The following is a 56,320-nucleotide window of genomic DNA, read 5'->3' on the forward strand; positions in this document are numbered from 1 at the left end:
GGTTGGTTCTGTCGCAAGAACAATCGTCCCAAGTCAGAGGGCATCTGTGTGTCTAGGACACGGTCACACCATCAAGATTTTCGGTGGATCCAGGTCCAACGTCAGGAAGGGCCCCTTCATGACACCGAACGTCATGAAGGGGCCCTTCCTGGCGTTGAACGAGAGGATCGGTCCCTTGATCTTGGGGGGGCTAGAGGCCGGTGATGGCCTGGATGCCGAGGCTGCTGGCGGCGACGGCGATCCAGAGCAGGCCGCCGAGCAGCAGGGGGCGGGCGCCGGCCTTGCGCATGTCGGCGAACCGCAGGGACAGGCCGATGCCGGCGAGGGCGGTGGTGATCAGGAACGTGCCCAGGGCAGACAGGGCCGGGTGCCAGCTGTCGGGGATGAGGCCGGCGGTGTCGGTGGCCGCCGCGACGACGAAGCCGATCAGGAACAGCGGCACGATGCGGTGCCACGGCAGGTGCACCTCGCCGTGGCCGTTGGCGCTGTCGCGGCGGGCCTTGAGCAACGCCAGGGCGATCACGATGGGGATGATCATCAGGCTGCGGGTCAGCTTCACGACGATGGCGTACGGGCCGGCGTCGGCGCCGTAGGAGTAGGCGGCCGCGACCACGGAGGAGGTGTCGTTGACGGCGGTGCCGGCCCACAGCCCGAAGGCGTGCGGGCTCAGGCCGAGCAGGTGGCCCAGCGGCGGGAAGAGCAGCACGGCGGCGATGTTGAAGGTGAAGATCGTGCCGATGGCGTAGGCGACCTCGGTGTCCTTGGGCTTGATCACGGCCGTGGTGGCGGCGATCGCCGACGCGCCGCAGATGCCGGTGCCCACGCCGATCAGGGTCCTGGTGTCCGAGCCGATCTTCAGCCACCGGCCCAGCAGCCACGCGCCGCCCAGGGCCACCGCCAGCGTGCCGAGCATGACCGGCAGCGAGGACACGCCGACGTGCACCACTTGTTGCAGGGACAGGCCGGTGCCCAGCACCACGATCGACAGCTGGAGCACGCCCTTCGAGGCCAGGGTGTAGCCCGGCGTGAGGGTGGCCGACCGCAGCGGCTTGATCACCGTGGCCGCGAGCACGCCCAGCACGATCGCGAACACCGGGCCGCCGATCACCGGGGCCAGCAGGCCAAGGCCCGTCGCCGCCGCCGCGACCGCCACCGTGATCGCCAGCCCCGGCAGCCGGGTCGTCAGCGAGGTCTGCGGTGCCGCGGGCAGCGTGCGGGCCATGGGTCGCCTCCTAATGTCCGTACATTTAAGCTACGATATGTACGGACATTGCACAACCGGTAGCGTTCTCCTCGTGGCGGGGCGCACATTGGACCGATCCGGGTCGACGCCGCTGTGGCAGCAGCTCCAGCGCTCACTGCTCGACCGGCTCTCCACCGGCGAGTTCTCCGAGCAGTTCCCGGGCGAGCTGGCCCTGGTCGAGGAGTACGACGTCAGCCGCTCCACCGTGCGGCAGGCGCTGCGCCAGCTCCGGGCCGACGGCGTGATCGTCGCCGAGCGCGGCCGCCAGCCCCGGGTCGCCCCCGTGCCCGAGATCCATCAGCCCGTCGGAGCCCTCTACAGCCTCTTTGCCTCCGTCGAGGCCGCCGGCCTGTCCCAGGACTCCGTCGTCCGCGCCCTCGACGTCCGGGCCGACGCCCTCGTCGCCGAACGTCTCGGGCTGGAGGGCTCGACGCCGCTGGTCTACCTCGAACGCCTCCGCCTGGCCGGCGACGACCCCCTCGCCATCGACCGAGTCTGGCTGCCCGCATCCATCGCCACTCCCCTGCTCGACGCCGACTTCCGCCACACCAGCCTCTATGGCGAGCTCGCCACCCGCACCGGCATCCGCCTCGATGCCGGACACGAGGACGTGCACGCCGTTGTGCCTTCCCCCGCCGAGTCCGCCCAGCTCCGCTGCCCCGCCGGCACCGCCCTGTTCGCCATCAACCGCCTCGGTCTCTCCCAGGGCCGCCCGGTCGAATGGCGGCAGACCCTGGTCCGCGGCGACCGCTTCGCCCTCACCGCCGAGTTCACCGCTCAGTTCGGATACCGCTTCACCCAGCCGCAAACTGGGTGATCATTGGCCACGTGATCGAGTACCCGGGATTCGGCGTGGTGCTGCGGCGGCTCATGGAACACCGCGGCTTGAGCGAGCCGGCCGGCGTAACGGCCGAGGAGTTACGTGAGGTCCTGGACGGCGCGACGCCGAGCCGGCCGCTGATCGAGGCGCTGGCGGCGGCGTTCGACCTGCGCGTGCCGGACATGCTGGTACTGGCCCAACTGCCGGTGCCGGAGGAGTTGACACCGCTGGATCCGAACGCCGGTGGCGGTGTGCGAGACACGTTGTATCGCCTGGCGAAGGCACGGCCGAGACAGGTGCGCAGAGTGATTCGGCTGGTGAGGTCGCTGCCGCAACAACCCCGCACCGAGCCGACACCGCCGCGGCACCCCTACGAACAGTATGAACCGAGCATCGGCGCGGTGCTGGTCCTCATGCTCGAGAACCGCAACCTCAGGACCCTCCATGCGGCGATGGCTCTCGCCATGACAACACCCCTGTACCTCTCCGCGGCCACGTACCCCAGCCTGGGCAGGGGGCAGGCCCAGCCGAGGCCCGAATGGGTCAGGGACATCGCGATCCTGCTCGGCATCCCGCCCGGCGACCTGGCCGCGATCGCGGGCATGGCCCAGCCGCCGGAGGACCGCTGGCGGCACCCGGCCGCGGCCGAGATCGCCGAACTGGTGTGGGAGATGCGCCGGCTGACCGCGGACCAGGCCGCCATGATCGCCACCAAGCTCCGTTACCGCAGCTTGCGGGCGGCCTGCTGGGCGTTGCTGCGCTCCCGGCGGGCCTGAGCGTCGGGCGTCATCGGACGGCCGAGAGGAGGGCGTGGGCGGTGTGGGAGGTGGGGCGGGCGACGAGGTCGGAAGGGGTGCCGGAGAACAGGATTCGGCCGCCGGCGGTGCCGCCTTCTGGGCCGAGGTCGATAATCCAGTCGGCCCGGGCGATGACCTCCAGGCTGTGCTCGATGACGATGACGGTGGCGCCGCGGGAGTCGACGAGGTGGTCGAGGACGCCGATGAGGCGGTCCACATCGGACATGTGCAGGCCGGTGGTGGGTTCGTCGAACACGTAGACGGCGCCGCAGCGGTGCAGGTGGGAGGCGAGCTTGATGCGCTGGCACTCGCCGCCGGACAGGCTGGGCAGGGGCTGCCCGATGCGGAGGTAGTCCAGCCCGACGTCGATCAGTCCACTGAGGACGGCAGCGACGGGCCGGTTGCCCTGGAAGAACTCGGCGGCCTGGGCGACGGTCATGTCGAGCACGTCGCCGATCGACGAGCCGTTCAACCGGTAGCCGAGGACCTCGGGGGAATAGCGCCGGCCCTCGCAGGCCCCGCAGACGGAGGCGATGCCTTCCAGGAAGGCGAGATCGGTGACGGTCACGCCGGCGCCTTCGCATTCGGGGCAGGCGCCGGCGGAGTTGGCGCTGAACAGGCCGGGGCTGACGCCGTTGGCCTTGGCGAAGGCCTTGCGGATGTGGTCGAGCACGCCGGTGTAGGTGGCGATGCTGGACCGGCGGTTGGCGGTGGGGGCGGACTGGTCGACAACGACGGCGTCGGGGTAGCGAGAGCAGAAAGCGCCGTATATCAACGAAGACTTGCCGGAGCCGGCGACGCCGGTGACGGCGGTCAGCACGCCGGTGGGGATCTCGACACTGACGTCGCGAAGGTTGTGCAGCCAGACGTGTTCCAGCGGGAGCCACCCGCTGGGCCATCGCACCTGCGGCTTGAGTTCGGGCCGGGCCTTCAGGCAGCGGCCGGTCACGGTGCCGGAATCGGCCAGCGCGGCAACGGCTCCGGCGAACACGACCTGGCCGCCGGCCCGGCCGGCCCCGGGGCCGATGTCGACGACGTGGTCGGCGGCGGCGATGACGTCCCGGTCGTGCTCCACCACCAGGACGGTGTTCCCCTTGTCCCGCAAGGAGGTCAGCAGCCGGGTCAGCCGGCCGACGTCCCGGGCGTGCAGGCCGATGCTGGGCTCGTCGAACACGTACAGCAGATCCGACAGGGTGCTGGCCAGCTGGCGGACGATCTTGACGCGCTGGGACTCCCCGCCGGACAGGGTGTCCGTGGCGCGGTCGAGGGACAGGTAGCCGAGCCCGATCTCCACGAGGTGCCCGATCCGCTGCCGGAGGCTGGCCAGCACGGGCGCGACGGCCGGCAAGTCCAAGCCCGCCAGCCACGACAGCAGGTCTCCAGACTCCCAAGAGGACAGTTCGGCGATGGTGCGGCCGTCGATGCGACACCCCAGGGCGGCCGCCGACAGGCGGGTGCCGGCGCAGTCGGGGCAGGGTCGGGAGGTGGTGAACCGGGCGACCGTCTGCCGGGTGCGCTCGCTGGTCTCGGCGCTGTCCTTGCGCAGGTGCAGCCGCCGGAACTTCACCACCGCGCCCTCGTAGGTGGCGTTGATCTTCTGTCCGAGGTTGGCCACCTCGACGGAGCCGCCATCGCCGTACAACAGGTCCTGCCGCTCGGCCTCGGTGAACAAGGCGATCGGCTTGTCCACGTCGAAGCGGTTGGCGAAGATCTGCCAGTGCCAGTTGCCGACCTTGAAGGTGGGAGGGACCAGGGCGCCTTCGGCCAGTGACAGCCTCGGATCGAGGAAGGCCGCGAGGTCGACGTCGGTGGCCACGCCCAGCCCCTCGCAGCCAGGGCACATGCCGGCCGGCATGTTGAACGAGAACGAGTCCGCCGTCCCGACATATGGTTGGCCGGCGCGAGAGAACAGCAGTCGCAGCAGTGGCGCGATGTCGGTGATGGTGCCGACGGTCGAACGCGACCCGCCGCCGAGCCGCCGCTGGTCGACCATCACCACGGCCGGCAGGTGCTCGATCAGGTCGACGTCCGGCCGGGACCGGTGCGGCAGGAAGTTCCGCACGAACGCCGGCAGGGTCTCGTGGAACTGCCGCTGGCCCTCGGCCGCCACGGTGTCGAACACCAGCGACGACTTGCCCGAGCCGGACACGCCGGTCACCACGGTGATCACCCGCTTGGGCAGGTCGATGTCGATGCCGGTGAGATTGTGCTCGCGGGCGCCCAGCACCCTGACAAAATCCATGGCCTCAAGCGTATCGTTGAACCTCCTTGTTGAGACTTTGCCGACAACCCTGGAGAGACGTGCGCAAAACCCTCAACCGGCCCGTCGACCTGGCCCGGCTCGTCGGCGTCTCCGCGCAGCAGATCCGCAACTACCTGGACGCCGGCGTGCTGCCGCCGGCCGCTCGGTCCGAGACCGGCTACCGCCGGCTCGACGACCGGCACCGCCGGGCGCTGCTGGCCTACCGGGCGCTGGCCGACGGGCACGGTTGGGTCGCCGCCGGGGACATCATGCGCGCCGTCCACGCCGGCGACCGACCGGGCGCGCTGGCCATGATCGACGCCGAGCACGCCGAGCTGCACCGCCGGCGGGAGGCCCTCAAGCTGACCGCCGAGGCGCTGGAGACGGTGGTGGACACCGAGCCGCCGGCCCGCGCTGGCCTGCACATCGGCGAGCTGGCCGCGCACCTCGGCGTCCGCACGTCCACGCTGCGAGTCTGGGAGGACGCCGAACTCCTTGCGCCGCAACGGGATCCGGCCACCGGCTACCGTACGTACGGGCCGAAGGAGATCCGCGACGCCCGGATCATCCTGATGCTGCGCCAGGGCATGCACCGCCTCCCGCAGATCCGGCCGATCCTGGACGACCTGCGCCGCACCGGCAGCCGGGACGCGCTGCGGGCCTCGATCGCCCAGCGGCACGCGGAGATCGGCCGCCGGGCCGAGCAGATGCTGGCCGCCGCGGCCCTGCTGCACGCCTACCTGGCCGAGGAATTGCCGGTCGAACCGGCCGCCGCGCCCTGACGTCGCTGGCAGGGCCCCACGGCGCCGGGTGATGACGCCCGACGGCGTGCCGGGCCGGCTGGTCACCGATCACGCGGAAGCCAAGGCGCTGCGGGACGATCGCCGGCTGCCGGTAATTGCCTCGACACGTGCGGTGTGATGCCGGCAGGCTCATGGCTGTGTCTTCCGCTGCCGTGCACGTCGAGGTCCCACAAGTGGAAAGGCTCGTCGCCGCGCAGTTCCCGGAGTGGGGCGGGCTGCCGGTGACGCCGGTGCCGTCCTCCGGCGTCGACAACATCACCTTCCGGCTCGGCGCGGACAAGCTCATCCGGATGCCGCGGTTCGCCCGCTGGATCGGCCAGGTCACGCGGGAACAGCGGTGGCTGCCGGTGCTGGCGCCGCATCTGCCGTTGGCCGTGCCGGCTCCGCTGGGCAAGGGGCGGCCCGGCGAGGGCTATCCGTTCCCGTGGTCGGTGTACGACTGGATCGAGGGGTCGAACGCCGTCCTGTCCGCGCTCGACGACCCCGCCAAGGCCGCCGTCGACCTCGCCGACTTTCTGTTGGCACTGCGGGACATCGACCCGTCCGACGGGCCGCCGCCCGAGTGGAGCAACGGTTTCCGCGGCGTCGGGCTGCACGACCACCGTGACTCGCCGGTCGTGGACTCCTACCTCCGGGGCCGGATCTCGGTGCTGGACGGGTTTTTCGACCTCGACTCCGTGCTCGCCGTGTGGCAGGCCGGGCTTGACGCCTCCGCCTGGGACGGGCCGCCGGTCTGGGTCCACGGCGATCCCGCCCCCGCCAACCTGCTCGCCCGCGACGGCCGCCTCACCGCCGTCATCGACTTCGGCACCCTCGCCGTCGGCGATCCCGCCGTCGATCTCATTGCCGCGTGGGGCTTCCTGCCCGCGGGCGTGCGCGACGAGTTCCGCAAGCTCCTCGCCGTCGACGACGCCACCTGGGCCCGCGGCCGGGTCTGGGGCCTGACCTCCATCCTGCCGGCCAAGGCCGACCTCGCCGACCCCGTCCGAGCTTCCCTTGTCCACCAGGCTTTGACGGAGATCGTGGCGGACCTTCAGCGCTGAGCGCGTTCAAGCCACGTGGGTGACGGCGTCGCTGGAAGCGGTCCGGGCCACCCGGTAGCCGTCCATCGGCAGCGCCGGGCGGGCGTGGTGGGTCAGCACGAACACGTCGCCGTCGAAATCCCCGAACGGGGCGTCCAGGCGCTGATTCACACCGTCGGCGGAAACGGTGAGATTGTGCACGCGAAGCCCGGCCGGGGCGTGCACTTTACTGAGGGCATGGGACCGTTGGACGGAATTGTCGTTGCCGATTTCTCCCGGGTGCTGGCCGGGCCGTACGGCACGATGCTGCTGGCCGATCTGGGCGCGGACGTGATCAAGGTGGAGAGCCCGCACGGCGACGACACCCGGCAGTGGCTGCCGCCGACCGACGGGAACGGGGTCGGCACCTATTACCTCTCGGTCAACCGGAACAAGCGGTCGATCGCGCTGGACCTGGCCGATGCCGAGGACAACGCGGTCGCCCGGCGGCTGGCCGGCCGCGCCGACGTGCTGGTGCACAACCTGCGCCCGGGCGGCATGGCCCGGTTCGGCCTCGGCTACGACGACGTGGCGGCGGTGAATCCGGCGGTCGTCTACTGCTCGATCAGCGGCTTCGGCCCCGAGGCGACGCTGCCCGGCTACGACCTGCTGGTGCAGGGAGTGTCCGGCCTGATGAGCCTCACCGGAGCGCCCGACGGGCCGCCGTACCGGGCCGGCGTGGCCGTGATCGACGTGATGACCGGCCTGCACGCGGCGACCGGCATCCTGGCCGCCCTGCACCACCGGGACGTCACGGGGCAGGGCCAGCACATCGAGACCAACCTGCTGTCGGCGGCGCTGTCCTCGCTGGTCAACCAGACCTCGGCCTACGTGGCCGGCGGCGTGGCGCCCCACCGGATGGGCAACGAGCATCTCAGCCTCTACCCGTACGAGCCGATGGCCACCGGCGACGGCGAGCTGATCATCGCTGTGGGCAACGACCGCCAGTTCCGCCGGCTGGCCGCCGCTGTCGGCGCGCCCGAACTGGCCGACGATCACCGCTTCGCGACCATGGCCGTGCGCAACGCCAACCGCGAGGCGCTGCGGCCGCTGCTGCTGGCCCGGCTGGCCGCGAAGTCGGCGCAGGAGTGGTTCCGCATCCTCACCGACGCCGACATCCCGTGTGGTCCGATCAACGACGTCGCCCAGGGCGTCGAGCTGGCCACCGAGCTGGGGCTGGCCCCGGTGGTCGACGCCGGCGGCGTGCCGACGGTCCGCAACCCGCTCACGTTCTCGGCCACCCCGCCCCGCTACGACCTCGCGCCGCCGGCCCTGGACCAGCACGGCCCCGAGATCAGGGCGTGGCTTCGGGAGGGCTGACCGCCTTCTTGCCGGTGGTCCCCGAGCGGCCTACGGTTGACGCCGCCGGTTGAGAGCACAGCCCGCGCGGTTCGCTACGGGCGAGTGAGGGAGTCCCGGCCATGTCGATCAGCGTGGAACGCATCGGTTCGGTCGCCGTCGTGCACGTGACGGGCGAGGTGGACATGGCGCAGGAGAGTCGGCTCCGGGCGGTGGTGACGGAGGCGGTGGCGGCGCAGCCGGCGGGGTTGGTGCTGGACCTGAGCGATGTGACCTTCTTCGCCTCGGCCGGCCTGCACGTGCTGGTCGACCTCCAGCACGACGCGACCGTGCGCGGGCTGCACCTGCTGGTGGTGGCCGACCAGCGGGCGGTGCTGCGGCCGTTGCAGATCACCGGGGTCGATCAGTTGGTCACGGTGGTGGCTTCAGTGGATCAAGCCCTGACTCACAGCTGACGTGGTTACAGTGGCGGAGTGCCCTTCATGCGACGCCGCCGGCGTTACGACGACGGATACCATGAGCCGCGCCGGTACCGGGGCGGCGGCGGATCCTCCTGCTGGCGGGACGCCTGCCTGATCGAGAGTGGTTGCTGCATAGCGGAAAGCTGTGACGGCAACTGCCTGATCCTGGGCCTGCTGACTATTCCTCATCTTCTGGTCGCCGCCGGCTCGGCGCTGCCGCGCACCCGAAAGCCATCAGAAGTGATGATCGCGGCAATTCGGGTGTATCAGCGGGAGATCAGCGCCAACCGGCCGGCGGTGTGCCGGTTCGAACCGAGCTGCTCGGAGTACGCGGCGCAGGCCATTCGCCGGCACGGGGCCTTGCGCGGAACCCGGTTGATGATCGGCCGGCTGCTGCGCTGCCGTCCGGGCGGCCGGCGCGGCGCGGACCCTGTGCCGAGCTAGCTCACTCCTCGACGGCGCCGCCCACCCGGCGCAGGTGCTCGCGGAAGGTGAGCGCCGGGTCCGCCGCGCGCCGGGCCAGGAAGTCGGCGAAGCCGAGCTGGTCACGCAGGGTCTGGCCCTCGCGCACCAGGTCGGCCTGGCGGCGTTCCTTGTCCCGGATGCCTTCGGCCAGCGCGAGCACGTCCTCGACGTGGGCCATCGGCACGAAGATCACGCCGTCGTCGTCGGCGAACACGGCGTCGGAAGAGTCGACGACCCACTCCCCCACCCGCGCCGAGGTCAGCGCCTCGGCCGCGCGCTCCTCGGGCTGGAGCGGGCCGGTCGGCAGCGCGCCGAGGCTGTAGACCGGCAGGCCGATCGCCCGCACGTCGTCGGTGTCGCGGTGCAGGCCCCAGATCACCACGCCGGCCAGCCCGGCGGTCTGCGCCTCCTGCACGATCAGGTCGCCGACACAGGCGTGATCGCGCCGCGCGCCGTTGTCCACCACCAGCACGTCGCCGGCGGCCGCGCCCTCGATCGCCTCCAGGAAGATGTCGACGCTGCCGGCGTGCCGGGCCGGCAGCACCCGCCCGGCGGTCTTGTCGCCGGCCACCACCGGGTGAACTCCCTGGCACCGCACCGGAAGCTGGGCCCGCACGCAGGCGTCGGCGATGTGCGCGGTGGTCAGCGTCTCGAACCGCTGGCGAAGAAGATCCATGGGACGACCCTAAAACAGGGCGGCATGCCGGCGGAGTGCCGGCATGCCGCCCTTTCGTGCGTTACCTGGTGACGATGCGCGCGCCCGGGAAGATCAGGTCCGGGTCGGTGAGCGCGGCCGGGTTCAGCTCGACCAGACGCTGCCAGCCGCCGGCCACGCCGAGCTGGTCGGCGATGCCGCTGAGGGTGTCGCCGGGCTGGATCGTGTAGTCGCCGGCCGGGTTGTCGGTCGAGGCCGGCGCCTCGGCCGTGGGCCGCGGCGGGGTCAGACGCGGGGCGGCCGGCGCGCTGCGGGCCGGGGCGGAATGGCCGCCTCCACCGAACATGCAGTTCGGCCACGCGCCGGTTCCCCGTGAGCGCACCACGTTCTCGGCGACCCGGATCTGCTCCTCGCGGCTGGCCTGCGCCGGCGAGCCGGAGCCGCCGTTGGCGGCCCAGGTGCCGGGCGAGAACTGGAGGCCGCCGTAGTAGCCGTTGCCGGTGTTGGCCGACCAGCGGCCGCCGCTCTCGCAGGCGGCCACCTTGTCCCAGTTGACGCCGGAATCCGCCTGCGCGAATCCGGCCATGGGGCCGACCGACAAAACCAGCGCCGCGATTCCGGCTGCGGAACCCACGACGACCCGCCGATTCACTCGACGATGCGACATCGTTGCCTCTCCCACCGCGCCTGGCGCACGCGCCCTCCGTCCGACGGTTCCCTTCACGCGACAACGTGACCCGATCCGGTTTCCGGACGGAGCTGGGCGCTCGCCGGATCGGCACCGCTGGGCCCGTTTCCGGACCCGGCGCCAACGTAAGCAGGTGAAATCGACGTGAGCAAGGATATCGACCGGACATCGTGTCGCGATCAAAACGTGATCCGGCAGGTCGACATTCACTTGATCTTCGGAATTGGACCGCACGAATCACCCGAAACGGTGGCGTCGCCGTTTCCGGGCGTGACCTGTCCCACATCCGTAAGGATTCGACACAACCGAACCGCCCCCGGCAGGCGTAGAAAGGTGACGTGGCGCGGACGCGGTGGCGGTGGGCGGTGGTGGCCGTGGTGGCGGCGGCGCTGGTCGCCGCGCCGCTGGTGCTGGCCGCCTTGCCGGCGTCCGCGCGTCTGGACGCCGGTGTGCTACGCACCCGGGTGCTGGCCTCGGCGAACCTCCCTTACCAGGGTTACGCCGAGAGCACCGGTTCACTTGGCCTGCCCGACCTGCCGAACCTGTCCGAGGTGACGTCGCTGCTCGGCGGCGTGACCCGGCTGCGGTCCTGGTACGTGGACCCGCAGCACTGGCGGGTGGACGAGATCTCCGGCGTCGGCGAGCGCGACACCTACACCGTGCCGGGCAGCCAGTACGTCTGGGACAACGGGCAGAACCAGTACACCGAGGTCGTCGGCGACCAGCCGATCCGGCTGCCGCGCGGCGGCGACCTGCTGCCGCCCGACCTGGCCCGCCGGGTGCTGGCCGGCGAGGGGAAAGTGGCCGCACTGCCGGCACAACGCGTCGCCGGCATCGACGCCGCCGGGCTGCGGGTGACGCCGTCCGACCCACAGACGGCCATCGGCCACGTCGACATCTGGGCCGATCCCGGCACCGGCCTGCCGCTGCGGGTCGAGGTGACGGCCAAGGGCCAGGCCGCGCCGTTCGTGGTGACGGCCTTCCAGTCGGTGAGCACGCGGCGTCCCGACGACGACGTGATCACGCCGAAACCCTCGCCGGACAGCGGTTTCACCGCCACCGATGCCCCCGACGTGGCCGGCGCGTTGGGCGAGTTCCCGCTGCCGGACACGCTGGCCGGCCGCCAACTCCAGGCCGACCGCGCCGGCGGCGGCCGGGGGCTCGGCTTCTACGGCACGGGCCTGGCCGCGTTTGTCGTCGTTCCGTTGCCGCGCAACGTGTCCGACGGAGTGGTCAACGCCATCGGCAAGGTCGGCGGCAAAACCGTGACACTGCCGGCCGGCCAGGGCACACTGCTCACCATCGCCCCGCTTTCCGTGCTGGTGGAACGGTCCAACCGGCGCTCCTTCCTGGTCGCCGGCGTCGTCGACCCCGCGCTGCTGACCCAGGCCGCCGCCGAGCTGTCCACCCTGCCGAGGAGGCGCCCATGATCGTCACTCACGGGCTGACCAAACGCTACGGCTCGGTGCTCGCCGTGGACGCCGTGAACCTGAACGTGCGGCCCGGCGACCGCTACGGCTTCCTGGGGCCCAACGGTTCCGGCAAGACGACCTTGGTGCGCATGCTGTTGGGCCTGGTCTACGCCACCAGCGGCAGCATCGAGGTGCTCGACCGCCCGATGCCCCGCAGCGGCGGCGACGTGCTGCCGCAGATCGGCGCCATGGTCGAGGGTCCGGCGGCCTATCCGCACCTTTCCGGGCGCAGGAACCTGTCCCTGCTCGACGCCGGCGGCCCCGGCGGCAGCCGGCGCACCCGGCGCGATCGGATCGAGGAAGCCCTGTCCCAGGTCGGGCTTTCCGGCATCGACCGCCGTCCGGTGAAGGCGTATTCGCTGGGCATGCGGCAGCGGCTGGGGCTGGCCGCCGCCCTGCTGCGCAAACCCCGGCTGCTCATTCTGGACGAGCCCACCAACGGCCTGGATCCCAAGGGAATCCGCGAGATCCGGGACCTGCTGATCGCCCTCAACCAGGCCGGCACCACCGTCTTCCTGTCCAGTCACCTGCTGTCCGAGGTCGAGCAGCTGTGCACCCGGGTCGGCATCGTCGACCGCGGACGCCTTGTCCTGGAAGAGGAACTGGACACGGTGCGCGGCGCCACCGGCCTCATCGAGCTGCGCAGCCCCGACGCCGCCGACGTGGCCTCGCTGCTCAACGGTCAACTCGTCACCCGGGAGGGCGAGAACCTGCTGATACGCCACGAGGATCCCGCCGCCCTCAACGCCATGCTGGTCGCCGCCGGCCTGCGGGTCGCGGCGATCACCGAGCAACGCAGGACCTTGGAACAGGTGGTCCTGGAGGTGACCGGGGCCGGCTCGGACCGGGTGGACGCGTCATGATCACCGTCGAACTGCGCAAACTCGTGCTGCGGCCCCGGATCTGGGTCAACATCCTGCTGCTGTGCGCGCTGCCGATCATCGTCGGCGTGTTCCTCAAGACGGCCGACTTCGCGCCCCCGCCGGGCCAGGGCGGGGCGTTCCTGTCGGCCGTGCGGGGCAACGGGTTGCTCTTCCCGGCCGCGGCGCTGGCCTTGGTGCTGCCCATTTTCCTGCCGCTGTCGGTGGCGGTGGTGGCCGGCGACTCGATCGCCGGCGAGGCGGTCGGCGGCACGCTGCGCTACCTGCTGATCCGGCCGGTCGGGCGGACCCGGCTGCTCACGGCCAAGATCATCGCGTTGGTGGCCTTCGTGCTGCTGGCCATCGCCTGCGTGGTCGTGTCCTCGCTGGTCGTGGGCGTGATCCTGTTCGGCGCCGGCACGAGCGCCGCCGGCGGGGCGGCCGCGGGCGCGGCCACCTCGCTGTCGGGCATCTCCCTCACGCACACGCAGCTCACCGTGCGGCTGCTGTACTCCATCGGCTACATCGTCGTGGCCATGATCGGCTTCGGCGCGATCGGCCTTTTCCTGTCCACGCTGACCAGTTCGTCCCTGGGCGCGGCGCTGGGCGCGCTGTCGATCCTGATCACCAGCGCCGTGCTCCAGACCCTGGACGCGGCCGCCGCGGTCCGGCCCTACCTGCCCACCGACTACTGGCTGTCGTGGGTGGACTTCTTCCGCGACCCCATCTTCTGGGACTCCATCGACAAGGGCCTGCTGTTACAGGCCGGCTACGTCGCGGTCTTCTTCGGCGCGGCCTGGGCCAACCTCGCCACCAAGGACATCACCTCGTGATCAGCCGAGGTCGCGCACGAAGACGTTGCCGCTGATCGCGTTGTCCGGCAGGCCGGTGGGCACCCAGTTGTGCGCGTACGAGACGAACGCGATGTGCCGGCCGTCGGCGGAGATCGACGGCGTCACCGAACTGCGGTCGCCCTGGGTTCCGTCGGTGGCCACGCTGATCAGGCTCGTGGTCGCGGTGTCGCGGTCCCAGCGGAACACGTCCCACGCGTAGTTGACGTCGCCGGGCACCAGATCGTCCCCGCCGGTCTCGTACGCGACGTAGCGGCCGTCCGGGGTGATCGACGGCAGGATGTCCGGGGTGGTGCCGCCGGGCCGCTGCTGGCCGTTCGGGCCGACGCTGATCCGCGTGACCGTGTTCCGCGTGCGGTCGAACAGGAACATGTCGCTGCTGTTGTTGGTGTCGCCCGGCACCAGGTTCGACGCGTACGAGGTGTACGCGAAGTAGCGGCCGTCGGCCGAGATCGCCACGTACCGGCTGGGGCGGTTGCCTTCCGTGCCATCGGGATTGAGGCTGACCCGGTCGGTGCGCCCGGACAGCCGGTCGTGCACGAACACGTCGGTGGCCCGGTTGGTGTCCGGGAACAGGGCGATGTTCGAGGCGTCCGACTCGAACGCGACGTACTCACCGTCGGCCGAGATCGACGGCCGCTGGCTGATTCCGTTGCCCTGGAAGCGGTTCGAGTCGATGCTGACCCGGATGGTGTAGCCGCTGGCCCGTTCGGTCTCGAACACGTCGTGCACGCCGTTGGTGTCGTCGCTGACGATGTTGCTCGCGTACGAGTCGAACGCGATGTAGTCGCCGTCGGCCGAGATCACCGGGTGGAAGCTCTGGCTGTTGGCCTGCTCGCCGGTCCAGCCACCCGTCCAGCCCCGGCTGACCAGGCTCGTCGCGCCGGTCACCAGGTCGTGCAGGAACACGTCCTGCGCCCGGTTGGTGTCGCTCGCGATCAGATTCGTGGCGTCGGACAGGAAAACCACGTAGCGGCCGTCGGCCGAGATCGACGGGGCCCAGCTCCGGTCGTTGGCCTGCGCGCCGGTCGAGTCGACGCTGACCCGGGTGGTGACGCCGGTCTGCCGGTCCCGCACGAACACGTCGGTGGCCCGGTTGGTGTCGCCGGCCACGATGTTCGGGGCGCCGGAGGCGAAGGCCACGTAGCGGCCGTCGGGGGTGATCGCCGGCAGGGAGCTGCCGCCGGCCGCGGTGCCGTCAGTGGCCACGCTCAGCAGCGTCGTCGTGGCCGGCGCGGGGTCCGCCTGCGCGAGGCCGGCCGGGGCCAGTGCCAGCACGGCCAGCACGGTCAGGGTGCGTCGCATCAGCCGGCCAACTCTCGGACGTAGACGTTGGAGCTCAGCCCGAACTCGGACACGCCGGGCACGAAGTTCTTGGCCGTCGAGGCGAAGGCGAGATGCCGGCCGTCGGCCGAGAAGGCCGGTTCGAACGAGCCGTAGTCGCCCAAGGCGCCGTCGGTGGCGACGCTGGCCCAGGACGTGGTGGCGGTGGCCCGGTCCCAGAGGTAGACGTCCCCCGCGTAGTTGTGGTCGCCCGGCACCAGTTCGTCCATGGCGGATTCGTAGGCCACGAAACGGCCGTCGGTCGAGATCGCCGGGAAGATGTTGGTGGTGGTGCCGTGTCGCAGCTGCTGGCCGGCCGGGTCGAGGTCGATCCGGGTGGTGGTCGAGGTTTCCCGGTCGTACAGGAAGATGTCGTTCTCGTCGTTGGTGTCGCCCGGCACGAGGGTCGAGGCGTACGAGATGTAGACGACCCAGCGGCCGTCGCCGGAGATCCGGGCGAACCGGCTGACGCTGTCGCCCTGGGCCCCGCCGGCCCCGATGCTGACCCGTTCGGTGCGCGAGTCCAGGCGGTCGTGCACGAAGACGTCGCCGTAGTGGTTGGTGTCGCCGAGAACGAGGTTGCTGGCCTCGGAGGCGAACGAGACGTAGCGGCCGTCGGCCGAGATGGACGGCTGCCAGCTCAACCCGTTGGACTCCAGGCCGTTCGCGTCGACGCTGACCCGCGAGAGGGTGTTCCACTGGCGGCTGTACTCGAAGATGTCGGACTGGCCGTTGTCGTCGTGGGCGATCAGGTTGCTCGCGTCCGACTCGAAGGCGACGAACAGCCCGTCGGTCGAGATCACCGGACGGTAGCTGCCGGAGTTGGCCTGGTCGCCGACCGAGCCCACGCTGATCTTGCTGGTCGTGCCGGTCTGGGTGTCGTGCAGGAAGACGTCCGACCGCCGGTTGGTGTCGCCCGGCACCAGGTTCGAGGCGTACGAGCTGAACACCACGTAGCGGCCGTCACCGGAGATCGAGGGGGCCTGGCTCACGTTGTCGGCCTGCGCGCCGGTCGAGGAGACGCTGACCCGGGTGGTGACGCCGGTCTGCCGATCCCGCACGAACACGTCGGTGGCCCGGTTGGTGTCACCGGGGACGAGGCCGGGCGAGTCGGAGGTGAAGGCCACGAACCGGCCGTCGGCCGAGATCGACGGCTCGCCGCTGCTGCCGTGGCTCGGCGTCACACCGTCGGGTTCGAAGCTGACCAGCGTCGTGGTGCCCGGCGTGCTGTCAGCGTACGCGACGGCCGGCGGCGTCAGCGCGACCAGCGCCAACACCGTGATGATGCGTCTCATTGCTGTCCTTCTGCTCGATTTGCCGCAGCTTGTCGGGATCGGTGGCGGCCGAGCATCGGGACATTCCCTATGAAACACCCTCCCTAGGACATTCGGACGGCGCGGTGAGCGTCGCCTGGCCCAGCCCGGCCAGGACCAGGGCGATCACCCGGGCGTCGGTCGGCAGCTGCTCGTGGGCCACCCGCACGCCGGGGCAGAGCTGTTGCAGGGACACGTTGATCGCGCCGGTCAGGCGGGCCGTGTCGGGCGGGGTGACGGTCTGGTCGTCCTCGGTCCAGATCGACATCCACGGCAGCCCGGCCGCGCCGCCGATGGGCGCGAGCACGGGGCTGCCCGGGGCCAGCTGCTGGCAGGCCGTCGGACAGGCGCCGGGGGCCAGCGCGTTGCCGGCGGCCGCCAGCTGCGTGCCGTGCAGCGGGGAGCCGAGGGTGATCACCCGGCGGGCCCGCTTCGCCCCGTTGTCGTCGGCGATCCAGAGCTTGGTCACCACGCCGCCGGCCGAGTAGCCGACGATGTCGACCGACGGGCTGCCGGCGGCGATCGCGTCGTCGACCGCCTTGTCCAGCACCGAAACCTGTTGCAGCAGGTCACCCGTGCCGTCTCCGGGCAGCGTCAGGATCTGCGCCTGCCGTCCGTCGGCGCGGATCCGGTCGGCCAGGGGTTGCAGCGAGTTCCGGTCGCCGCCGAAGCCCGGCACCAGGATCACCGTGCCCGGCTTGTCGGTGCGGATCGCCGTCACCGGGCCCGGCATCAGCGCGGCCACGATGACCACCACCAGCGCCGCCACCGCCGCCGCGATCAGGGCGAACAGCAACCGTCGCCGGGGACTCAGGGCTCGCCAGTGCACACTTCATCATCCGGTCAGCGCAGAAGGTCCAGCAACTGGGTCGTAGCTATCGTTCATGGGGCGAGGATGCGGGGCCGACCGGCGGACGTTGTCGCTGTTTTCGCAAAGGAGTGGCCTGTGGTCGAGATCGGGGACGTCGAGGCGGCGGCCGAGCGGATCGCCGGGCACGTGCTGCGCACGCCGACCCTGCCCAGCCCCGGGCTGTCCGCGCTGCTCGGCGTGCCGGTGACGGCCAAGCTGGAGCTGCTCCAGCTCGGCGGGTCGTTCAAGGCCCGCGGGGCGGCGGCGAAGCTGCTCACGCTCACCGAGGCCGAGCGCGCCGCCGGTGTCGTCGCGGTCAGCGGCGGCAACCACGCCATCGGGGTGGCGCTGATGGCCGAGGCGCTCAACGTGCGCGCGACCGTGGTCATGCCCAAGACCGCCCCCGCCCGCTCGGTCGAGGCCACCCGCGCCTTCGGGGCCGACGTGCGGCTCACCGACGACGTCACCGCCGCCTTCGTGCTGACCGAGGAGCTCCAGCAGAGTGGCCTGACCCTCGTGCACCCCTTCGCCGATCCCGTGGTCTTGGCCGGTCAGGGCACCGTCGGTCTGGAGTTGAGCGACGACGCCGACAAGCTGACCGATGTCCTCGTGAGCATCGGCGGCGGCGCCCTGATCTCCGGCGTCGCCGTCGCCCTGACCGCCCGTCGGCCCGGAATTCGCGTCTGGGGCGTGGAAACCGAGGGCGCCCGAACCATGTCCGACGCCCTGGCCGCCGGCCGCCCCGTGCCGACCAAGCTGTCGTCCTTCGTGTCGACGCTCTGCGCCCCGGCCACCTCGCCGCTGGCCTACGACCATGTGTCCACATTGGTCACCGATGTGCTGACCGTGTCGGATTCCCAGGCTGTGCAAGGAACCTTGGAGCTGGCCGAGCACGCCAAGGTCTGGGCCGAGCCCGCCGCCGGCTGCCTCATGCCCGCCGCCCGCCTCGTGCTGGACAAGGTCGGCCCCGACGCCCGACTCGGCCTCGTCCTGTGCGGCGGCAACGCCGCCTTCTCCGACATCGTGCGATGGTCCGCGTGACCACCACCCGTGACGGCTGCCCCGTCGAGCTCTACGCCCTACTTCCCGCCGCCGGCGAGCCCGAGATCATCCACCGGGCCCTCCCGCCCGGCGCGACCGTAGTGGATCTCGGCGCCGGCGCCGGCCGCATCGCGCAACCCCTTGCCGCGCTGGGACATCCCGTCACCGGCGTCGACAACTCCCCCGAGATGCTGGCCCACCTCCGGGATGTCGAGCCCGTCCTCTCCGACATCGAGTCCCTACGCCTGGACCGCCGCTTCGACGCCGCCCTACTGGCCAGCAACCTCATCAACACCCCGGATCCCTCGCTGCGACAAGCCTTTCTGGCCACCGCCGCCCACCATTGCGATCTCGTCGTCGTGCAGTGGACCCCACCCGCCTGGTTCGACTCCCTCGACACCGCCCCACGCCGGCTGGGATCCGTCACCATCAGCGTCCGCGACATCGTCCGCACCGGCGACCTCGTCTCCGCCACCGCCCACTACGACACCCCCGACCACCACTGGGAGCACCCCTACACCGCCCTCCGGCTGTCCACTTCGGACGTCGAGGCCGAGCTGGCCGCCGCCGGGCTTCGGTTGGACCGGTGGCTGACCGAGGATCAGAGCTGGTTCGTCGCCATGGCCCCGAACCAGCGGTCGAGCGCGGCGGTCAGGCCCTCGGCGTCGGGGTCGTCGGATGCCCAGGCCACGTAGTTGTCGGGCCTGATCAGGAGGGCGGCCGGCAGGCCTTCGAGCGGCTCGGCGGTGATCACGTCCACCGGGCCCTGGAAGCGGTCCAAAGTGCCGGTGAAGTCGAGCAGCAGGGGGCGAGCCGTGCGCGCCAGTTCGGCCAGGCGGACCGGGCCGTCGGGGGTCACCAGGTCCATGGGCGGGGCGAAGCGGCCGACCAGCGGGTGGGCGTCGGCGATGCCCATGTCGTAGCGAATGTCCGAGCCAGCAAGCAATTCCGCCACCCGGCGCACCGTGGACGCGTCGGCCAGCATCTCGCCGAACAGGGTGCGCAGGGCGGTGACGTCGCTGCCGGGCGCGAGCAGGGCGGCGGTCGCCGACGCGTAGACGACCAGGCGTTCGGCGGCGATGCGGCGTTCGCGGTCGTAGGTGTCGAGCAGGCCGTCGGGGGCGGTTGCCTCGATGGCGGCGGCCAGCTTCCAGGCGAGGTTGGCGGCGTCCTGCATGCCGAGGTTGAGGCCGCCGCCACCGGCCGAGTAGATGTGCGCGGCGTCGCCCAGCAGGAACACCCGACCGTCCCGGAACCGCTCGGCGATCCGGGTGTTGCCCTTGGTCAGGCGGTTGAGCAGATGCGGCCCGTCGCCGGTCGGCTCGCCGAGCGGCAGGTCCACCCCGAGCACCCGGCGCACGCTGGCCCGCATCTCGTCCATGGTCAGGGGTTCGTCGGCCTCCGGCTGGTCCCACTCGGTGGTGGCGATCGTCGGCGGATGATCCGGCAGCGGCGCGTAGGAGAAGCCGCCCTGCTCGGTGCGAATCCCGATGAACGGCAACGCGATGCCGTGCCCGGGGACCTTCAGTCCTAGCGTCACCGGGTCGATCCAGTCCGCCGGCACGATCGCGTGCGCCATGCGCAGCGTCGTCCGATCGTAGGTGACGCCCGGGAAGTCGATCCCGCACAGCTTGCGCACCGCGCTGCGGGCCCCGTCCGCGCCGACGAGATACTTGGCACGCAACGAATAGCGCCCCTCCGGGCCATCGACCCGCACCGTCACGCCATCGCCATCCTGTTCCAGGCCAACGAGTTCGTGCCCGGTCCGGATCTCCACGCCCAGCGCCAACGCCCGCTCGGTCAGGACGGCGACGATCTTCCGCTGGGGCACCGGCAGCACGTGCAGCGGGCTCCGGTCCAGCAGACCCAGGTTCAAATACATGCCGGCGTAAGGAAAGTAGCCGCTGTTCGGCTGCGGCGGGCCGGGCCGTCCGGCCAGCGCCTCGTACAGGCCGCGGTGGTCGACCAGCCGCACCACCTCGCCGACCAGGCCGTTGGCCTTGGGCTCACGGCTCGGCTCCGCCAGCCGCTCCAACACCACCGGCCGCTGCCCCGCCAACGCCAGTTCGCAGGCCAGCATCAGTCCGTTCGGGCCGCCGCCCGCGATGATCACGTTCATGACTCCCCCTCCGGCACGGGCAGTCCCCGGCCGATTTCCGTAAAAGCTCGTTCCAGCACCTCGATCACCGACCCCGTCGGGTCGTTGACCATCCAGTGCCGCATCGCCGTGGCGATCGCCGCCGCCGACACCGACGCCGCCAGCCGCGGAAACAGATCCCGCTCCACGTCCAGCCCCAGCCGCTCCGCGATCGCCGCCGCCAGCTCCTCCTTGGCGATGTCGTCGGCCCGCAGCAACTCGGCGTGCAGTGACGGATGCGCCAGCACCAACTTCACCCGTGCCATATAGGCCTCGTCACGGGGCGACGCCCCGCCGCCCACGCCGCTGCTGGCCGACTCCGACTCGCGGCCCGGCCCAGCCGCCTCGGACCCACCAGCGCGCAGGCTCTTGCTCGCCGCCGCGAACACCGACGGCCACAGCGGCTCACTCGCCGGCTGGGCCCGCAGTTCGTCGGCCACGACCAGCGCCCGTTCGAGGTGGCTGGCGGCGACCGCCTCCGCCTTGCTGGCGAAGTAGTTGCGGAAGGTCCGCTCGGACACGTTCGCCGCCGCCGCGATGTCCTCGACCGACACCTGCTCCCAGCCGCGCTCGATCACCAGGCGGATCGTCGCCTGGCTCAACGCCAGCCGGGTCTCCCGCTTCTTCCGCTCCCGCAACCCCGTCACGCCGGCCACAGTACCCACAATCTTGCCAATCCAGCAACTTTTCTCTCATGGCACACTTTCCGCCACGGCAATATTCTCGAAAGCAAACGCCACATGTGGACCACATTCGACTCCCTTCGCCACATGTGGCGAAAAAGGAGGGGGCGGTGCGCGGCGGATGGGCGGCGGGGAGAGGTGGCGGGCGGGGGGTGAGCGTGCGAAGAGTGGGCGAGGTCGAGGTCAGGGGCGGGCGGCGCGGGTCTTGGTGCGGCCGGCGCTGACCACCGCCCCGGCGGTGCGGTCGAGGCGGAGGAAGAGCAGGGCCCCGACCAGGGCGATGGCGGCGCCGACGAGGAAGCCGAGGCGGAAGTCGAGGACGGTGGGAGGGCCACCGCCGGCGGCGACATTGACCACGGTGGCGGCGACGGCGACGCCCATGCCGGTGGAGAGCTGGGTGATGGTGGCGTTGAGGGTGCTGGCGGCGCTCATGCTCGCGGCCGGGACGTCGGCGAAGGCGAGGGTGTTGACGCCGGTGAACTCCAGGGAGCGGAACGCGCCGCCGAGGAAGCAGACGACCGAGATCAGCCAGTACGGCGTCGAGGGCCCGAACAGGGCGCACGCGGCCAGGGACAGGGCGACCAGGACGCCGTTGCCGACGAGCACCGGGCGGAAGCCGAACCGCCGCACGGTCGGGGTGGTGATCGTCTTCATCACGAGGTTGCCGGCGAAGACGGTCAGCACCAACAAGCCGGAGGTCACGGCGCTGAGCCCGAAGCCGACCTGGAACAGCAGCGGCAGCAGGAACGGCACCATGTTGATCGCCAGCCGGAGCAGGGAGCCCTCGGCCGAGGTCGCGGCGTAGGTGCGGATTCGCAGCGGCGAGAGGTCCAGCAAAGGCGTGGCGTGACGGAGGGCGTGGCGGACGGCCACCGCGCCGACGGCCAGGCCGATGACCAGCAGCACGGTCGGGAGCAGCCAGTTGGCCCCGCTGCCGGCCTGGTCGAGGCCGTACACCAGACAAGCGATGGACACGGCGCTCAGCGCGAAGCCGAGCCCGTCGAACGGTCGCCGCTGCCGCTGCGAGGCCGGCACCACCAGCAGCGCCGCGACCAGGGCGATCAGGCCCAGTGGCACGTTGATCAGGAAGATCCAGCGCCACGAGGCGTAGGTGGTGATCACGCCGCCGATCGGCGGGCCCAGCACCGGGGCGATCAGGCCGGGCCACGTGATGATGGCGGTGGCCGCCATCAAGTCCGCCTTCGCGGCGCCGCGCAGCACCACGGTCCGCCCCACCGGCACCATCATCGCCCCGCCGACGCCCTGCACGACCCGGGCCAGCACGAACTGCCACAGCGTCTGGGAGGCCGCGCACAGCACCGAGGCCAGCGTGAACAGCACGATCGCCACGCAGAACACCGGCCGCGCGCCGAACCGGTCGGACAGCCAGCCGCTCAGCGGGATCATCACCGCGACCGTCAGCAGGTACGCCGTGACGCCCAGGCCGGCGTCGACCGCCCCGACGTGGAACGAGCTCGCGATGCCGGGCAGGGCCGTGCTGATCACGGTGCCGTCCAGCAGCTCCATGAAGAACGAACCCGCGACGATGACCGCGACCAGTCGACTGCTCACAACCAGCAACCTAGGTAAACCTCAGGCTGCCTGTCATGCGGTATCTGGTCACACGGCGGTCGGCAGCCCGCCGATCCGCAGCAGCGCGTGCGGGTGGACGCCCTTGCCGAGCTGGCGGGCCAGCCCCTCGCGCACCTCGTCCAGCTTGATCAGCCGGGTCACCGGCCGGACCGCCAGCCCGAACGCCGACGCGGCCAGCCGGGCGTTCTGGATCGCCGCCCCGGCCAGCACGTGATCACGTGGGGAGTCGCCGCTGGTGGTGACGACCAGCACCGGGTCGGCCACCAGCCGGGCGGCGATCGAGCACACCGCGTCCGCGTACGGCTCGGCCGACATCGTGGCCAGCGGCCCCAGCTGGGCCGCCACCTGCGCCACCGGCGTGGTCTGCTGCGGCTCCAGCCACGGGGCCAGCTCGTCGGCGCACCAGCGGTCGCCGTCCATGCGTCTGCCGGCGTGCAGCACCAGGCGCGCGGTCTCCATGGCCGCGGCCCGATCGCTGAGCAGCCGCAGCTCGGTGCCGGGGCACCAGTTGGACGCGACCAGCTTGGCCACCGCCGCCGAGTCCGGCACCCACTCGGCCGGCTCGGCCCAGTACGGCGGCATCCGCTCGATCTGGCGGTGCAGCAGCGTCTCCCGGTCGGTGGCCGGGGCCGGGGACACCGCTTTCACGGTGGCCACCAGGTCCGGGGCGGTGCCGTCGCCGGCCAGCTCGATGGTCGAGCGCCAGCCCAGCACCCGCATGGCCAGGAACAGGTTGGCCAGGGCCGTGCCGCAGTACAGCAGCCGGTTCACGCCCGCGCGCTCGTAGCGCGTGCCCGGGCCCAACTCGAACAGGGAGGCGGCCCGCTCGCCCAGCTGAAGCACGTACGGCCGCTCGGGGTGCAGCACCGGGGCGTGCCGAATGGCGTTGAGCAGCGTGGTCGCCTCGAACTTGGTCCACTGGTCACCGGAATTGCGCCGGGTCAGCACCACGGTCCCTCCGAACGTCGCCGGTCTGGCTGAGATCACTCCCGAACGTGAAGACGCCTCCAGGCCACATGTTGTTCACTTCTTTCGACAGGACCTTCGACACTGCCACGGTTCGCGGGCCTCTGACTAGAGTTGGGTGTGCCCACCCGAGTGTTTCTGGTCGACGACCACGAGATCGTCCGGCGCGGCATCGCCGACCTGCTCGACGACGAGCCCGACCTGCTGGTCTGCGGCGAGGCCGCCTCCGCCGCCGAGGCGCTGGCCCGGATCCCCGCGACCCGGCCGGACGTGGCGGTGCTGGACGTGCGCCTGCCCGACGGCAACGGGGTCGAGCTGTGCCGTGAGCTGCGGGCCCGGACGCCCGAACTGCACTGCCTGATGCTCACCTCGTTCTCCGACGACGAGGCCCTGCTCGACGCGATCATGGCCGGCGCCGCCGGCTTCGTGCTCAAGCAGGTCCTCGGCCACGACCTGCTGGCCGCCATCCGCACTGTAGCGGGTGGTCAGTCCCTATTGGACGGTCGCACCACCGCCGCCCTCATGAACCGCCTGCGCCGCCAGCGCGACGACGCCGACCCGCTGCGCGAACTGTCCGATCAGGAGCGCACCGTGCTGGAGCTCATCGGCGACGGCCTGACCAACCGCCAGATCGCCGAACGCATGTTCCTGGCCGAGAAGACCGTGAAGAACTACGTCTCGCACCTGCTGGCCAAGCTCGGCATGCAGCGCCGCACCCAGGTCGCCGTGTTGGCGACGGAACTCCGCAGCCGCGACCGCAACTGAGCAGCCCCCGATTCAAGCCTACGCGGCGAACCTGGCAACGGCGGCCGAGTGCTGGTCACCGGGGACTGCCAGGTTGATCTGGTTGGATTGATTCGGGGGCTGCTCATGACGACACGCGCCAGACTCCCGGGCCGCTAGGGCAGGGGCACGCGCCAGGTCAGGAGGGTGCCGCCGGATTCCCTTGCCGTCACGTCAAGGGTGCCGCGGCAGGCGCGGGCCCGCTCCGCCAGGTTGGCCAGGCCGCTGCGGCGCACGTCGGAGGGGATGCCGACGCCGTCGTCGCCGACGCGGATGACGAGGTCCTCGCCGGCGTCGACGGCGAGGGTGAGTTCGGTGGCGCCGGCGTGGCGGAGGGCGTTGCTCAGCGCTTCCCGGACCACGGCGTCGGCGTGTTCGGCGACGGACGGCGGCACGAGGGTGTCGACGGCGCCGGAGATCCGCACCGACGGGGTGGGGGTGGCGTCGGCGGTGAGCTCGGCGACGGTGTCCAACAGCCTGCGGCGCAAGCCTTCCATGCCGTTCCCGCCGGAGGTGTGCAGGTCGAAGATGGACGTGCGGATCTCCCGCACGGTCTCGTCGAGCTGCTCGACGGCCTTCTGGATCCGGGCCCGCACATCGGGATCGGCGGCGCGGCGCAGGGTGCCCTGAAGGCCGAGGCCGGTGGCGAAAAGCCGTTGGATGACATGGTCGTGCAGGTCCCGGGCGATCCGGTCACGGTCGGCGAGCACGGCCAGAAGCCACTGGGTGCGCTGCTTCTCGGCGAACTCGATGGCCACGGCGGCCTGGTCGGCGAACGAGCTGAGCAGCGGCACCTCGGAGGGCTCCAGGGCCCGGGATCCCTTGTTGCGCACGGCGATCAGCACGCCGGTGGCCCCGCCGGCCGACCGCAGGGCGACGGCGACGGCCGGCCCGAAGCCGACGGCGTCGGGGCCGAACTCGCCGCCGAGTTCCTCGGCCAGGGCGGGAATCAGCCGCGGCACGCCGTCACGGGTGATCGCGGCCAGCGCGGAATCCCCGTCGGCCAGCTGCCGGCCGACCAGCGAGGGCCCGCCGGGCCCGGCGTAGGAGTGCACGCGCAGCACGTCGTCTTCCTCGTCCACCAACAGGATCAGCGCGTGGTCGGCGACCGCGAGGTCCCGCACCCGGTTGGCCACCATCTGCAACGCGTCGGTGGCGGTGCAGCCGGCCAGCAGCTCGGCCCGGACCTCCGATGACGCCTCCAGCCACCGCTGCCGCCGCCGGCTCTGCTCGAACAGCCGCGCGTTCTCCACGGCCACCCCGGCCGCCGTCGCGAGCGCTTCCACCACAGCCACGTCTTCCTCGGTGAACCCGCCGGAATCCCGCTTCTCGGTCAGGTACAGGTTGCCGAACACCTCGTCCCGCACCCGCACCGGCACGCCGAGGAACGTTCGCATCGGCGGATGGTGCGGCGGCAGCCCGGTCGACGCCGGGTGCGCGGCCAGATCGTCCAGCCGCAGCGGCTTGGGGTCGTGGATCAACACGCCCAGCAGCCCGTGACCCGTCGGCAGCGCGCCGATGCGCCGCCGGGTGTGCTCGTCGAAGCCCACCTCGACCAGCTCGGCCAGCTCACGATCGGGGCCGAGCACCCCCAACGCGCCGTACTGGCAGTCCACCAGATCCACGGCGGCCCGCACTATCCGGCGCAGCGTCGATTCCAGCTCGATGCCCGCCGACACCGACAGCACAGCGTCCAGCAACCCCTGCAACCGCTCCGAACGCGCAGACCCAGGTCTCCGCTCCCGCACAACCTCACTCCAGCTCCGCCCCGCGACCCCATGATGATCCAGATCCGACGCCGTCCGCGTCACCGCCGAACGGGCGTGGGCCGATCACCCTGTCGGCGGGGGCAGCCGGCGTCCGGTGAGCATCTCCAGTCCGACCGCCACGAACCGGTCGTGCTCGCCAACACCCCACCGTCTCAGCCCACTCGCCGCAGCGCGTTCGTCCGGACGCACCGTTCGGGTGCGTCCGATGCCCAGCACGCTCCAGCCGCCCGACGGCCCCATCTCGTCGGCCTCGAACGCGACCACCGCGGCCCTGGTCGCCGCGGCCAGCCGGCCGGCGCCGGACACCCGCAGCAGCACGGTCCGCCCCAGCAGCAGGAAGTACACCGGCAGCACCGACGGCAGGGCCCGGTCGCTGACCGCGATCCGGCCCAGCGGCACGGACGCCAGCAGCCGCAGGCACTCCGCGTCGTCCAACACGGCGAGCCCGGTCGAGTCGGTCCCCGTGGCAGACTGATCGAGACTCATGGGCCCATGGTCGACCGGAATCGGCCGCGGCGACAGCGACAAGAGGCCCATTCGGCCGGGACCTTCGACCCTGGGATGATCGGCTAATGGGACACGCACTGGTGTTGGGCGGCGGCGGACTGGCCGGCATCGCCTGGGAGATCGGACTGCTGGCCGGGCTGGAGGAGGCCGGTGTCGTCCTGCGGGACGCGGACCTGGTCGTCGGCACCTCGGCCGGCTCGGCGGTGGCCGCGCAGCTGGCCGGCGGGCTGCCGTTGGCGGAACTGCTGGCCCGCCAGGTGGATCCGGCCAAGCAGACGCCGGAGATCGCGGCCGACATCGACATGGAGAAGGTCGGCGAGCTGTTCGGCCTGGGGCAGGCGCCGACCGACCGGGCGGCGCTGCGGCGCCAGATCGGCCGGGTCGCGCTGCTGGCCGAGACGGTGGACGAGGCCAAGCGGCGCGCGGTGATCGAGGCCCGGGTGCCGGTCGACGCGTGGCCGTCGCAGCAGCGGCTGCTCATCGTCGCCGTGGACGCGAACACCGGCGAGGAACGGGTTTTCGACCGCGACAGCGGGGTGTCCCTGGTGGATGCGGTGGCGGCCAGCTGCGCGGTGCCGGCGGTGTGGCCCCCGGTCACCATCGGCGACACCCGCTACGTCGACGGCGGCGTGCGCAGCCCCGAGAACGCCGACCTGGCCGCCGGGCACGAGGTCGTGCTGGTGTTGCAGGCGATGGCGATGGAGGGCGTCGACGACCTCGCCGAGCAGGTGGAATCGTTGCGGTCACAGGGATCCACCGTGCTGGTGGTCGAGCCGGACGAGTCGGTGCTGGCGGCCATGGGCGCCAACCCGCTGGATCCGTCCGTCCGCACGCCCACCGCGACCGCCGCCCAGCGGCAGGGCCGGGCGCTGGCCGCGGAGATCGCCGCCTTCTGGCGCTGATCAACGGCCCCGTTCGGCGGACAGCCGAACCGCGGTGGCCGCTGTCACACTTGTCGTTCCGCGGCTTTCAGGAGGACCCGCCATGCTCGGTCTCCGTGCCCTCGCGCGCCTGTTCCGCCGGCGACCGGCTCGCCCGGTGATCCCCAACCAGCGGCTGGCCGAGGTGATCCCGCTGGCGCTGGCCGAGAAGGCCATGGCCGACGGGACCCCCACCCCGGACCAGGAGCTGATGCTGATGGCGGCGGGCAGCCCCGCCCATCTGGCCCGCCGCCACCCCAGCCTCGTCCGTCCACAGTGGAAGGCACGGTAGTCGACCCGCCGACGCAGGAGAGCGCGCGGCATCGGCTACCCGGGGGCCGAGCCGCGACGCCGAAGGCGGCACGAACTCAGCCGATCCGCTGCCGGACCAGGTCCGACTCCTTGAGCGGGTCCACGATGTCCAGGCCGCCGGGCGTGTTCGGGTTGGGGCGCAGCACGAAGGACTGCCGGCTGGACGGGTAGTTCGAGGACGAGAACAGCAGCGGCGCGGTCAGGCCGCCGGTGTCCACACCGGTCAGCTCGTGGAACGCCTTCTGCACCCCGGCCCGGGTCAGGTCGCCCTCGGCGCAGGCGCGCTTGAGGATCGCGCCGTAGCCGATGCCGACGACGTAGCCGTAGTCCACCGCCATCGACGGCTTTCCGTTGGGGTACTTGGCCTTGTACGCGACGGCCAGGTCCTCGGCGGCCGGCAGCTTGGCCCCGAACGGGGCGACCGAGGAGGACACCAGGACCAGCGCCTGGACGGCGGGACCGGCCGGGCTGGACAGCACCGACGGGTCGAAGCCGGGGTTGGACACCAGGAACGGCACGTTCAGCCCGGCCGCGGCGGCGGTGCCGACGGCCATCGCCGTCTGCTGCGGATAGGTGCTGATGGCCACGGCCTTGGCCCCGGCCGCCTTCAGCTGCCCGATCTCGGCGGTGAAGTCGGCCTTGTTGCCCGGCACCTCGATGGCCTTGAGCGTCAGCCCCAGCTTGTCGGCCACGAACTGGCTGCCCTTGAGGGCGTCGCCGCCGTACTCGGGGTCGTTGAGGTAGATGTGCCCGATGGTGTCGCCCTGGCGCAGCTTGCCCTGCTGCACCAGGTAGTCGAGGCTGTTGATCACGTCCAGGTCGTAGGTGGCCCCGACCACGACCATGTACGGGTTGCCCAGCAGGTCGCTGGACCAGGAGGTGGGCGCGGCCATCACCTGCTGCTGGAGCATGTCCGGGGTGATCCGGCTGGTGATCTCGCTGCCCACCACCTGGAGCAGGCCCAGCACGCTGGGCTCCATCTTGAAGTACAGCTGGGTGGCCTTGTTGGAGTCGAAGCCGGTGTCCTGCACGTCCAGCTCGATCCGCCGGCCGCAGATGCCGCCCTCGGCGTTCAGCTTGTCCACATACAGCTGGTTGCCCTGCACCACCGCCTCGCCCAGCGGGCCGAAGGGCCCCGACAGATCGCTGAGCACGCCCAGCCGGATCGTCTTGTCGGTGACGCCGATGCCGGTCTTCACGGCGGGAGCGGGCGTTCCGCAGGCGGCCACCACTGCCAGTGCGAGCAGTGACGCGATCGCTACGGAACGTGGCCCCAGGAAACGAGGTCTGTGGGGGAACACGGTACGAAGGTAGCTTGCGGACCGGCCGAGTCACGTTTGAGTACACCGGTTACCGGTGGTATTACTCCACTCGGCCGATCAAGCACCTCGGGTTCGGCTCAGCTGGCCCACTCCAACAGCGGCCGGCTGTGCTCCGGATTGCGCAGTTGCGCCAACGCGCCCTTCTCCAGCTGCCGGACCCGCTCGCGGGTCAGCCCGACCCGCTCGGCGACTTCCTGCAACGTGCGCGGGTTGCCGCCGTCCAGCCCGAACCGCAGGCTGACGATCAGCGCCTCACGCTGCGGCAACGTGTTCACCACCGCGCGCACCTGCTCGTTCATCGCCTCGCGCTCCAGCACCTCGCTGGCCCGCACCGACTCGGTGTCCTCGATGAGGTCCGAGATGCTGGTCTCGCCGTCCTCACCGACCGTGGCGTCCAGGCTGGTCGCCTCGCGGCTGGCGCGGCGCAGCTCGTCCACCCGCGCCACCGGCAGGCCCACCTCGTCGGCGATCTCCTGCGGCGAGGGCTCCCGGCCCAGCTTCAGGTTCAGCTGACGGTCCGCCTTGGCGATCTTGTTCACCTGCTCGACCACGTGGACGGGCAGCCGAATCACCCGCGAGGTCTCGGCGACCCCGCGCTCGATGGCCTGCCTGATCCACCACATCGCATAGGTGGAGAACTTGAAGCCCTTGGCGTAGTCGAACTTCTCGACCGCGCGGATCAGCCCCAGGTTGCCCTCCTGGATGACGTCCAGGAACGGCAGCCCGCGGTGGCTGTACTTGCGGGCGGTGGAGACCACCAGCCGCAGGTTGGCCCGAATCATGTGGTCCCGCGCCAGCTCGCCGTCCCTGGCCACCATGGCCAGGTCCGCACGGGTCCGTCCCCCCAGCTCGCCGGTCCGGAGCAGTTCGGCGGCGTACACGCCGGCCTCGATCCGCCGGGCCAGCGTCACCTCTTCCGGCGCCGTCAGCAGCGGGGTGGTCCCGATGTCGGCGAGGTAGTGGCGCACCAGGTCCTGGTCGCCGTCGGTCGCGGCCCGCTGCCGGGGCGTCCTGACCTCCGCCACGATGACCTCCTCACGTCAACGTCGGCCCGAGCGCGCAGGGCGGTTGCTCTGCTACGTTCGGAAGAGCGGATCCCGGGAGCCGGTCGGCCCCTCTCGGTGTGTCCGCAGTTCGTCCAACGCGAGAACGGGACGGTTAATTCCACGCAGCGTGACGCCGGTAGCCGACGTCGCCTACGTCACACCGCGTTCGACCGTCAGTTCCGGCTCTGCCGAACCCGCAGCAGCAGCTCGTCGACGCTGATCCCGTTGCTCACGGTGTCCGCACGGTGACGGCCCTCCGGCTCCGGCCGCACGACGCGGTCTGTTTGCGGCTCGGCCCATCCCGTGAAGTCGCTGTCCACGCTCATCTCAGGTTCCTTTCCCCGACCTCTGCCCCTTCTCTTACCCCCTCGACACGGATTTCACTCCAGAAATAAGGGTTCATGTATTTCTGATCACGTCTCGGGTGTCGAAACGGGAAACGAGGCGGGGCTGGGCGCACCTTCGGGCGCGCCGTTCCGGGCCGGCACGGGGGACACTGGTCCCGGAACGGCGTTCGGGTCGGCGGGGCGCCTGCGGGCGGCATTCGGGACTGCCGCCATCCGCGGATGTGAGGGGTCATCGACGCGGTCATCGCGGCTCGCTCGCCGCCGACCACTTCTCACAACGCGGGACGGCCCTGTTCTGTTCCCTCGACCTCGGTGTCGATCCGGGGCATCACCGGCAGGTTCTCCGGGCTGCCGGCCTGCTCGGGAATGAACAACGTCGGGGTGCCCGAAGGGGCGACCCCGCGACCTAACTCCGCGAGCCGGGCCCGCAGCAACGCCAACACGGGCTCGCGTTGCGCGTGCACGCATTCGTAACCCAACAACTGGTGCAGTTCGTGGGCGGTCAGGCTCAGGATTGCCTGGGCCAGCTCACCGAACGTGAGCCGGGTGTAGTCGCGGAGCGGAAGAGCCGCCGAGCTGTCGGGCATTGTGGGCACCTCCCCTGCCTCACTGGGCCGGTACCAGCAAGAATGCACCATGGCGATGCCCGAACGCGCGCCCGTTTAATCCCGGTTCACCCAGAACCACACGCTCGGCCTAGCGAAACCGGTGGTAATCACCCGAATGCCCTGCGTGGTCGCGGTACCGGACGCGCACGCAGAGTAGCCGTGGCAGGCTGGGGCGATGACGGTGACTGGTTGGGTCGCGCAACGGTTGCTGAAGCTGCCGCCGGCGACGGTGCGCAAGGTGATGGTCGAGCGGGACCTGCCGGTCCCCGCCGACGACGGTGTGACGCTGCTCGCGGACCACTGGGGGCCGGTCGGCGGCGGCACCGTGCCCACGGTCCTCGTGCGGTCTCCGTACGGCCGCCGTGGACCGCTGGGCTGGATGATGGGGCGGCTGCTGGCCGAGCGGGGCTTCCACGTGGTGATCGTCAGCTCCCGGGGCACCTTCGGCTCCGGCGGCGGCGAGTTCCGGGCCATGCGCCAGGAGCGGGCCGACGGGCACGCCGCGCTGCGCTGGCTGGCCGAGCGGCCGTGGTTCGACGGCTCCGTCGTGCTGGCCGGGGCCAGCTACCTCGGCTACACCCAGTGGGTCGTCGCCGCCGACGCTCCCGTGCCGGTCAAGGCCATGATCCCGCACGTCACCTCGTCCCGGCTGGCGTTGGCCTTCCTGCGGCCCGGCCGGATCGAGCTGGAGACCCTGCTGAGCTGGTCGGCCATGACCGCCACCCAGGAGCGGCGGTTCGCCCTCCTGCGGCGCTTGTTCGGCGGCGCCAAGCGGGTCGAGGCCGCCATGCGCACCCTGCCGCTGGTGGACGGCGACAAGGCCGCCCTGGGCCGGGAGTGGCCGTTCTACCAGGAATGCCTGCACCACGACCAGGACGACCCGTACTGGAAGGACGAGGACTTCAGCGCCTCGGTCGCCGACGTGAAGGTGCCGGTCAGCTCCATCGCCGGCTGGTACGACATCTTCCTGGCCGACCAGCTCCGCGACTACCAGGCCCTCGTCGCCGCCGGCCGGCCGCCGCGGCTGACCATCGGACCCTGGTACCACTCGCATCCCCAGGGCCTGGCCGCCTCGCTGTGGGAGACCGTGCGCTGGGCCGGTCCGCTCGCCCGGGGATCGAAGCCCGCCTACCGGGCCCCGGTGCGGCTGTTCGTGATGGGCGTCAAGCAGTGGCGGGAGTTCGACCAGTGGCCGCCCGCCGGGTACACGCCGCAGCGCTGGCACCTGTTGTCCGGCAACGCCCTCGGGCCCACCCCCGGCGGCTTCGACGTGCCCACCACCTTCACCTACGACCCGTCCGACCCCACCCCCTCGGTCGGCGGCGCGAAGCTGGAGGCCCGTGGCGCCGGGCCGGTCGACAACCGCCGGCTGGAGGCCCGCTCCGACGTCCTGACCTTCACCTCGCCCGTGCTGGAGGCCGACCTGGAGGTCATCGGCGAGGTCAGCGCCGAGGTGTGGCTGCGGGCCGACCGTCCCGCCTGCGACCTGTTCGTGCGCCTGTGCGACGTCGACCAGCGGGGCCGCTCCATCAACATCTGCGACGACCTGGTCAAGGTGCGGCCCGCCGGCATCACCAAGGTCACCGTCGACCTCTCCCCCACCGCCCACGTCTTCCGCCGCGGCCACCGCCTGCGCGTCCAGGTCTCCGCCGGCGCCTTCCCCCGCTTCGCCCGCAACCTCGGCGGCGACGACCCCGTGCCCACCGCCTCGATCCCGCACCGGACCACCGTCGAGATCTTCCACGACGCCGCCCACCCCTCAGCGATCCTCCTGCCCACCAAGTGATTCCTCCCCCGCGAAGGGACCGATCCTCACGTTGAACGTCAGGAAGGGCCCCTTCATGACGTTCGGTGTCATGAAGGGGCCCTTCCTGACGATGAACGAGAGGAAAGCTCCCTTCGCGCCCGGATTCCGGGGATTGTCAGGGTCGCGGAGCAGCATCGAGGCATGATCCGAGGAAACTGGGCAACCCGCGCCGACCACCTGCTGCGGGCGAGCCACGACGAAGTGATCAAGGTTTCGGAGCTGTGCAGGCTCGGTGTGCCCGAAGGCACGTCGTATCGCCGATGTCAGCCGGGCGGCCCATGGCGCTGGCTGCTACCCGGCATCGTGATGCTGTCCAACGGACGTCCCACGATGAGCCAGCGGGTTGCCGCGGCGCTGTTGCACGGCGGCCCACAGGCGATGGTGACCGGTACCGAGGCCGCTCGCCGGCACGGCCTGCGGCAGGTGCCCGACGGCGATGCGGTTCATCTGCTCCTGCCACACCAGAGCCGCGTGCGCAGTGCCGGGTTCGTGCACGTAGAACGAACGATCCACCTTCCGGTGAAGGTACTGCGTGAGGGCATACCACTCGCGCCGGTCGACCGAGCAGTCCTCGACGCCGTACGACGCTGGCGGGTCGCCGACCCGGTTCGCGCGTTGCTCACGGAGGCTGTCCAGCGTGGCCGATGCAGTCCGTCGGACCTGCTCGCCGAGCTGGACTCAGGCAGTCAACGCGGTACGGCGCTTCCGCGGCGAGTGCTGATGGAAGTCTGCGACGGCGCGAGGTCTGTGGCCGAGGCACACGCTCTGCGTCTGTGGCGCCGAGCGAAGCTGCCGAAGGCTACGTGGAATCACCCGGTGCACGGACCTGACGGCCGGTTCATCGCGGTCCCGGACGCCTGGTGCGACGACGTGGCGCTCGCCTGGGAGATCGACTCGTTCGAGTGGCACTCCGATGCCAAGGGCTACGCCCGAACCGTCGCGCGCAACACCCGATACGCCGGCGCTGGCATCGTGGTCGTCCAGACCCTGCCGTCCCGACTGCGCGACGATCCCGTTGGTGTGGTTTCGGACCTCAGAACCGCCTACGAAGCGGCGAAGGCAAGGCCAAGGCCGGCCGTCTCACTCGCTGACCCGCACGAGCCGGCATCGCCCGAAGCGCCCCGTCCCCACTAACCACCCACCGCCCTACTTGTGTCATGAAGGGCCCCATACTGACGTTGAACGTCAGTATGGGGCCCTTCATGACACAAAAATCAGGTGTGGCGGCGTTGGCCCGGCTCCTGGGTGGGTGGGGTCTGGTTCTTGGTGGGGAGGACGGGCTTGGGGAGGGTGGCGACCTCGTACTGGGCCAGGGTCAGGGGGCCGTGGGTGTCGGGCAGCACGGGCGGCGAGGCGGGCTTGTCGCCGAAGCGGAACGCCGACACCAGGTCGCCGAAGGTCTTGCGGCGCCAGGCGGAGATGTTGGGCTCCGGCACGCCGGTCAGCCGCTCCAGGAAGCGCAGGACCGAGGTGTGGTCGAAGGTCTCGCTGCTGACCCAGCCGCCCTGGGTCCACGGCGAGACGATGGTGGTGGGCACCCGGAAGCCGCCGCCGATGGGCAGGCCGCCGACGAACTCGTCGGGGGTGCCGGCAGCGGGCACGGGCGGGGGCACGTGGTCGAAGAGGCCGTCGTTCTCGTCGTAGGTGAGGATGAACGCGGTCTTGCGCCACACCTCGTGGTTGGCGGCGATGGCGTCGATCTTGGACGCGACGAAGGCGGCCCCGGCGGCGGGCAGGTAGTCGGGGTGCTCGGACTCCTTGGACGTGGGGATGATCCACGACACGGTGGGCAGCTGGTCGTTGATGGCGTCGTACTCGAACCTGCCGGCCGGGTACTTGACCATTCCGTTCTGCCACAAGGGGGAGTCAACACCGGCGGTCTGGTACTGCTTGAAGAACTCCAGGGCGTTGCAGCCGTAGTTGTCGGTCTGCTGGTAGACCCGCCAGCTGACGCCGGCCTCGGTCAGCCGCTCGGGATAGGTCTTCCACGTGTAGTTGACGCCGCTGTTGTCCAAGGCGGGCCCGCCGCCGAGGCCGTTGGGGTCGTTGGTGCCGGTCATCAGGTAGAACCGGTTGGGGTGGGTGGGCCCCATGATCGAGCAGAAGTAGCTGTCGCAGATGGTGAAGGCCTCGGCCAGCGCGAACTGGAAGGGGATGTCGGCGCGGGTGTAGTAGCCCATCACGTACGGCCCGTTGGCCCCGTCGGCCTTGCGGTGCGCGGGCAGCCAGTTGTCCATCTTGCCGCCGTTCCAGGCGTCGTGCTGGACGCTCCAGGCGTGGCTGGTGGACGGGATGGCCTGCGCGCTGCTCTTGCGCGTGTCGAGGTGGAAGGGCAGCAGGTAGCCGTCGGGGTTGACGCTGTCGGGCTGGTAGAAGACGGAGCGCCCGTTCGGTAACCGCAGCGCGTGCGGGTCGTTGAAGCCGCGCACCCCGGACATGGTGCCGAAGTAGTGGTCGAAGGAACGGTTCTCCTGCATCAGGATCACCACGTGCTCGATGTCCCGCAGCGAGCCGCGACGGTTCTCGGGCTCGGCCGCCATGGCCTTGAGCAGGTTGGGCGGCAGAATGGTGGACGTGAGCGCGGCGCCTGCGGCCGTGCCCAGCAAACGACGACGAGTCAGTTCAGCCACTCATGGCACGCTACCCGCGAGGGTGGCAAACTCCGGCCGAACTCTTCTTGCACGGCAAGGAAACGAGCGGTCAGCGGGAGTAGTTCACAGTGACGCCGACGAGATTGGCGTCGCGCAGGTTCGCCGAGGTCATCCGCGCGTCCACCACGTGAGCGTAGCTGAGGTTGGCCTGGCTGAGATCGGCGCCGGTGAGGTCGGCGCCGTCGAGCACCGACCAGCTGAGGTTGGCGCCGTTCAGATCGGCGCCGGACAGGTTGGCGTAGACCAAGCTGATGTTGGCGATCTCGGCGTATCTCAGGCACGTCCCGCGCAGGTCGACGACCGTGCCGAGGTCGTTGGCCGGGGTGCGCAGCCGCAGCGCGGAGAGTGCGGCCTGCACGTCGACGGCGACCTGCTGGTCGGGGCAGTGGCCGGAGCCGGCGGTCGATCGGATGAACGACGCGAGCTCGGTGGTCACGGCCGGCTGGTCGCCGGGCGAGTCCGCAGCGATCCGCTGCAAGGCCTGCGCGCCCTGGATCCGCTGGTCGATGTCCGAGGACCGCAATTCGCCCAGGGCGGCGGAAAACCGGCCCTGGATGGCCGTGTGGTCGACGCGGTCCCAGTACGAGGCGACGAGGATCCCGGCGGCCAGCACGCCGCTCACCGCGACGACTGCGGGCCAGCGGAATGTCCTCACGACGCCAGCTGCCCGCGTTCCAGTCGGCGCTGCCGGGCCAGCTCGGGGTCGAGCACGGGCACGGCGGCCAGCAGCGACTTGGTGTACGGGTGCGTGGGATTGTCGTACAGCGAGTCGGTCTCGCCGAGCTCCACCACGGCCCCCTTGCTCATCACGGCGACCCGGTCGCTGACCTGCCGCACCACGGCCAGGTCGTGGGCGACGAAGATCAGCGTGAGGTCGAACTCGGTCCGCAGCGAGGCTAGCAGCTTGATGATCTGGGCCTGTGTCGACACGTCGAGCGCGGACACCGGCTCGTCGCACACCAGCAGCTTGGGGCGCAGCCCGATGGCCCGGGCGATGCCGATGCGCTGCCGCTGCCCGCCGGAGAACTCGTGCGGGTAGCGGTCGATCCGGTCCGGGTCGAGGCCGACCAGCTCCAGCAGCTCGCGGACACGGGCTCTCGACGCGTCCTCGCCCTGCACGCGCAGCGGGTCGGCGATGCTGTCGCCGATGGTGCGCCGCGGGTTCAGCGAGGACACCGGGTCCTGGAACACCATCTGGAGCTCGCGCCGGACCGACGCCAACTCCTTGTCCGAGGCGATGTCGCGGCCGTCGAACAGGATCTGCCCGGACGTGGGCCGCAGCAGGCGGACGATCATCCGGGCCAGCGTCGTCTTGCCGCTGCCGCTCTCCCCCACGATCCCCAGCGCCTCGCCGCGCAGCACGTCCAGGGTGACGCCGTCGACGGCGTTCACCTTGCCGCGGTTGAGGAACGAGCCGACGCTGAACACCTGGTGCACGTCCTTGACCCGCACCAACGGTTCCCCGCCGAGGACCTTCGACTCCCGCGGCTGCTCCAGCCGCGGAATGGAGGCCACCAGTTCTCGCGTGTACGTGGCCGAGGGCTCGCCCAGCACCGATCCCGCCGGTCCGTGCTCCACGGCTTTCCCGTTCTGCATAACGAGAACGTCGTCGACGTTGCCGGCGGCGACCGCGAGGTCGTGGGTGACCAGGATGAGTGCCATCCCGGTCTCCTCGCGCAGATCGTGGATCAGGTCCAGGATCTGCGCCTGCACGGTCACATCCAGCGCGGTGGTCGGCTCGTCGGCCACCAGCACCTCGGGCGAGAGCGCCAGGGCCATGGCGATCAGGGCCCGCTGCCGCATGCCGCCGGAGAACTCGTGCGGATACGCGTTCACGCGCCGGGCGGCGTCGGGAATGCCGACCCGCTTGAGCACCTCGACCGCCCGGGTCCGGGCCGCGCGGCGGTCAACCTTGTTGTGCGCGCGGTACACCTCGACGATCTGGTCGCCGATGCTGAAGAACGGGTCCAAAGCGGACAGTGGGTCCTGGAACACCATGGCGATGCGGTCGCCGCGCAGCCGCCGCACCTGTTCGTCCGACGCCGCAAGCACATCCGTGCCCAGGACCTCGACCGCGCCGGTCACGGTCGCGTTGCCGCCGCGGTGCAGACCCAGCAGGGACAAGGCGGTCGCGCTCTTGCCGGAGCCCGACTCGCCGACGATGCCGAGCGCCCGGCCGGCCGCCAGCTCGAAGGACAGGCCGTCGACGGCGCGCACCGTGTCGCCCTCGGTGCGGAAGTCGATGACCAGATCCCGCACGGACACAACGGATTGACTCACGACACGCTCACCCTCTTGTCGACCGCCGCGTAGAGCAGGTCGGCGATCGTGTTGCACACCACGATGACAAAGCCGATGAGCAGCACCAGCCCGACCACCACCGGCAGGTCGATGTTGCGCACCGCCTGCACGGTGAGCTGGCCGATGCCGGGCAGGCCGAACACCGACTCGGTGAGCACCGACGAGGTGAGGATGCCGGCGACGTCCAGCGCCGCCAACGTGATCAGCGGGCTGAGGGCGCCGCGCAGCGCGTGCCGGCCGATCACCTGCCGCTCCGGCAGGCCATAGGCCCGGGCGGTGCGGATGTGGTCCTCGGCCAGGGTCTCCAGCATGCCGGCCCGCGACATCCGGACGTAGACCGGCATGGTGGTCAGGGCCAGCACGATCCACGGCAGGATCAGGTTCTGGGCCCACAGCAACGGATCCTGGTCCAGCGGCACCCAGGTCGGGAACGGGATCCACTGGAGGTAGACGCAGAAGACCATCAGCGCCAGCAGACCGGTGATGAAGATCGGCACCGCCAGGCCGCCGAGCACCAGCGCGTTCACCGTGTGGTCGACCCACCGGCCCCGGCGCAGCGCCGACAGCACGCCGATGCCGATGCCGAGGGTCAGCCACAGCGCTGCCGCGCCGACCACCAGCGAGCCGGAGACCGGCAGCCGGTCCAGGATCATCTGGAGCACCGGTTCGGTGTACTGGAAGGAATAGCCCAGGCACGGCGCCGCACAGTGCACAGTGGACGGTCCCATGCTGATGTCGCGTCCGGCGAACAACCCGACCAGGAAGTTCCAGTACTGCAGGTACAGCGGCTGGTCGAGGCCGAGGCCGTGCGAGATCACCGCCAGCCGGTCCGGCGTGCAGGCCTTGATGCCGCACACCAGCTGGGCCGGATTGGCCGGCATCAGGTAGAACAGCACGTACACCACCGCCGACATGATCAGCAGCACCGCCGCCGCGCCGCCGACGCGACGCACCGCGTAGCCGAGCACCTCAGCCCGCCTTCCTGGTCAGCCGGGTGGTGCGCGGGTCGAGCGCCACCCGGACCCCCTCACCCATCAACGTGAACGACAGCACGGTGAGGAACACCATGAACGCGGGGATCAGCACGTACATCACGTCGCTGCGGAACCACGTGGTCGCGGTGGACAACATCTGGCCCCACGACGAGGTCGGCGGCCGCACGCCGACGCCGAGAAAGGACAGCGCCGCCTCGGTGATCACGTTGGTCGGCAGCAACAGCGCCGCGTACGTGATCACCGGCGCGGCCAGGCCGGGCAGGATCTCCCGCCGGGCCACCCGGAACCCGCCGGCCCCGGACAACCGGGCCGCCGCGACGAAGTCCCTGGTGCGCAAGGACAAGGTCTGGGCCCTGCTGATGCGGGCGGTGCCGCCCCAGCCCAGCACACCGATCACCAGGGCCAGCAGCAGCGGCCGCGGGAAGCTGTCCGGCACGATCGTCAGCAGCGCCAACGAGAAGATGATGACCGGGAACGCGATGGCGATGTCGGCCAGCCGGGTCAGCACGGTGTCCAGCAGCTTGCCGCCCAGCCCGGCGGCCAGACCCACCACCACGCCGAGGAAAACCTGCACCACGGTCGCGGACACGGCCACCAGCAGGGAGATCTGCGCGCCCTGGGCGACCCGGGCGAACAGGTCGCGGCCGGTCTGCGGCTCCACGCCCAGCCAGTGCTGGCCGCTGATGCCGCCCAGCGGCCCGAGCGGCACTCCGCCCCGGGCCGAGTCGACCAGGTCGTTGTGGAAGGTGGAGATGTCCTGGCCCTCCAGCGCGGTCAGCACCGGGGCCAGGATCGCCAGCAGCACCAACAGGCCCGCCACGACCGCGCCGAACACGGCGGCGCGGTCGGTGCGGAACCGGTCGAGAAAAACCCGGAAACCCGGTCTGGCCTCGGTCACTTCACGGACACCTGGGACAGGTCGTAGACGCCGGTCCAGTCGCTGACGAAGGCGTTGCGCACGTTCTTGCCGTACAGCCGAAGCTGGGTGGTGTGGAACAGCGGCACCACCGGCGCCTGCTTCATGATCTGCGCGTCCAGCTGGCCCCACTGCTGGGCGGCCTGGTCGGGGTCGGTGATCTTGTTGATCTCGTCGATCTTGGCGTTGACGGCCTTGTCGTCGAAGTGCGCGGTGTTGAAGTTGCCGCCGCCGGCCAGGTACTGCCGGCCGTCGAAGATCGGCACCAGGAACGGCCCGCCGGACGGCCAGTCCGCGCCCCAGGCCTCGACCGCCACCTGCGGCTGGGTCGCCGGGTTGTTCACGGTCGTCCCGTAGCTGTCGTGGTCGATGCTCTGGAGCTTGACCGTGATGCCGGCCTTCTGCAACGCGTCCTGCACCGCGGTCGCGACCTTGGGGCCGTCCTGCTCGCTGTCGTCGGAGCGGTGGGCCAGCGTGACGGTCAGGCCGTTGGGGAAGCCGGCCTCGGCCAGCAGCTGCTTGGCCTTGGCCGGGTCGCCGTTGGCGCCAGCCGGGAAGTAGTCGAAGGCCTGGTAGCCCATGGTCTTGTTGTTGGGCAGGAAGGTCGTGGCCGGGTAGGCCAGCGAGCTGCCGCCGGCCGCGTTCACCGCCGACGTGCGGTCCACGGCGTAGCTGAACGCCTCACGGACCTTGATGTTGTCGAACGGGGCCTTGGTGTTGTCGAAGGCCAGGTAGAACGTGTACGGGAAGCCGCCCTTGGACACCCGCTTGGCCAGCTCCGGGTTGCTGTCGAGCTGGGCCAGCTCCGACGGGCCGAGGTCGGTGTCGGTGGTGACCGCGTTGGCGTCGTTGCCGGTGCCGGTGGAGATCCGCTGGTTGATCACGGCCGGGTCCAGGCCGTAGGTCGCCTCGATGCGGTCCGGGCAGGCCAGCCGGTTCGGGTCCACCGCCCGCGACCACTCGGTGTTGCGGACCAGGGCCATGCTCTTGCCCTTGTCGTACGTCTCGATCTTGTACGGGCCGCTGGAGATCGGGTGCTTCTCGTAGTCGGCCCCGGTGTCCTTGGCCTTGGGCACCGGCGCGAACTGCGTGGCCGTTGCCAGGTAAGGGAAATCGCCGTGCGGCGAGTTGAGGTGGAAGACGATGGTCTTCGCGTCCGGCGTCTCGATCGCCGCGATCCCGTTGGGGTCCTTGTAGGGGCCCTGGTAGTTCTGCGCACCGACCAGCCAGTCGTGCAGGTAGGGCGCGCCGCCGGGCAGTTCCGCGGCGAAGCCGCGCTCGATGCCGTACTTGACGTCGGCCGAGGTGATCGGCGTGCCGTCCTCGAACGTCAGGCCGTCGCGCAGGTGGTAGGTCCACACCGTGGCGTCGGCGTTGGGCTCGCCGGTGTCGGTGGCCAGGTCCGGCGCGACCTTCGCGCCGTCCGCGCCGGCCTTGCGGGTTCTGGTGGTCAGCGTCCGGAACAGCAGCGACGGGATGTTGCCGCCGCCGGAGGTGTAGAGCCGGGCCGGGTCCAGGTGCGAGCCGGCGTCGCTCTGGTTGAGGACCTCCAGCGTGCCGCCCTGACAGGTGCCGGGATCGAACGGGGCGGTGCTGGCGCTCTGGCTGCCACCGCCGCACGCGGTCGCCGTGCCGGCCAGTAACAGGCCGGCCACCAACAGGGACGGTCGTCGCCAGGTCATGGGTGTTCCCCCACCTCGAACTCGTTCTGTGCACGGATCGTCGCAGACCCTAGCCGCCGACGACATCCGTCGATCGACGGTCCACCCCTTGAGACACAGGCCTCTTGCAACTATGTTGCAGTAAGGACCGAAACCGGGGAGGGCCCATGACCAGCACCGATATCGTCGATCCCGCCGTCGCGGCGGCCTGGCTGCGCCGCTGGGACGTGCAGCAGGAGCGCTACATCGCCGATCGAGAGCTGCGTTTCACAGTGATCGGCGACGTCCTGGCGGACACGCTCAGCCAGCACTCGTCGCCCACCGTGCTCGACCTGGGCTGCGGCCCCGGCTCGCTGGCCACCCGGCTGTCGGAGCGGCTGCCCGCCGCCCACTTCGTGGGAATCGACACCGACCCGCTGCTGCTGGCCTTCGCCCGCGCCACCGTGCCGCCGGCGGTGCGCCTGGTCGAGGCCCGACTCGGCGTGCCAGGGTGGACGGATTCGCTGGACCTCGCCGGAAAGGTGCAGGCCGCGGTGTCCACCACGGCGTTGCACTGGCTGTCCGAAGACGGTCTGCGCCAGCTCTACCGGGACCTGGCCGACCTGCTGGAGCCCGGTGGCGTGCTGGTCAACGGGGATCACTTCGTGGACGAGCAGACCCGGCTGCACGAGCTGCAGAAGGTGGTGCGCCGGAGCCGCGAGGGCCGGCAGGGCGTGACCGAGAACGAGGACTGGCAGCAGTGGTGGGCCGCCGTCGAGGCCGAGGAAACGTTTGCCGACCTGCTGGCCCAGCGGCGCGAGCGGGCCGTGCCGGCGCACGACCACGGCGTCGGCGCCCGACTGGACGTGCACCTGAAGTTGCTCCGGGAAGCTGGTTTCCGCGAGATCGGCACGGTCTGGCAGTCGGGTGATGATCGGGTGCTGGTGGCCGTCCGCTAGTTGAAAACGTTCTCGATCGTCGCCTAGGTTGCTGCTCATGAGCGAGCTGATCACCTTGGCGGCGAACGGGACGGGTCTGGTCGTGGAGGCCGGCCCCGGGCTGCCCCGAGTGCTGCACTGGGGAGCCGACCTGGGGCCGGTCGACGGCGACTTCGTGCTCGCCGCCGCGCCGGGCGTGCCGCCGAGCTCCACGGACTCCCCGATCCGGCTGACCCTGCTGCCGTCCGAACAGGAGGGCTGGCTCGGGCGGCCGAGCACGGCCGGGCACCGCGAGGGCGCCTGGCCGCACGTGCGGCCTGAGCTGATCGCGCCGGTCGCCGTGGACGGCAACTCGCTCAGCTTCACCGCCGCCGATCCCGTTGCCGGCGTTGAGTTCCACGTCGAACTGCACCTCGACCCGCAGGGCGTGCTGCGGGTGCGGCACGAGGTTGTGAACACCGGGGCCGACACGTGGACCGTGGACGCCTTGCGGCTGCTGCTGCCGGTCCCCGCGCACGCCACCGAACTACTCGACCTCACCGGCCGCTGGTGCCGCGAGCGGTCGCCGCAGCGCAGCCCGTTCCTGCACGGCCTGCGGGCGCGGGAGAGCCGGCGCGGCCGCACCGGTCACGACGCGACCGGGCTGCTGGTCGCCGGCACCGACGGTTTCGGCTTCCGGCACGGCGAAGTGTGGGGCGTGCACCTGGCCTGGAGCGGCAACCACGAGCACTTCGCCGAGCGGCTGGCCGAGGGCGTCGGCGTACTCGGCGCGTCGGAACTGCTTGGCCCCGGCGAAATCCGACTCGCCCCCGGTGAGGCTTATGCCACCCCGTGGGCGTTTTTCGTGTGGTCCGACCAAGGTTTGGACGGGCTGTCCGAGCGTCTGCACGCCTGGATGCGCGCCCGCCCGTCGCATCCGACCACGCCGCGGCCGGTCGTGCTCAACACCTGGGAAGCCGTCTACTTCAACCATGATCTCGACCGGCTCAAGGCCCTGGCCGACCGGGCGGCCGAGATCGGCGTCGAGCGTTTTGTGCTGGACGACGGCTGGTTCCTGCACCGCCGCGACGACTCCGCCGGCCTCGGCGACTGGTTCGTCGACCCGACGGTGTGGCCGGACGGCCTGTCCCCGCTGGTGGATTACGTGCGGGGCAAGGGAATGCAGTTCGGGCTGTGGTTCGAGCCGGAGATGGTCAACCCCGACTCCGACCTGGCCCGCGCCCATCCGGACTGGCTGCTCGTGGCCGAGAACCGCCCGGCCCGGCCGTGGCGGCGGCAGCAGGTGCTCGACCTGGCCAAGCCCGAGGTGTACGGCTATCTGTTGGAGCGCCTGGATTCCCTCGTCACCGAGTACGCCATCGACTACATCAAGTGGGACCACAACCGGGACCTGCTGGAGGCCGTGCCCGGCGTGCACGGCCAGACCCTCGCCGTCTACCGGCTGCTGGACGAGCTGCGCTCGCGGCACCCGGCCCTGGAGATCGAGTCCTGCTCGTCGGGCGGGGCCCGGGTCGACCTGGGCATCCTGGCCCACACCGACCGGGTGTGGGCGTCGGACACCAACGATGCCGTTGAGCGGCAACGGATCCAGCGCTGGATGGGGCTGCTCGTGCCGCCGGAGCTGATCGGCAGCCACGTCGGGCCGCCGCACGCCCACACCACCGGCCGGGTCGCCGAGCTGCCATTCCGCTGCGCCACCGCGCTGTTCGACCACGCCGGCCTGGAGTGGGACCTCACCGGCCTGTCCGAGGACGAGCTGGCCCAGCTCACCGCCTGGATCGCCGCATACAAGCGACTACGGCCCCTGCTGCACGGCGGCGTGACCGTGCGGGCCGACCACACCGACCACGGCTCGCTCGTGCACGGCGTCGTCGGCGACGACCAGGCCGTTTTCGCCTACGTGCGCCTGGAAACCTCCCCCGACGCCGTGCCGGCCCGGCTCCGCTTCCCCGGCCTCGACCCCGTCCGCCGCTACACGCTCCGCGCCCTGCCCGAGGTCGCCCCCGACGCCGGCCGCTTCGCCCAGCAGACCCCGTGGGTGGCCAAGGGCCTCACCCTCACCGGCGCCGTCCTGACCCAGGTCGGCGTCCAGCCCCCGCTCCTGGGCCCCGGCCAGGCCATGGTCTTCGAACTCACCGCCGACTGAGTCAGGCCGGGCGGGCCGGATCGGTGACCAGCAACGGATTGCCCTCGGCCAGCCCGGTCAGCACGGCCGCGGTGCTCGTCTCGAGCATCGCGGCCTTCTCCCGCTCCGACACCCCCACCGCTTGCAGGAACTGGACCTTGCCGTTGGGGGTGTCGATCTCCCCCAGCTGAGGGTCGAGCGTCAGGGCGTAGACGGTCAGCCCGCTCGGCGGGGCGTCGGGCAGGTGCGGGTGGCCGGTGATCGGCTGCCGCAGGTCGATGCGGTGCCCGGGTTCGAGCAGGACCTTGTTGGTGTTGACGTGCTTGGCCAGCTCGTTGAGCATGCCGAACGGCCACTGCGGGGCCTCGGCCTCCGCGCCCCGCACGACCCGGCAGGTGAGCTCGAATCCCCAGCCCGACCACTCCGGGTCGTCCTCGGGGCCGGGTTGGTACAGCTCGCTCAGGCCGTAGCTGACGTAGTGCCAGTGCCCGTCGGCCGGATACGCCGAGCAGCCCTGCAGGCCCATGCCCCCAAGCATCGGCGGCGGCGTGTAACCGACGTGCCGCGGCGTCACCTCGGGGTACAGCGGGGCCAGGGCCGCGTCGATGGCGTCCCACCCCGGCGCGTCGTTCTCCGTCATCCCCCCATCATCGCCGACCGAAACCCCCGCGAGGCATCACGCCGGTCACGCTCGGGGTCAGACCGGGCCGGGAGGACCACCGCCTACATCCTCACTGTCACGCTCTCCGGCACACCGAATGGAGGTTTCGAGCAGATCTTGGACCCGAGTCTCACTTCTGCCGGAAACTCGCATTCGGTGTGTCCCAGAGCGTGACTCGCCGGGGTTGACGGGGGGTTCACCGGCTCGTAACCTGGTGCCGCCGCGCATGAAAAGGTTTACATATCCGATTCACGCTCGGAGGGATCATGGTTCGTCGTCCACTGTGGATAGTCACCATCGCGATCTCCCTGCTGGCCGCGGTCTTCCTGGCGCCCACGACGCAGGCGGCCCCCAAGGGCAACCCCTACAACGACCCGAACCTCGTCTCCATGTTCGACGGCAAGACCCTCGACGGCTGGACGGCGCAGAAGGACGGCCAGTGGTCGGCCAAGGACGGCGTCATCCACGGCAACGGCACCTCGCGGGGCTGGCTGTACTACAACAAGCAGCAGGTCGGCACCTTCCGCTGGATCTTCAACGTCCGGCAGGTGAAGGGCAACCACGCGCCGACGGTGCTGATCTGGGGCACCACCAACCCGATCCGCGACGCGCTGAGCGCCATCCAGTTCCAGCCGCCCAACGGCGGCCACTGGGACTACCGCCCCGGCAAGAACAACGGCGGCGGCAGCCTGTTCAAGCAGCTCCCGCACACCAAGTGGGACGTCAGGACCTGGAGCCAGTGCGAGCTGATCGGCAACCAGGCCACCGGCGTGGCCAGGATGGCCTGCTGCCCGCTCAAGGCCGGCGCCGCCACCTGCAAGGGCGCCGAGGTGCTGGACTTCACCGACAAGACGGCCGGCCAGGTCGGCCCGCTGGCGCTTCAGGTGCACAACAGCGGCATCCAGGACGAGTACCGCGGCCTGTACGTCGAGTCCCCGGTCGTGACCAGCCCGGACAAGTTCATCACCACCGGCTGAAAAAGCGTTCGCCACGGGCGCGCCGGCCGGTTAGCATCGCCGGCGCGCCCTTCGGAGACGACAAGGAGGTGGGAGCGATGGTCACTCGACTGTTCACGTGCTCCCACCCGATCTCAAGGGCGTGACCCGGGAGCACGACACCGATTCCCGGGAGTTTCACGAATGTCTGATCTGATCGTCCGGCCGCTCGTGGCCGGCGAGGAGTCCCTGTTCGACTCGATGCCCGACCCGATGCTGGTCGGCTACGGCGCGTTCGGCACCACCTACGCCACCGGCGACTACCGTCCAGAGTGGACTTGGGTGGCGTTGCGCGACGATGTCGTGGTGGCGCGGGCGGTGTGGTGGGCCGGACCCGACGACGCCGAGCCGAAGGCGTTGGACTGGTTCGACTTCACCGACGCCGACGCCGCCGTGCACCTGTTGCGTACCGCGCCGTTCCGCGTCGAGTACTCGATCCCGTTGCCGCCGAACTGGCGCGAGGACCCGGCGGTGCACGCCGCCGCCACGGCCCGCGTCGACGCGGCCAAAGCGGCCGGCATGACGTTCCTGGTCGAGCGGTACACCTACGGCTGGACCCCCGACTGCGGCCTGCCGGAACGCCCCGGCCGGCTGGAGTTCCGCCCCGAGCCCGACGACGACGTGATCTTCGAGGTCTTCCGCCGGGTCAACGCGACCAGCGTCGACGCGCACGTCCGGCGGACCATCGCCGAGCACGGCCTTGACGCCTCGGCGCAGGAGGATCTCGACATCCTGCGCTGGATGCCCAGCCCCCGCGAATGGTGGCGGCTGGCCTACACGCCCGACGGCGAACTGGTCGGGCTGGCCGCGCCGGTCCACACCTACCGCCACCCCGTCGTCGGCTACATCGCGGTCGTGCCCGAGCAGCGCGGCCACGGCTACTCCTACGACCTGCTGGCCGAGGCCACGCACATGCTGGCCGCCGAGGGCGCGCCGAAGATCGTCGCCGGCACCGACGTGGCCAACACCAGGATGGCCAAGAGCTTCGCCCGGGCCGGCTATCCGGTCACGCAGCGGCGGATAGATCTTCTGCCGTAAGCACTGCGGCCACACACCGGGAAACGTACGATCCGAAACGTGCGGATCCCGATCTTGCTGACGGCGACGGTGCTGGCCACCTCGGTGCTGGCCACGCCGTCGGTGCGGTCGCCGGAGATCCCCGGCCCGCGGTTCGCCTGGCCCACCTCGGCCAGCGCCGACGGCCGGTACCTGCTCGACCAGCTCGGGCGGCCGTACCTGATCTCCGGCGACTCGCCGCAGGGCCTGTTCGTGACGATGTCGCAGGAGCAGGCCGAGGACTACTTCGCCGACCGCAGGGCGGGCGGCTTCAACGCGCTGTGGATCAACTCGCTGGTCCCGCCGGACCAGGGCGGCCACCCGGACGACGCCACCTTCGACGGCATCACCCCGTTCACCACCGCGGGTGACATGGCCACGCCCAACCCGGCCTACTGGGACCGGGCCGAGCAGATGGTGGCCGCCGCCCGGGACGAGGGCCTCACGATCTGGCTCACCCCGGTCGAGACCTGCGGGCATCTCCAGTTGTTGCGGGACAACGGGATCGACAAGGCGCACGCGTTCGGGCAGTTCCTGGGCAAGCGTTTCGCCAAGTACCCCAACATCGTCTGGTTCAACGGCTGCGACCTGCAGACCTGGCAGGATCCGAACGACCGGGCCCTGACCCAGGCCGTGGCCCGCGGGCTCAAGGAGACCGACCCGGACCATCTCCAGACCGTGGAGCTGAACTACCTGACCAGCGGCTCGCTCGACGACCCGAGCTGGCGGCAGTACATCCAGATCGACTCGGCGTACACCTACTACCCGACCTACGCCCAGGTGCTCAAGGAGTACAACCGCGAGAACCCGCTGCCGGCCTACATGGTCGAGGCCAACTACGAGGACGAGCACGACTACACCGGCCCGAAGACGTTGCGGCGCCAGGAATACTGGACGATGACCAGCGGCGCGACCGGGCAGTTCTACGGCAGCACCTGGACCTGGCAGTTCAAGCCGGGCTGGGAGGACCACGTCGACACCCAGGGCACGCGCGAGTTCAAGCTGATGACCGACCTGTTCGCGTCCAGCCGCTGGTACGACCTGGCGCCCGACCAGGACCACTCGTTCCTGGTCGACGGCTACGGCACGTTCAGCGCCGTGGGTTCGGTCAACGACAACGACTACGCCACCGCCGCGCGCACCGCCGACGGGCGGCTGGCCGTGATCTACCTGCCGACCGCGCGCACGATCACCGTGGACATGTCCAAGATGCGGCCCGGCGCGGTCGCCTTCTGGTACGACCCGACCGACGGCCGCTACCGGCTGGCCAGCCCGCCGATCGGGCGCGGCGCCGTCTCCTTCACGCCGCCCGGCCGCAACCACGGCGGGGACGACGACTGGGTGCTGCGGATCGCCTCGTTCGGCTGATGGTTCGGTCTTCCCCGAAGTGTCGGCTGCCTAGGCTTTGCCGCATGGACTTTCGGGAGCTGCACCGGAGCGGGTTTTTCGTGCTGCCCAACGCCTGGGACCCGGCATCGGCACGGCTGCTGTCGACGCTGCCCGGGGTGCCGGCCATCGGGACCACCAGCGCCGGCGTCGCCGCCGCGCTCGGGCGGCCCGACGGCGAGCGCATGCCGATGGTGGAGATGATCAAGGCGGTGGCGGCGATCGTCGAGGCCTCGGCCGTGCCGGTGTCGGCCGATCTCGAGGGCGGCTACGGCGACATCCGCGCCACCGTGTCGGCGGCGGTCGATGTCGGCGTGGTCGGCGTCAACATCGAGGACACCCGGTACCCGGACGGGGTTCTGCGGGACGCCGCCGAGGCCGCCGACCGCATCGCCGAGGCCCGCTCAGCCGCCCCCGATGTCGTGCTCAACGCCCGCACCGACGTCTGGTGGTCCGGACCCGGCGGCTTCGACGACGGCCTCGACCGGCTGCGGCGATTCGTGGCCGCCGGGGCCGACTGCGTGTTCGCGCCCGGGCTGCCCGTGGCGCAGATCACGGAGTTGGTCGCCGCCCTGCCCGGGGTCGCCGTCAACGTGCTCGCCTCCCCCGCGCTGCCGTCGCTGGAGACGTTGGCCGGCATGGGCGTTCGGCGTGTCTCCACCGGTTCGGCGCTGGCCCGGCTGGCGTGGGGCGCCGCCCGCGACGCCGTGACCGGCGTGCTGGGCGGGGCCGGCTTCGGCGGGCTGGCCGGCACGCTCAGCTACCAGGAGCTGACGGAAACGCTCGACAACCGACATTGACCCGTGACCTTTGTTTGACATCATTCCGCCCGAAGCCGTAGGGGGGAATGAATCATGGGCCAGGAGTCCATCGACCCGGCGCGCGGTCAGCACGCGCCGGAGGACCCGATCGCCGAGCCGTCCAGATACGACGGACCGGCCGCATCGGAGGCGGAACCGACCGCCGACCAGCAGTTCACGCCAGTCGCCGGGCCGCCGGTCGCCGACACGCCGCGGAGCACGTGGCAGCCGCCGGCCAGTGGCGAGCAGCCGGCCTCGTACACGCCTCCGGGCCTGTGGCAGACCGGCGAGCAGCCGCCGGTCACCTGGCAGGACACGGCCGCCGCGCCGCCGCAGTCCTGGCCGCAGCCCGGCCAGCCGCAGGGCTGGCAGCCGAACGCCCAACCTCAGGGCGGCTGGCAGCAGCCGGCCGCGCCGGTGGCGAACCTGCCGCAGAGCACGTGGCAGCCGGGCGGCGACGCCCAGCCGACCGGCCAGTACCCGGCGACCGGCCAGTTCCCGGCGATGGCCCCGATGCCGACGGTCGCCCAGCCCGTGCAGCAGGTGTGGCCGCAGCCGTCCGAGCCGTGGCATCCGCCGCTGGTCGCCAACGCCGACCTGCCGCCCGGGTGGCACGCGCCGCTGCGCACCGACCTGGTGCCGGTGCCGCCGCGCAAGCGTCGCAGCAAGCGGCTGATCGTGATCGCGGCGGCCGTGGTGGTGCTGCTGGTCGCGGGCGTCACGACGTGGCTGGTGTGGCCGCCGGACCGCAGCCCGTTCGAGCAGGCCGTGGCCAACCTGGCCTCGCAGCCGGTGGCCAACTACAAGGCCGACCTGCCGGACGGCAGCCAGTTCGACGGCCGCGTCACCGACCAGGGCGACGCGATCGGCACGATGACCGGCGACGGCCTCAAGTTCCCGTTCCTGGTGGCCAACGACAAGCTGTACGTGCAGCTGTCCGGCGGCGTGCTGCCGCGGGGGCTCGATGGCCTGCTGCCCTCCGGGGTGAGCCTGAAGGACCGCTGGGCCACCGGCGACCTCGGCGACCTGTCGCCGCTGCTCAAGCAGAACGTCACGCCGAACGCGATCGCCGGCGTGCTGCGCGACCAGGTCACCCGGACCGACAAGCTGCCGACCCCCGGCGACTACGACGGCACCACCGTCAACAACGTCGAGGTGCTCAAGGCCGACACCCCGGACGGCACGCTGTACGTGGCCAAGAACCAGCCGTACCGGGTGGTGCGCTGGATCGACCGGACCACCAAGAAGGCCGCCGCGGCGTTCGGCAATCCCGGGCACAAGCTCCAGCTCAACGGGGCCCGCGCCGCCTACACCGGGTTGGGCACCGCCACGTTCTCCCCGATGGACGACGACTTCGTCGACCAGACCTACGACGAGATGGAAACCGACATCGGCCAGCTCGGCGACGCGATCGACACCAGCGTGCACCTGGTCAGGGGCGACATCGTCCAGAACGACGAGTCCCTCGACAAGTGCGTGGTCACCGGCTGCTCGGTCACCGCGCAGTTCACCGCGTCGCCCCAGGCCGGCGCCATCGTGCCGCCCCAGATCTCGGTGCAGATGAACGCCGACGTCTTCCTCAACGACCTGCCGGCCGGCTCGTGCAGCTCGACCACGAAGATCGCCTCCAGCGGCCAGGCCACGCTCAGCTGCGTCGACAAGGACATGAAGGGCCCGTTCGACCAGGCCAGCGCCAAGGCCAAGGCCGACGCGCAGGCCCACGCCATCGGCGGCTACTACTCGTGGATCGTGCAGGCCAAGGTCTCGATCTTCGCCGTGCCGCTGGCCTCGGTCGACACCGTGGCCGAGGGCAAGCGGATGGAGTCCTACCGGCCCGACCACGCCTGCGGCTGGACCGAGAAGGGCGGCACGGCCCGGGATCCCAAGACCCTGTCCGGGGACTTCACCGCCCGGTTCGACACGGCCCGGTTCCCCGACTTCGAGATTCACGTCTACCGCAGCGGCAAGTTCTACGGCGACTACGGCCCCAGCGGCTGGTTCGCCAAGAGCGGCGGGACCGTGCCGACCGACGTGCCGGCGACGCTGGCCACGGAGTTGAAGACGCTCGCCGTCACGTTCATGCGGGCGCAGGGCACCCTCAAGGACGGCGACAACACCGACGGCGACAACTGGAAGCGCCCCGCGCCCCAGTGCTAGGCGACGACTGACAAGGCCCTCGGCACGCACTCGACGGTGAGCGGCAGTTCACGCTGCCGCTCACCGTCGGCGTAGCCGATCCAGTCGTTGCCGGCGATGGCCACCGAGCTGGCCCGCAGCGTGGTCACCACGGGGTGGTCGACGTGCCGGCCGGTGCGCAGCTTGGGCAGGATCCGCATCAGCTCGGCCCGCCCGGCCCGGCCGGCGATGGTCACGTCGAGCAGGCCGTCGCCGGGGTCGGCGTCGGGGCAGATGGGCACGCCGCCGCCGTAGAACCGGGTGTTGCCGATGGCGATCAGCGTGGCCTCCAGCTCGACCTCGCCGCCCGGCGTGCGCACGGTCAGCGGCCGGGACCGCAGCTGGGCCAGCTCCATCACGATGGCCAGGTCGTAGCGGCGAGGGCCGCGCGGCCAGCGCATGCGGTTCACGCGCTCGTTGACGGCCGAGTCGAAACCGGCGCACAGCACGGTGCCGAACCAGGCCCCCTGCTGCACGCGCCCGAGGTCGATGGCCCGTCGGCACCCGGCGCGCAGCGCCTCCACCACGCCGTCCAGGCTCAGGTCGAGGGCACGGGCGAAGTCGTTGCCGGTGCCGGCCGGGATGACGGCGAGGGCCGTGTCCGTGCCGGCGCAGGCCTGCACGCCCGCGTGCGCGGCGCCGTCGCCGCCGAGCACGGCCAGCACCTCGGCCCCGTCCCGAACTGCCTTGTGCGCCAAGCGAATCGTGCCCTCGGCGTCGGAGGCGACCAGCAGCTGGACGTCGCCGCAGGCGGCACGCAGCCGGCTGGCCACGGTGCCGGCGACGCGCCCGGCCGCGCCGAGCCCGGCCGCCGGGCACACCAGCAGCGCGACCGTCACGTGGCGTCTTCGTCGAAGGCGGTGGCCTTGACCTCGGACGCCGGCGTCGCCTGCTCCGGCTTCGGGTCGTAGTTGAGCGGCGAGGCCTCGTCGTCGGACAGGCCCTCCCACTCGTTGTCCTTGGCCTTCTTGCGGTCGTTGAGCCGCGAGATCTGCACGGCCAGCTCGAACAGCAGGGTCAGCGAGCCGGCCAGCACGCACATGGAGATCGGGTCCTGGCCCGGCGTGACCACGGCGGCGAAGCAGAACAGGCCGAAGATGATGCCGCGGCGCCAGCGCTTGAGCTTCTCGTACGGCAGGATGCCGACCTTGTTCAGCATCACCACCAGCAGCGGCAGCTCGAAGCTGATGCCGAAGATCACCAGCAGCGCCAGGATGAACGAGATGTACTTGTCCGCCGTCAACGCCGTGACGAACTCGCTGGAGCTGATGCTGGACAGCACGGTCAGGGCCTCGGGCGCGACCAGGTAGGCCAGCACCGCGCCGCCGACGAACAGCACCACCGCGCAGGCCACGAAGATCCGCGCGAACTTCTTCTCCTTGGAGTACAGGCCCGGCGTGATGAACGCCCACAGGTGGTACAGCCACATCGGGCTGAACAGCACCGCGCCGACCGCGATACCGACCTGCAAGCGCACCATGAAGCCCTCGAACGGGCTGTTCTGCAGCAGCTTGCCCTCGGTGCCCTGCAACTTCAGACCCGACGGGATGGACTCGTACGGACCGAGCAGCAGGTTGCCCAGCGTCGGCACGTGCGGCGGGGCCGTCTCGAACCAGATGAAGCCGATGATGGCGCCCAGGCCGATGCCCAGCAGCGCCATGCCGAGCCGGTAGCGCAGCTCGAACAGGTGCTCCATCAGGGTCATCGTGCCGTCGGGGTTCTGCCGACGGCTGCGGCGACGCCGCTTGCTCCTGCGTTCGGTCTTCTTCTCGGACGTCACCGATGCCGCCCCTCAGCGTGCGCCGCCACGTCGGCGACCCGTTGGTCTCGCCCGATTCTACGGCGTTGGGCCAACGCCACCCCCAGTGCGGCGACCCGGGCCCGGATCAGGCCCCGGCGGTCGGCGATGTCGGCCCCCGCCCGCGCCGCCGTGGCCTTGAGCAGGGCGAGCTTGCGCCGGGTCCGCAGCAGCGCGCGCACCAGCAGCGCCAAGCCCAGAACGATCACCAACGCGGCGATGACGTACAACACGAGCACACGGTAACGGTTCCCCCCTAAGCCCCGAGTACGGCCTCAACCTCAGCCGGCTGGTTGGCGGGCGAAGCGCTCGAGGGCGGTGGAGGTGCGGTCGCGGATGAGGGAGACCAGCTCGGGCGGGCCTTCGGCCACGGCCTGGCCGCCGGCCCCGATCACCAGCCGGGCCATCCACATCGGGTCGGTGTAGCGCATGACCACCCGGCAGCGGCCGCCGTCCAGCTCGGTCTGCTCGTCCACCGCGTAGTACTCGGAGATCCAGCGGGCGTCCGGCTCCAGCCGCAGCACCGCCACCTTCTGCCCGGCCTCGGGCCGGAACAGGCCGGCCGACACGTCGGTCGGCTCCGCGTACGGCGGCGGCGCGGCCGGCTCGTCCAGCACCTCGATGGCGTCGATCCGGTCCAGCCGGAACAGCCGCACGTCACCGGCGTAGCGGCACCAGGCCTCCAGGTAGTTGCGGCCCTCCACCAGCAGCGCCCGCATCGGGTCCACCACCCGCTCGGTGATCTCGTCCCGCGAGGCCGTGTAGTAGCGGATCCGCAGCGCCCGCCCGCGGCTCAACGCGTCCCGGACGATCTCGCGCACCTCGGCGGTCGCCTCCGCCTCCGGCGCGGCCAGCCCCACCACCACGCCCGCCGGCCGGGCCGCCCCGGCCGCCGCCTCCACCTTGGCCAGGGCCCGCCGCACCGCGTCGGTGTCGGCCACGCCCGGGGTGTCGGCCAGCGCCCGCAGCGCCACCAGCAGGGCCGTCGCCTCGGCCCCGGTCAGCCGCAGCGGCTTGTTCATGCCGGCGTCGAACGTGACGGTGATCGTCTCGCCCTCGAAGGACAGGTCGATCAGGTCGCCCGGGCCGTAGCCGGGCAGCCCGCACATCCACAGCAGTTCCAGGTCCTTGCGCAGCTGCCGCGCCGTCACGCCGAAGTCGGCGGCGGCCTCGTCCACCGGGATGCCCGGCCGCGCGATCAGGTACGGCACCAGAGCCAGCAGCCGGGTCAGCCGGTCGTTCGCGCCCGAGCTCACGACGCCTTCCCGTCCGCCGCGGCCAGCGCGCCGAGCAGCCGCTCGTACACCGACTTGCGCAGCACCTCCGGCTCCAGCACCTCCACGTCCGCGCCGAAGCCGGCGATCCAGCCGGCCGCCGACTCGGGCAGCGTCAGCTCGATCTCCAGCAGGTCCCCCACGATCCCGTCCACCACGTCCTCGCCGACGATCCTCGCCCGCCGCCGCAGCCCCTGGGCCTGGCCCTTGGCCACCCACAGCCGGGCCAGCGTGCACTGGCCGGGGTCGTCGTCGAAGCCCTTCACGAAGCTCATCAGGTCCACGCCCGCCGGGGCTTCCACCACGCCCGCCCTGCCGACGGTCTTGGCGTCGCCGACGATCCGGGACAGCCGGAAGCAGCGGGCCGCCCGCCGGTCGCGGTCGTGCCCGACCAGGTACCAGCGGCCCCGCCAGGACACCACACCCCACGGCTCCACCGTCCGGGTCCGCACCTCGGCCGGCACCGGCTTGCGGTAGTCGAAGGTGACGACCCGCCCGGTCTGCACCGCCGCCAGCAGCGTGGCGAAGGCCGGCTCGCTGGTCCGCACCCGGGGCTCCACCACCGCCGGCGCCGCCTGGTCCACGTCCACCCCGGCCGCGCGCAGCTTGAGCAGCGCCACCTCGGCCGCCCCGGTCAGCTCCGGCGAGTCCCACAGCCGCACCGCCAGCGCCACCGCCGCCGCTTCGTCCGGCTCCAGGTCGATGTCGCCGAGCTCGTAGTCGCGGCGGGCGATGCGGTAGCCCTCGGCCGGGTCGAACGAGTTGTTGCGGCCCGTCTCCAGCGGGATGCCCAGGTCGCGCAGCTCGGCCTTGTCCCGCTCGAACATCCGGTAGAAGGCCTCGGCGTTGGCGTCCTCGGGGTAGCCGGGCACGATCGTCCTGATCCGGTCGGCCGTGAGGTACTGCCGGGTGGACAGCAGGCACAGCACCAGGTTGACGAGACGTTCGGCACGGGCTATGGACACCTCAGCACCCTAACCCCGCCGCCGGTCACGATGCCCCGGCAACCGCCGAGCCGGCGGGTGAATCGTCCGTCCGGTCGCATCACGCCGCCAACCGCTCGGTCAAGATGCCCCTTCGGGCCCGCTGCACCTTCAGCGCCTGCGCGGCCGAGAACCGCAGCAGCCCGAACGGCGCCGTCAGGTGCGTCCGCTCCACGACCTCGCAGCCGTCGGCGTGCTCGGACAGCTCGAACCGGTGCGACAGCCGCACCCCGCCGGGGCTTCGGACCTCGCTGGCCACCACGTTGTCGGCCGCCGTGACCCCGACCCGGATGTGGTTGTCGTACGTGAACGGGCCCAGCCGGAACCGCTCGACCGCGGTGTAGCCGGTGTCGTCCACGTCGTACACCTCGACCACCAGCGGTGACAGGCCGACGTAGCTGGCCGGGTCGGTCAGGTGCTCGAACACCCGCTCCGGGCGCGCGGGCACCACGTAGGTGTGGATCAGATCTGTCGCCGGCACTGCGCCTCCTCGCCCCGGTTGCGGCAGAGTAGTGGATCGTGTCCAAGGTCAGCGGACTGGTCCGCGCCAGCCATCCCGCGCCGGCCGTCGCCGTCACCGCG

General features: G+C 71.1%; 56 protein-coding genes (1 of these 56 cut by a window edge). 25 read left to right on the top strand and 31 right to left on the bottom strand.

Annotated features, from left to right (window positions below):
• Positions 1–190 precede the first annotated feature (190 nt).
• A complete protein-coding gene (locus ACIG5F_RS36840; RefSeq protein ID WP_396524629.1) occupies positions 191–1,222 on the bottom strand; it encodes a YeiH family protein in 1,032 nt (343 codons plus the stop codon).
• A gap of 73 nt (positions 1,223–1,295) precedes the next feature.
• Here ACIG5F_RS36840 and ACIG5F_RS36845 point away from each other — a divergent pair, with 73 nt between their 5' ends.
• Positions 1,296–2,060 carry a GntR family transcriptional regulator gene (locus tag ACIG5F_RS36845; RefSeq protein WP_396524630.1) on the top strand — a complete coding sequence of 255 codons (765 nt, stop codon included), beginning with the start codon at positions 1,296–1,298 and terminating at the stop codon, positions 2,058–2,060.
• 11 nt (positions 2,061–2,071) lie between these two features.
• On the top strand, positions 2,072–2,839 hold the full coding sequence (locus ACIG5F_RS36850; RefSeq protein ID WP_396524631.1) for a hypothetical protein: 768 nt from the start codon (positions 2,072–2,074) through the stop codon (positions 2,837–2,839).
• 10 nt (positions 2,840–2,849) lie between these two features.
• Here ACIG5F_RS36850 and ACIG5F_RS36855 read toward each other — a convergent pair whose 3' ends face one another.
• A complete protein-coding gene (locus ACIG5F_RS36855) occupies positions 2,850–5,102 on the bottom strand; it encodes an ATP-binding cassette domain-containing protein (protein ID WP_396524632.1) in 2,253 nt (750 codons plus the stop codon).
• Between the two features lie 59 nt (positions 5,103–5,161).
• Here ACIG5F_RS36855 and ACIG5F_RS36860 point away from each other — a divergent pair, with 59 nt between their 5' ends.
• Both ACIG5F_RS36860 and ACIG5F_RS36865 read left to right on the top strand, forming a co-directional pair.
• Positions 5,162–5,884, top strand: coding sequence for a MerR family transcriptional regulator (locus ACIG5F_RS36860; protein ID WP_396524633.1), 723 nt, complete (start codon positions 5,162–5,164; stop codon positions 5,882–5,884).
• A 158-nt stretch (positions 5,885–6,042) separates the two neighbouring features.
• Positions 6,043–6,948, top strand: a complete 906-nt coding sequence (locus tag ACIG5F_RS36865; RefSeq protein WP_396524634.1) for an aminoglycoside phosphotransferase family protein — start codon at positions 6,043–6,045, stop codon at positions 6,946–6,948.
• Positions 6,949–6,954: 6 nt separating this feature from the next.
• On the opposite strand, the gene ACIG5F_RS36870 is transcribed toward ACIG5F_RS36865, so the two are convergent.
• A complete protein-coding gene (locus ACIG5F_RS36870) occupies positions 6,955–7,152 on the bottom strand; it encodes a hypothetical protein (RefSeq protein WP_396524635.1) in 198 nt (65 codons plus the stop codon).
• Positions 7,153–7,164: 12 nt separating this feature from the next.
• Here ACIG5F_RS36870 and ACIG5F_RS36875 point away from each other — a divergent pair, with 12 nt between their 5' ends.
• From ACIG5F_RS36875 to yidD, 3 genes are all read left to right on the top strand, one after another.
• Positions 7,165–8,286 (top strand): CaiB/BaiF CoA transferase family protein, encoded by a 1,122-nt coding sequence (locus ACIG5F_RS36875; protein WP_396524636.1) that lies wholly within the window; start codon positions 7,165–7,167, stop codon positions 8,284–8,286.
• A 101-nt stretch (positions 8,287–8,387) separates the two neighbouring features.
• Positions 8,388–8,720, top strand: coding sequence for an STAS domain-containing protein (locus ACIG5F_RS36880; RefSeq protein ID WP_396524637.1), 333 nt, complete (start codon positions 8,388–8,390; stop codon positions 8,718–8,720).
• Between the two features lie 27 nt (positions 8,721–8,747).
• Positions 8,748–9,170 (top strand): membrane protein insertion efficiency factor YidD, encoded by a 423-nt coding sequence (yidD, locus tag ACIG5F_RS36885; RefSeq protein WP_396524758.1) that lies wholly within the window; start codon positions 8,748–8,750, stop codon positions 9,168–9,170.
• Position 9,171: 1 nt separating this feature from the next.
• Here yidD and ACIG5F_RS36890 read toward each other — a convergent pair whose 3' ends face one another.
• Together ACIG5F_RS36890 and ACIG5F_RS36895 are read right to left on the bottom strand one after the other, a co-directional pair.
• Positions 9,172–9,867 (bottom strand): RraA family protein, encoded by a 696-nt coding sequence (locus tag ACIG5F_RS36890; RefSeq protein ID WP_396524638.1) that lies wholly within the window; start codon positions 9,865–9,867, stop codon positions 9,172–9,174.
• A 61-nt stretch (positions 9,868–9,928) separates the two neighbouring features.
• Positions 9,929–10,432, bottom strand: coding sequence for a transglycosylase family protein (locus tag ACIG5F_RS36895; RefSeq protein ID WP_396524640.1), 504 nt, complete (start codon positions 10,430–10,432; stop codon positions 9,929–9,931).
• Between the two features lie 440 nt (positions 10,433–10,872).
• On the opposite strand from ACIG5F_RS36895, the gene ACIG5F_RS36900 reads away from it, so the two are divergent.
• Genes ACIG5F_RS36900 through ACIG5F_RS36910 form a run of 3 tightly spaced genes read left to right on the top strand, consistent with a single transcriptional unit; the run spans position 10,873 to position 13,699 of the window.
• Positions 10,873–11,964 carry a hypothetical protein gene (locus ACIG5F_RS36900; protein ID WP_396524641.1) on the top strand — a complete coding sequence of 364 codons (1,092 nt, stop codon included), beginning with the start codon at positions 10,873–10,875 and terminating at the stop codon, positions 11,962–11,964.
• Complete coding sequence (locus tag ACIG5F_RS36905; RefSeq protein WP_396524642.1) at positions 11,961–12,869, top strand: ABC transporter ATP-binding protein; 909 nt, start codon at positions 11,961–11,963, stop codon at positions 12,867–12,869. Before ACIG5F_RS36900 ends, ACIG5F_RS36905 begins: the two co-directional genes overlap by 4 nt.
• On the top strand, positions 12,866–13,699 hold the full coding sequence (locus ACIG5F_RS36910; RefSeq protein WP_396524643.1) for an ABC transporter permease: 834 nt from the start codon (positions 12,866–12,868) through the stop codon (positions 13,697–13,699). The genes ACIG5F_RS36905 and ACIG5F_RS36910 overlap by 4 nt, the downstream gene beginning before the upstream one ends.
• Here ACIG5F_RS36910 and ACIG5F_RS36915 read toward each other — a convergent pair whose 3' ends face one another.
• The 3 genes from ACIG5F_RS36915 to ACIG5F_RS36925 all read right to left on the bottom strand — a co-directional run bounded on the left by ACIG5F_RS36915 (position 13,700) and on the right by ACIG5F_RS36925 (position 17,182).
• Positions 13,700–15,022: a TolB family protein gene (locus tag ACIG5F_RS36915; protein ID WP_396524644.1), complete on the bottom strand. Its 1,323-nt coding sequence runs from the start codon at positions 15,020–15,022 to the stop codon at positions 13,700–13,702.
• Positions 15,022–16,335, bottom strand: a complete 1,314-nt coding sequence (locus ACIG5F_RS36920) for a hypothetical protein (RefSeq protein ID WP_396524645.1) — start codon at positions 16,333–16,335, stop codon at positions 15,022–15,024. The genes ACIG5F_RS36915 and ACIG5F_RS36920 overlap by 1 nt, the downstream gene beginning before the upstream one ends.
• A 67-nt stretch (positions 16,336–16,402) precedes the next feature.
• Positions 16,403–17,182: an esterase/lipase family protein gene (locus tag ACIG5F_RS36925; protein ID WP_396524646.1), complete on the bottom strand. Its 780-nt coding sequence runs from the start codon at positions 17,180–17,182 to the stop codon at positions 16,403–16,405.
• Positions 17,183–17,299: 117 nt separating this feature from the next.
• Between ACIG5F_RS36925 and ACIG5F_RS36930 the strand changes: the two genes are divergently transcribed.
• Both ACIG5F_RS36930 and ACIG5F_RS36935 read left to right on the top strand, forming a co-directional pair.
• Complete coding sequence (locus ACIG5F_RS36930) at positions 17,300–18,244, top strand: threonine/serine dehydratase (protein WP_396524647.1); 945 nt, start codon at positions 17,300–17,302, stop codon at positions 18,242–18,244.
• Entirely contained in the window at positions 18,241–18,939 is a 699-nt protein-coding gene (locus ACIG5F_RS36935; protein ID WP_396524648.1) for a class I SAM-dependent methyltransferase, read from the top strand. The genes ACIG5F_RS36930 and ACIG5F_RS36935 overlap by 4 nt, the downstream gene beginning before the upstream one ends.
• Here the strand turns inward: ACIG5F_RS36935 and ACIG5F_RS36940 are convergent.
• The 4 genes from ACIG5F_RS36940 to ACIG5F_RS36955 all read right to left on the bottom strand — a co-directional run bounded on the left by ACIG5F_RS36940 (position 18,846) and on the right by ACIG5F_RS36955 (position 23,608).
• Positions 18,846–20,363: an FAD-dependent monooxygenase gene (locus tag ACIG5F_RS36940; protein ID WP_396524649.1), complete on the bottom strand. Its 1,518-nt coding sequence runs from the start codon at positions 20,361–20,363 to the stop codon at positions 18,846–18,848. The genes ACIG5F_RS36935 and ACIG5F_RS36940 overlap by 94 nt on opposite strands.
• Positions 20,360–21,028 carry a TetR family transcriptional regulator gene (locus ACIG5F_RS36945; RefSeq protein ID WP_396524650.1) on the bottom strand — a complete coding sequence of 223 codons (669 nt, stop codon included), beginning with the start codon at positions 21,026–21,028 and terminating at the stop codon, positions 20,360–20,362. The genes ACIG5F_RS36940 and ACIG5F_RS36945 overlap by 4 nt, the downstream gene beginning before the upstream one ends.
• 219 nt (positions 21,029–21,247) lie before the next feature.
• Entirely contained in the window at positions 21,248–22,636 is a 1,389-nt protein-coding gene (locus tag ACIG5F_RS36950) for an MFS transporter (protein ID WP_396524651.1), read from the bottom strand.
• Positions 22,637–22,684: 48 nt separating this feature from the next.
• Positions 22,685–23,608, bottom strand: coding sequence for a hypothetical protein (locus ACIG5F_RS36955; protein WP_396524652.1), 924 nt, complete (start codon positions 23,606–23,608; stop codon positions 22,685–22,687).
• Between the two features lie 135 nt (positions 23,609–23,743).
• Between ACIG5F_RS36955 and ACIG5F_RS36960 the strand changes: the two genes are divergently transcribed.
• Positions 23,744–24,388: a response regulator gene (locus ACIG5F_RS36960; RefSeq protein WP_396524654.1), complete on the top strand. Its 645-nt coding sequence runs from the start codon at positions 23,744–23,746 to the stop codon at positions 24,386–24,388.
• A 134-nt stretch (positions 24,389–24,522) separates the two neighbouring features.
• Here ACIG5F_RS36960 and ACIG5F_RS36965 read toward each other — a convergent pair whose 3' ends face one another.
• Together ACIG5F_RS36965 and ACIG5F_RS36970 are read right to left on the bottom strand one after the other, a co-directional pair.
• Entirely contained in the window at positions 24,523–26,106 is a 1,584-nt protein-coding gene (locus tag ACIG5F_RS36965) for a GAF domain-containing sensor histidine kinase (RefSeq protein WP_396524655.1), read from the bottom strand.
• Positions 26,107–26,238: 132 nt separating this feature from the next.
• Positions 26,239–26,661, bottom strand: a complete 423-nt coding sequence (locus tag ACIG5F_RS36970; RefSeq protein WP_396524656.1) for a pyridoxamine 5'-phosphate oxidase family protein — start codon at positions 26,659–26,661, stop codon at positions 26,239–26,241.
• An 86-nt stretch (positions 26,662–26,747) separates the two neighbouring features.
• Between ACIG5F_RS36970 and ACIG5F_RS36975 the strand changes: the two genes are divergently transcribed.
• Entirely contained in the window at positions 26,748–27,584 is an 837-nt protein-coding gene (locus ACIG5F_RS36975) for a patatin-like phospholipase family protein (protein ID WP_396524657.1), read from the top strand.
• An 82-nt stretch (positions 27,585–27,666) separates the two neighbouring features.
• Positions 27,667–27,894, top strand: coding sequence for a hypothetical protein (locus ACIG5F_RS36980; RefSeq protein WP_396524658.1), 228 nt, complete (start codon positions 27,667–27,669; stop codon positions 27,892–27,894).
• Between the two features lie 76 nt (positions 27,895–27,970).
• On the opposite strand, the gene ACIG5F_RS36985 is transcribed toward ACIG5F_RS36980, so the two are convergent.
• The 4 genes from ACIG5F_RS36985 to ACIG5F_RS37000 all read right to left on the bottom strand — a co-directional run bounded on the left by ACIG5F_RS36985 (position 27,971) and on the right by ACIG5F_RS37000 (position 31,216).
• Positions 27,971–29,113: an ABC transporter substrate-binding protein gene (locus ACIG5F_RS36985; protein ID WP_396524659.1), complete on the bottom strand. Its 1,143-nt coding sequence runs from the start codon at positions 29,111–29,113 to the stop codon at positions 27,971–27,973.
• A gap of 200 nt (positions 29,114–29,313) precedes the next feature.
• Positions 29,314–30,261: a sigma-70 family RNA polymerase sigma factor gene (locus ACIG5F_RS36990; RefSeq protein WP_396524660.1), complete on the bottom strand. Its 948-nt coding sequence runs from the start codon at positions 30,259–30,261 to the stop codon at positions 29,314–29,316.
• A 194-nt stretch (positions 30,262–30,455) separates the two neighbouring features.
• Entirely contained in the window at positions 30,456–30,608 is a 153-nt protein-coding gene (locus ACIG5F_RS36995) for a hypothetical protein (RefSeq protein ID WP_396524661.1), read from the bottom strand.
• Positions 30,609–30,901: 293 nt separating this feature from the next.
• Positions 30,902–31,216, bottom strand: coding sequence for a hypothetical protein (locus ACIG5F_RS37000; protein WP_396524662.1), 315 nt, complete (start codon positions 31,214–31,216; stop codon positions 30,902–30,904).
• Between the two features lie 196 nt (positions 31,217–31,412).
• On the opposite strand from ACIG5F_RS37000, the gene ACIG5F_RS37005 reads away from it, so the two are divergent.
• Complete coding sequence (locus ACIG5F_RS37005) at positions 31,413–33,023, top strand: CocE/NonD family hydrolase (protein WP_396524663.1); 1,611 nt, start codon at positions 31,413–31,415, stop codon at positions 33,021–33,023.
• A 162-nt stretch (positions 33,024–33,185) separates the two neighbouring features.
• Positions 33,186–34,178 (top strand): hypothetical protein, encoded by a 993-nt coding sequence (locus tag ACIG5F_RS37010; protein ID WP_396524664.1) that lies wholly within the window; start codon positions 33,186–33,188, stop codon positions 34,176–34,178.
• 80 nt (positions 34,179–34,258) lie between these two features.
• Here the strand turns inward: ACIG5F_RS37010 and ACIG5F_RS37015 are convergent, their stop codons facing one another.
• From ACIG5F_RS37015 to ACIG5F_RS37040, 6 genes are all read right to left on the bottom strand, one after another.
• The gene (locus ACIG5F_RS37015) at positions 34,259–35,674 is read right to left on the bottom strand and encodes an alkaline phosphatase family protein (RefSeq protein WP_396524665.1); all 1,416 of its coding nucleotides are present in this window, start codon (positions 35,672–35,674) and stop codon (positions 34,259–34,261) included.
• Between the two features lie 70 nt (positions 35,675–35,744).
• Positions 35,745–36,350, bottom strand: coding sequence for a pentapeptide repeat-containing protein (locus ACIG5F_RS37020; RefSeq protein ID WP_396524666.1), 606 nt, complete (start codon positions 36,348–36,350; stop codon positions 35,745–35,747).
• A complete protein-coding gene (locus ACIG5F_RS37025; RefSeq protein WP_396524667.1) occupies positions 36,347–37,975 on the bottom strand; it encodes an ABC transporter ATP-binding protein in 1,629 nt (542 codons plus the stop codon). The genes ACIG5F_RS37020 and ACIG5F_RS37025 overlap by 4 nt, the downstream gene beginning before the upstream one ends.
• The gene (locus tag ACIG5F_RS37030; RefSeq protein ID WP_396524668.1) at positions 37,972–38,964 is read right to left on the bottom strand and encodes an ABC transporter permease; all 993 of its coding nucleotides are present in this window, start codon (positions 38,962–38,964) and stop codon (positions 37,972–37,974) included. The genes ACIG5F_RS37025 and ACIG5F_RS37030 overlap by 4 nt, the downstream gene beginning before the upstream one ends.
• Position 38,965: 1 nt before the next feature.
• The gene (locus tag ACIG5F_RS37035; RefSeq protein WP_396524669.1) at positions 38,966–39,889 is read right to left on the bottom strand and encodes an ABC transporter permease; all 924 of its coding nucleotides are present in this window, start codon (positions 39,887–39,889) and stop codon (positions 38,966–38,968) included.
• The gene (locus ACIG5F_RS37040) at positions 39,886–41,589 is read right to left on the bottom strand and encodes an ABC transporter substrate-binding protein (RefSeq protein WP_396524670.1); all 1,704 of its coding nucleotides are present in this window, start codon (positions 41,587–41,589) and stop codon (positions 39,886–39,888) included. The genes ACIG5F_RS37035 and ACIG5F_RS37040 overlap by 4 nt, the downstream gene beginning before the upstream one ends.
• Before the next feature lie 146 nt (positions 41,590–41,735).
• Between ACIG5F_RS37040 and ACIG5F_RS37045 the strand changes: the two genes are divergently transcribed.
• Together ACIG5F_RS37045 and ACIG5F_RS37050 are read left to right on the top strand one after the other, a co-directional pair.
• The gene (locus tag ACIG5F_RS37045; RefSeq protein ID WP_396524671.1) at positions 41,736–42,506 is read left to right on the top strand and encodes a class I SAM-dependent methyltransferase; all 771 of its coding nucleotides are present in this window, start codon (positions 41,736–41,738) and stop codon (positions 42,504–42,506) included.
• A gap of 37 nt (positions 42,507–42,543) precedes the next feature.
• Positions 42,544–44,631: an alpha-galactosidase gene (locus ACIG5F_RS37050; protein ID WP_396524672.1), complete on the top strand. Its 2,088-nt coding sequence runs from the start codon at positions 42,544–42,546 to the stop codon at positions 44,629–44,631.
• A 1-nt stretch (position 44,632) separates the two neighbouring features.
• Here the strand turns inward: ACIG5F_RS37050 and ACIG5F_RS37055 are convergent, their stop codons facing one another.
• A complete protein-coding gene (locus ACIG5F_RS37055; RefSeq protein ID WP_396524673.1) occupies positions 44,633–45,250 on the bottom strand; it encodes a suppressor of fused domain protein in 618 nt (205 codons plus the stop codon).
• 287 nt (positions 45,251–45,537) lie between these two features.
• Between ACIG5F_RS37055 and ACIG5F_RS37060 the strand changes: the two genes are divergently transcribed.
• The 5 genes from ACIG5F_RS37060 to ACIG5F_RS37080 all read left to right on the top strand — a co-directional run bounded on the left by ACIG5F_RS37060 (position 45,538) and on the right by ACIG5F_RS37080 (position 51,665).
• Positions 45,538–46,248, top strand: coding sequence for a DUF1080 domain-containing protein (locus tag ACIG5F_RS37060; protein WP_396524674.1), 711 nt, complete (start codon positions 45,538–45,540; stop codon positions 46,246–46,248).
• 162 nt (positions 46,249–46,410) lie between these two features.
• A complete protein-coding gene (locus tag ACIG5F_RS37065; protein WP_396524675.1) occupies positions 46,411–47,304 on the top strand; it encodes a GNAT family N-acetyltransferase in 894 nt (297 codons plus the stop codon).
• A 39-nt stretch (positions 47,305–47,343) separates the two neighbouring features.
• Positions 47,344–48,690, top strand: a complete 1,347-nt coding sequence (locus tag ACIG5F_RS37070; RefSeq protein WP_396524676.1) for a DUF4038 domain-containing protein — start codon at positions 47,344–47,346, stop codon at positions 48,688–48,690.
• Between the two features lie 44 nt (positions 48,691–48,734).
• A complete protein-coding gene (locus ACIG5F_RS37075) occupies positions 48,735–49,508 on the top strand; it encodes an isocitrate lyase/phosphoenolpyruvate mutase family protein (protein ID WP_396524677.1) in 774 nt (257 codons plus the stop codon).
• Between the two features lie 54 nt (positions 49,509–49,562).
• Complete coding sequence (locus ACIG5F_RS37080) at positions 49,563–51,665, top strand: hypothetical protein (protein WP_396524678.1); 2,103 nt, start codon at positions 49,563–49,565, stop codon at positions 51,663–51,665.
• Here the strand turns inward: ACIG5F_RS37080 and ACIG5F_RS37085 are convergent.
• The 6 genes from ACIG5F_RS37085 to ACIG5F_RS37110 all read right to left on the bottom strand — a co-directional run bounded on the left by ACIG5F_RS37085 (position 51,662) and on the right by ACIG5F_RS37110 (position 56,219).
• A complete protein-coding gene (locus tag ACIG5F_RS37085; RefSeq protein WP_396524679.1) occupies positions 51,662–52,522 on the bottom strand; it encodes a diacylglycerol/lipid kinase family protein in 861 nt (286 codons plus the stop codon). The genes ACIG5F_RS37080 and ACIG5F_RS37085 overlap by 4 nt on opposite strands.
• Positions 52,519–53,463: a twin-arginine translocase subunit TatC gene (tatC, locus tag ACIG5F_RS37090; protein ID WP_396524680.1), complete on the bottom strand. Its 945-nt coding sequence runs from the start codon at positions 53,461–53,463 to the stop codon at positions 52,519–52,521. The genes ACIG5F_RS37085 and tatC overlap by 4 nt, the downstream gene beginning before the upstream one ends.
• The gene (locus tag ACIG5F_RS37095) at positions 53,460–53,714 is read right to left on the bottom strand and encodes a hypothetical protein (protein ID WP_396524681.1); all 255 of its coding nucleotides are present in this window, start codon (positions 53,712–53,714) and stop codon (positions 53,460–53,462) included. Before ACIG5F_RS37095 ends, tatC begins: the two co-directional genes overlap by 4 nt.
• Positions 53,715–53,762: 48 nt before the next feature.
• Positions 53,763–54,737 carry a helix-turn-helix transcriptional regulator gene (locus ACIG5F_RS37100; protein WP_396524682.1) on the bottom strand — a complete coding sequence of 325 codons (975 nt, stop codon included), beginning with the start codon at positions 54,735–54,737 and terminating at the stop codon, positions 53,763–53,765.
• Entirely contained in the window at positions 54,734–55,720 is a 987-nt protein-coding gene (locus tag ACIG5F_RS37105) for a helix-turn-helix transcriptional regulator (protein WP_396524683.1), read from the bottom strand. Before ACIG5F_RS37105 ends, ACIG5F_RS37100 begins: the two co-directional genes overlap by 4 nt.
• Positions 55,721–55,799: 79 nt before the next feature.
• Positions 55,800–56,219, bottom strand: coding sequence for an SRPBCC family protein (locus ACIG5F_RS37110; protein ID WP_396524684.1), 420 nt, complete (start codon positions 56,217–56,219; stop codon positions 55,800–55,802).
• Positions 56,220–56,257: 38 nt separating this feature from the next.
• On the opposite strand from ACIG5F_RS37110, the gene ACIG5F_RS37115 reads away from it, so the two are divergent.
• A protein-coding gene (locus ACIG5F_RS37115; protein WP_396524685.1) for a UbiA family prenyltransferase crosses the window boundary here: on the top strand, positions 56,258–56,320 show its start. The gene runs 690 nt beyond the window's last position; the window shows 63 of its 753 coding nt (coding positions 1–63); its start codon is at positions 56,258–56,260; its stop codon lies off the right edge, out of view.

The sequence above is a fragment of the Kutzneria sp. NPDC052558 genome (assembly GCF_044547355.1).
GTDB lineage: Bacteria > Actinomycetota > Actinomycetes > Mycobacteriales > Pseudonocardiaceae > Kutzneria.

Excerpts from the sequence above, each read along its gene's own strand:
- ACIG5F_RS36840 (WP_396524629.1), bottom strand. The coding sequence starts at position 1,222 with ATGGCCCGCACGCTGCCCGCGGCACCGCAGACCTCGCTGACGACCCGG.
- ACIG5F_RS36855 (WP_396524632.1), bottom strand. The coding sequence starts at position 5,102 with ATGGATTTTGTCAGGGTGCTGGGCGCCCGCGAGCACAATCTCACCGGC.
- ACIG5F_RS36875 (WP_396524636.1), top strand. The coding sequence starts at position 7,165 with ATGGGACCGTTGGACGGAATTGTCGTTGCCGATTTCTCCCGGGTGCTG.
- ACIG5F_RS36880 (WP_396524637.1), top strand. The coding sequence starts at position 8,388 with ATGTCGATCAGCGTGGAACGCATCGGTTCGGTCGCCGTCGTGCACGTG.
- yidD (WP_396524758.1), top strand. The coding sequence starts at position 8,748 with ATGCGACGCCGCCGGCGTTACGACGACGGATACCATGAGCCGCGCCGG.
- ACIG5F_RS36890 (WP_396524638.1), bottom strand. The coding sequence starts at position 9,867 with ATGGATCTTCTTCGCCAGCGGTTCGAGACGCTGACCACCGCGCACATC.
- ACIG5F_RS36895 (WP_396524640.1), bottom strand. The coding sequence starts at position 10,432 with ATGGCCGGATTCGCGCAGGCGGATTCCGGCGTCAACTGGGACAAGGTG.
- ACIG5F_RS36905 (WP_396524642.1), top strand. The coding sequence starts at position 11,961 with ATGATCGTCACTCACGGGCTGACCAAACGCTACGGCTCGGTGCTCGCC.
- ACIG5F_RS36910 (WP_396524643.1), top strand. The coding sequence starts at position 12,866 with ATGATCACCGTCGAACTGCGCAAACTCGTGCTGCGGCCCCGGATCTGG.
- ACIG5F_RS36915 (WP_396524644.1), bottom strand. The coding sequence starts at position 15,022 with ATGCGACGCACCCTGACCGTGCTGGCCGTGCTGGCACTGGCCCCGGCC.
- ACIG5F_RS36920 (WP_396524645.1), bottom strand. The coding sequence starts at position 16,335 with ATGAGACGCATCATCACGGTGTTGGCGCTGGTCGCGCTGACGCCGCCG.
- ACIG5F_RS36940 (WP_396524649.1), bottom strand. The coding sequence starts at position 20,363 with ATGAACGTGATCATCGCGGGCGGCGGCCCGAACGGACTGATGCTGGCC.
- ACIG5F_RS36970 (WP_396524656.1), bottom strand. The coding sequence starts at position 26,661 with ATGAGTCTCGATCAGTCTGCCACGGGGACCGACTCGACCGGGCTCGCC.
- ACIG5F_RS36975 (WP_396524657.1), top strand. The coding sequence starts at position 26,748 with ATGGGACACGCACTGGTGTTGGGCGGCGGCGGACTGGCCGGCATCGCC.
- ACIG5F_RS36980 (WP_396524658.1), top strand. The coding sequence starts at position 27,667 with ATGCTCGGTCTCCGTGCCCTCGCGCGCCTGTTCCGCCGGCGACCGGCT.
- ACIG5F_RS36995 (WP_396524661.1), bottom strand. The coding sequence starts at position 30,608 with ATGAGCGTGGACAGCGACTTCACGGGATGGGCCGAGCCGCAAACAGAC.
- ACIG5F_RS37000 (WP_396524662.1), bottom strand. The coding sequence starts at position 31,216 with ATGCCCGACAGCTCGGCGGCTCTTCCGCTCCGCGACTACACCCGGCTC.
- ACIG5F_RS37005 (WP_396524663.1), top strand. The coding sequence starts at position 31,413 with ATGACGGTGACTGGTTGGGTCGCGCAACGGTTGCTGAAGCTGCCGCCG.
- ACIG5F_RS37010 (WP_396524664.1), top strand. The coding sequence starts at position 33,186 with ATGATCCGAGGAAACTGGGCAACCCGCGCCGACCACCTGCTGCGGGCG.
- ACIG5F_RS37040 (WP_396524670.1), bottom strand. The coding sequence starts at position 41,589 with ATGACCTGGCGACGACCGTCCCTGTTGGTGGCCGGCCTGTTACTGGCC.
- ACIG5F_RS37045 (WP_396524671.1), top strand. The coding sequence starts at position 41,736 with ATGACCAGCACCGATATCGTCGATCCCGCCGTCGCGGCGGCCTGGCTG.
- ACIG5F_RS37050 (WP_396524672.1), top strand. The coding sequence starts at position 42,544 with ATGAGCGAGCTGATCACCTTGGCGGCGAACGGGACGGGTCTGGTCGTG.
- ACIG5F_RS37055 (WP_396524673.1), bottom strand. The coding sequence starts at position 45,250 with ATGACGGAGAACGACGCGCCGGGGTGGGACGCCATCGACGCGGCCCTG.
- ACIG5F_RS37060 (WP_396524674.1), top strand. The coding sequence starts at position 45,538 with ATGGTTCGTCGTCCACTGTGGATAGTCACCATCGCGATCTCCCTGCTG.
- ACIG5F_RS37065 (WP_396524675.1), top strand. The coding sequence starts at position 46,411 with ATGTCTGATCTGATCGTCCGGCCGCTCGTGGCCGGCGAGGAGTCCCTG.
- ACIG5F_RS37075 (WP_396524677.1), top strand. The coding sequence starts at position 48,735 with ATGGACTTTCGGGAGCTGCACCGGAGCGGGTTTTTCGTGCTGCCCAAC.
- ACIG5F_RS37080 (WP_396524678.1), top strand. The coding sequence starts at position 49,563 with ATGGGCCAGGAGTCCATCGACCCGGCGCGCGGTCAGCACGCGCCGGAG.